Source organism: Paludibacter sp. (assembly GCF_009712605.1).
Taxonomy (GTDB): Bacteria; Bacteroidota; Bacteroidia; order Bacteroidales; family Paludibacteraceae; genus Microbacter.
Map to the genome: position 1 here is coordinate 279,408 of NZ_WASO01000009.1, position 57,671 is coordinate 337,078.

At 42.3% G+C, this 57,671-nt stretch carries 49 protein-coding genes (1 of these 49 only partly in view); 20 read left to right on the forward strand and 29 right to left on the reverse strand.

Going from position 1 to position 57,671, the window contains the following annotated elements; all coding sequences use genetic code 11:
* Positions 1-644: 644 nt before the first annotated feature.
* The 6 genes from F8N35_RS08325 to F8N35_RS08350 all read right to left on the reverse strand — a co-directional run bounded on the left by F8N35_RS08325 (position 645) and on the right by F8N35_RS08350 (position 5,985).
* A complete protein-coding gene (locus tag F8N35_RS08325) occupies positions 645-842 on the reverse strand; it encodes a hypothetical protein (RefSeq protein WP_293051217.1) in 198 nt (65 codons plus the stop codon).
* Positions 843-924: 82 nt separating this feature from the next.
* Positions 925-1,320 carry a hypothetical protein gene (locus F8N35_RS08330; RefSeq protein ID WP_293051219.1) on the reverse strand — a complete coding sequence of 132 codons (396 nt, stop codon included), beginning with the start codon at positions 1,318-1,320 and terminating at the stop codon, positions 925-927.
* Positions 1,321-1,358: 38 nt separating this feature from the next.
* Complete coding sequence (locus F8N35_RS08335) at positions 1,359-2,399, reverse strand: nucleoid-associated protein (protein ID WP_293051222.1); 1,041 nt, start codon at positions 2,397-2,399, stop codon at positions 1,359-1,361.
* Positions 2,389-3,918: a hypothetical protein gene (locus F8N35_RS08340; protein ID WP_293051223.1), complete on the reverse strand. Its 1,530-nt coding sequence runs from the start codon at positions 3,916-3,918 to the stop codon at positions 2,389-2,391. The genes F8N35_RS08335 and F8N35_RS08340 overlap by 11 nt, the downstream gene beginning before the upstream one ends.
* A complete protein-coding gene (locus F8N35_RS08345) occupies positions 3,911-4,954 on the reverse strand; it encodes a hypothetical protein (protein ID WP_293051226.1) in 1,044 nt (347 codons plus the stop codon). Before F8N35_RS08345 ends, F8N35_RS08340 begins: the two co-directional genes overlap by 8 nt.
* A 416-nt stretch (positions 4,955-5,370) precedes the next feature.
* Positions 5,371-5,985, reverse strand: a complete 615-nt coding sequence (locus F8N35_RS08350; RefSeq protein WP_293051229.1) for a fibronectin type III domain-containing protein — start codon at positions 5,983-5,985, stop codon at positions 5,371-5,373.
* An 867-nt stretch (positions 5,986-6,852) separates the two neighbouring features.
* Between F8N35_RS08350 and F8N35_RS08355 the strand changes: the two genes are divergently transcribed.
* Complete coding sequence (locus tag F8N35_RS08355) at positions 6,853-7,530, forward strand: LuxR C-terminal-related transcriptional regulator (RefSeq protein ID WP_293051232.1); 678 nt, start codon at positions 6,853-6,855, stop codon at positions 7,528-7,530.
* A gap of 70 nt (positions 7,531-7,600) precedes the next feature.
* Here F8N35_RS08355 and F8N35_RS08360 read toward each other — a convergent pair whose 3' ends face one another.
* The 8 genes from F8N35_RS08360 to purH form a co-directional block, all read right to left on the reverse strand.
* Positions 7,601-7,963: a TM2 domain-containing protein gene (locus F8N35_RS08360; RefSeq protein WP_293051235.1), complete on the reverse strand. Its 363-nt coding sequence runs from the start codon at positions 7,961-7,963 to the stop codon at positions 7,601-7,603.
* On the reverse strand, positions 7,914-8,246 hold the full coding sequence (locus tag F8N35_RS08365; RefSeq protein ID WP_293051238.1) for a DUF2752 domain-containing protein: 333 nt from the start codon (positions 8,244-8,246) through the stop codon (positions 7,914-7,916). Before F8N35_RS08365 ends, F8N35_RS08360 begins: the two co-directional genes overlap by 50 nt.
* A 668-nt stretch (positions 8,247-8,914) precedes the next feature.
* On the reverse strand, positions 8,915-10,369 hold the full coding sequence (gene rodA, locus F8N35_RS08370; protein ID WP_293051241.1) for a rod shape-determining protein RodA: 1,455 nt from the start codon (positions 10,367-10,369) through the stop codon (positions 8,915-8,917).
* Positions 10,335-12,206 carry a penicillin-binding transpeptidase domain-containing protein gene (locus F8N35_RS08375; RefSeq protein ID WP_293051244.1) on the reverse strand — a complete coding sequence of 624 codons (1,872 nt, stop codon included), beginning with the start codon at positions 12,204-12,206 and terminating at the stop codon, positions 10,335-10,337. The genes rodA and F8N35_RS08375 overlap by 35 nt, the downstream gene beginning before the upstream one ends.
* Before the next feature lie 2 nt (positions 12,207-12,208).
* Entirely contained in the window at positions 12,209-12,706 is a 498-nt protein-coding gene (gene mreD / locus F8N35_RS08380; RefSeq protein WP_293051247.1) for a rod shape-determining protein MreD, read from the reverse strand.
* Positions 12,703-13,539: a rod shape-determining protein MreC gene (gene mreC / locus F8N35_RS08385; protein WP_293051250.1), complete on the reverse strand. Its 837-nt coding sequence runs from the start codon at positions 13,537-13,539 to the stop codon at positions 12,703-12,705. Before mreC ends, mreD begins: the two co-directional genes overlap by 4 nt.
* Positions 13,540-13,561: 22 nt before the next feature.
* Positions 13,562-14,581 carry a rod shape-determining protein gene (locus F8N35_RS08390; RefSeq protein WP_068705955.1) on the reverse strand — a complete coding sequence of 340 codons (1,020 nt, stop codon included), beginning with the start codon at positions 14,579-14,581 and terminating at the stop codon, positions 13,562-13,564.
* A 100-nt stretch (positions 14,582-14,681) separates the two neighbouring features.
* Positions 14,682-16,205, reverse strand: coding sequence for a bifunctional phosphoribosylaminoimidazolecarboxamide formyltransferase/IMP cyclohydrolase (purH, locus tag F8N35_RS08395; protein ID WP_293051253.1), 1,524 nt, complete (start codon positions 16,203-16,205; stop codon positions 14,682-14,684).
* 223 nt (positions 16,206-16,428) lie between these two features.
* Between purH and pnuC the strand changes: the two genes are divergently transcribed.
* The 3 genes from pnuC to F8N35_RS08410 all read left to right on the forward strand — a co-directional run bounded on the left by pnuC (position 16,429) and on the right by F8N35_RS08410 (position 21,483).
* Complete coding sequence (gene pnuC / locus F8N35_RS08400; RefSeq protein ID WP_293051256.1) at positions 16,429-17,085, forward strand: nicotinamide riboside transporter PnuC; 657 nt, start codon at positions 16,429-16,431, stop codon at positions 17,083-17,085.
* A 118-nt stretch (positions 17,086-17,203) separates the two neighbouring features.
* Positions 17,204-20,890, forward strand: coding sequence for a methionine synthase (metH, locus tag F8N35_RS08405; RefSeq protein ID WP_293051259.1), 3,687 nt, complete (start codon positions 17,204-17,206; stop codon positions 20,888-20,890).
* A gap of 176 nt (positions 20,891-21,066) precedes the next feature.
* A complete protein-coding gene (locus F8N35_RS08410; RefSeq protein ID WP_293051262.1) occupies positions 21,067-21,483 on the forward strand; it encodes a DUF5606 domain-containing protein in 417 nt (138 codons plus the stop codon).
* Between the two features lie 76 nt (positions 21,484-21,559).
* Here the strand turns inward: F8N35_RS08410 and F8N35_RS08415 are convergent, their stop codons facing one another.
* The 5 genes from F8N35_RS08415 to F8N35_RS08435 form a co-directional block, all read right to left on the reverse strand.
* A complete protein-coding gene (locus F8N35_RS08415; RefSeq protein ID WP_293051265.1) occupies positions 21,560-22,894 on the reverse strand; it encodes a polysaccharide deacetylase family protein in 1,335 nt (444 codons plus the stop codon).
* Between the two features lie 86 nt (positions 22,895-22,980).
* Positions 22,981-24,225, reverse strand: a complete 1,245-nt coding sequence (locus F8N35_RS08420; RefSeq protein WP_293051268.1) for an FtsX-like permease family protein — start codon at positions 24,223-24,225, stop codon at positions 22,981-22,983.
* Between the two features lie 80 nt (positions 24,226-24,305).
* Entirely contained in the window at positions 24,306-25,505 is a 1,200-nt protein-coding gene (locus F8N35_RS08425; RefSeq protein WP_293051270.1) for a pyridoxal phosphate-dependent aminotransferase, read from the reverse strand.
* Between the two features lie 77 nt (positions 25,506-25,582).
* Complete coding sequence (gene smpB, locus F8N35_RS08430; RefSeq protein WP_293051273.1) at positions 25,583-26,044, reverse strand: SsrA-binding protein SmpB; 462 nt, start codon at positions 26,042-26,044, stop codon at positions 25,583-25,585.
* 15 nt (positions 26,045-26,059) lie between these two features.
* Positions 26,060-26,629 carry a hypothetical protein gene (locus F8N35_RS08435; RefSeq protein ID WP_293051276.1) on the reverse strand — a complete coding sequence of 190 codons (570 nt, stop codon included), beginning with the start codon at positions 26,627-26,629 and terminating at the stop codon, positions 26,060-26,062.
* 340 nt (positions 26,630-26,969) lie between these two features.
* On the opposite strand from F8N35_RS08435, the gene ahcY reads away from it, so the two are divergent.
* The 16 genes from ahcY to F8N35_RS08515 all read left to right on the forward strand — a co-directional run bounded on the left by ahcY (position 26,970) and on the right by F8N35_RS08515 (position 46,421).
* A complete protein-coding gene (ahcY, locus tag F8N35_RS08440; RefSeq protein WP_293051279.1) occupies positions 26,970-28,391 on the forward strand; it encodes an adenosylhomocysteinase in 1,422 nt (473 codons plus the stop codon).
* Between the two features lie 97 nt (positions 28,392-28,488).
* On the forward strand, positions 28,489-29,091 hold the full coding sequence (locus tag F8N35_RS08445; RefSeq protein ID WP_293051282.1) for a DUF4254 domain-containing protein: 603 nt from the start codon (positions 28,489-28,491) through the stop codon (positions 29,089-29,091).
* Between the two features lie 70 nt (positions 29,092-29,161).
* On the forward strand, positions 29,162-30,181 hold the full coding sequence (locus tag F8N35_RS08450; protein ID WP_293051285.1) for a glycosyltransferase family 9 protein: 1,020 nt from the start codon (positions 29,162-29,164) through the stop codon (positions 30,179-30,181).
* Between the two features lie 28 nt (positions 30,182-30,209).
* A complete protein-coding gene (locus F8N35_RS08455; RefSeq protein ID WP_293051288.1) occupies positions 30,210-30,983 on the forward strand; it encodes an AAA family ATPase in 774 nt (257 codons plus the stop codon).
* Positions 30,984-31,039: 56 nt separating this feature from the next.
* Positions 31,040-31,927, forward strand: coding sequence for a ParB/RepB/Spo0J family partition protein (locus F8N35_RS08460; protein WP_293051291.1), 888 nt, complete (start codon positions 31,040-31,042; stop codon positions 31,925-31,927).
* A 20-nt stretch (positions 31,928-31,947) separates the two neighbouring features.
* Positions 31,948-32,610 (forward strand): DUF5683 domain-containing protein, encoded by a 663-nt coding sequence (locus F8N35_RS08465; RefSeq protein ID WP_293051294.1) that lies wholly within the window; start codon positions 31,948-31,950, stop codon positions 32,608-32,610.
* A gap of 10 nt (positions 32,611-32,620) precedes the next feature.
* Positions 32,621-33,844, forward strand: a complete 1,224-nt coding sequence (locus F8N35_RS08470) for a lytic transglycosylase domain-containing protein (RefSeq protein ID WP_293051296.1) — start codon at positions 32,621-32,623, stop codon at positions 33,842-33,844.
* Positions 33,845-33,910: 66 nt separating this feature from the next.
* The gene (locus F8N35_RS08475; protein ID WP_068705985.1) at positions 33,911-34,249 is read left to right on the forward strand and encodes a MerR family transcriptional regulator; all 339 of its coding nucleotides are present in this window, start codon (positions 33,911-33,913) and stop codon (positions 34,247-34,249) included.
* A gap of 97 nt (positions 34,250-34,346) precedes the next feature.
* Entirely contained in the window at positions 34,347-37,154 is a 2,808-nt protein-coding gene (locus F8N35_RS08480; RefSeq protein ID WP_293051301.1) for an insulinase family protein, read from the forward strand.
* A 195-nt stretch (positions 37,155-37,349) separates the two neighbouring features.
* Positions 37,350-38,141: a DUF2807 domain-containing protein gene (locus F8N35_RS08485; RefSeq protein WP_293051304.1), complete on the forward strand. Its 792-nt coding sequence runs from the start codon at positions 37,350-37,352 to the stop codon at positions 38,139-38,141.
* A gap of 117 nt (positions 38,142-38,258) precedes the next feature.
* Positions 38,259-38,468 (forward strand): DUF2892 domain-containing protein, encoded by a 210-nt coding sequence (locus F8N35_RS08490; protein ID WP_068705991.1) that lies wholly within the window; start codon positions 38,259-38,261, stop codon positions 38,466-38,468.
* A gap of 399 nt (positions 38,469-38,867) precedes the next feature.
* Positions 38,868-40,208: a metallophosphoesterase gene (locus F8N35_RS08495; protein ID WP_293051308.1), complete on the forward strand. Its 1,341-nt coding sequence runs from the start codon at positions 38,868-38,870 to the stop codon at positions 40,206-40,208.
* Positions 40,209-40,445: 237 nt separating this feature from the next.
* Positions 40,446-40,976 (forward strand): NAD(P)H-dependent oxidoreductase subunit E, encoded by a 531-nt coding sequence (locus tag F8N35_RS08500; protein WP_293051311.1) that lies wholly within the window; start codon positions 40,446-40,448, stop codon positions 40,974-40,976.
* A gap of 56 nt (positions 40,977-41,032) precedes the next feature.
* A complete protein-coding gene (locus F8N35_RS08505; protein ID WP_293051314.1) occupies positions 41,033-44,182 on the forward strand; it encodes an NADH-ubiquinone oxidoreductase-F iron-sulfur binding region domain-containing protein in 3,150 nt (1,049 codons plus the stop codon).
* A 39-nt stretch (positions 44,183-44,221) separates the two neighbouring features.
* Positions 44,222-45,979: an NADH-dependent [FeFe] hydrogenase, group A6 gene (locus F8N35_RS08510; protein WP_293051317.1), complete on the forward strand. Its 1,758-nt coding sequence runs from the start codon at positions 44,222-44,224 to the stop codon at positions 45,977-45,979.
* A 22-nt stretch (positions 45,980-46,001) separates the two neighbouring features.
* Positions 46,002-46,421: a hypothetical protein gene (locus F8N35_RS08515; protein WP_293051320.1), complete on the forward strand. Its 420-nt coding sequence runs from the start codon at positions 46,002-46,004 to the stop codon at positions 46,419-46,421.
* A 68-nt stretch (positions 46,422-46,489) separates the two neighbouring features.
* Here the strand turns inward: F8N35_RS08515 and F8N35_RS08520 are convergent, their stop codons facing one another.
* From F8N35_RS08520 to F8N35_RS08565, 10 genes are all read right to left on the reverse strand, one after another.
* The gene (locus F8N35_RS08520) at positions 46,490-46,987 is read right to left on the reverse strand and encodes a methylated-DNA--[protein]-cysteine S-methyltransferase (protein ID WP_293051323.1); all 498 of its coding nucleotides are present in this window, start codon (positions 46,985-46,987) and stop codon (positions 46,490-46,492) included.
* Positions 46,980-48,332 carry a dihydroorotase gene (locus tag F8N35_RS08525; RefSeq protein ID WP_293051326.1) on the reverse strand — a complete coding sequence of 451 codons (1,353 nt, stop codon included), beginning with the start codon at positions 48,330-48,332 and terminating at the stop codon, positions 46,980-46,982. Before F8N35_RS08525 ends, F8N35_RS08520 begins: the two co-directional genes overlap by 8 nt.
* Positions 48,333-48,579: 247 nt before the next feature.
* A complete protein-coding gene (locus F8N35_RS08530) occupies positions 48,580-49,758 on the reverse strand; it encodes an AGE family epimerase/isomerase (RefSeq protein WP_293051329.1) in 1,179 nt (392 codons plus the stop codon).
* Between the two features lie 5 nt (positions 49,759-49,763).
* The gene (locus tag F8N35_RS08535) at positions 49,764-51,188 is read right to left on the reverse strand and encodes an MFS transporter (RefSeq protein ID WP_293051332.1); all 1,425 of its coding nucleotides are present in this window, start codon (positions 51,186-51,188) and stop codon (positions 49,764-49,766) included.
* Positions 51,189-51,235: 47 nt separating this feature from the next.
* On the reverse strand, positions 51,236-52,453 hold the full coding sequence (locus F8N35_RS08540) for a glycoside hydrolase family 27 protein (RefSeq protein WP_293051335.1): 1,218 nt from the start codon (positions 52,451-52,453) through the stop codon (positions 51,236-51,238).
* 105 nt (positions 52,454-52,558) lie between these two features.
* The gene (locus tag F8N35_RS08545) at positions 52,559-53,725 is read right to left on the reverse strand and encodes a glycosidase (RefSeq protein WP_293051338.1); all 1,167 of its coding nucleotides are present in this window, start codon (positions 53,723-53,725) and stop codon (positions 52,559-52,561) included.
* A 54-nt stretch (positions 53,726-53,779) separates the two neighbouring features.
* On the reverse strand, positions 53,780-54,889 hold the full coding sequence (locus tag F8N35_RS08550) for a glycosyl hydrolase (protein ID WP_293051341.1): 1,110 nt from the start codon (positions 54,887-54,889) through the stop codon (positions 53,780-53,782).
* Positions 54,890-54,920: 31 nt separating this feature from the next.
* Positions 54,921-56,054 carry an SGNH/GDSL hydrolase family protein gene (locus tag F8N35_RS08555; protein WP_293051344.1) on the reverse strand — a complete coding sequence of 378 codons (1,134 nt, stop codon included), beginning with the start codon at positions 56,052-56,054 and terminating at the stop codon, positions 54,921-54,923.
* A gap of 72 nt (positions 56,055-56,126) precedes the next feature.
* Entirely contained in the window at positions 56,127-57,368 is a 1,242-nt protein-coding gene (locus F8N35_RS08560) for a cellulase family glycosylhydrolase (protein WP_293051347.1), read from the reverse strand.
* A 46-nt stretch (positions 57,369-57,414) separates the two neighbouring features.
* Positions 57,415-57,671 carry the 3' end of a sialate O-acetylesterase gene (locus F8N35_RS08565; protein ID WP_293051350.1) on the reverse strand. The gene runs 1,144 nt beyond the window's last position, so only the last 257 of its 1,401 coding nucleotides appear in the window; its start codon lies beyond the right edge, outside the window; it ends in the stop codon at positions 57,415-57,417.

Genomic DNA, 57,671 nt, shown 5'->3' on the forward strand with positions numbered 1-57,671 from the left:
AGTCCCCTTAAGGGGATGTAGGGGTACATAATACCAGACAGTTTCTTCTGATTAACAGCAACGACAAAATTCGTTATGTTTTAATTACTCACTACTATCGCAGGGTTTGCCCACGCGATGCATTAACTCCGTTGATTTTCAATTCGCGCGAGAGCGGGGGTAAGATTCAGTTCTATCCCAAACCCCTACAGGGGCTTCAATCTGCTTATCAAAACCAATCTCATCTCTCAAACGCCCTGTTTGCACTGACTACAAGTCCCCTTAAGGGGATGTAGGGGTACATAATACCAGACAGTTTCTTCTGATTAATAGCAACAACAAAATTCGTTATGTTTTAATTACTCACTACTATCGCAGGGTTTACGCATGCGATGCATAACTCCGTTGATTTTCAATTCGCGCGAGAGCGGGGGTAAAATTCAGTTCCACCCCAAACCCCTACAGGGGCTTCAATCTGCTTGTCAAGACCAATCTCATCTCTCAAACTCTCCTGTTTGCACTGACTCCAAGTCCCCTTAAGGGGATGTAGGGGTAAATTATCCATGCAATATTCTTCCTTTTGATTAGCACGGTTCAGGAGAACCGCACTAGCGGGGGCGCCATCGGAGAGAGGTGCGATAGATTCAATAAAACAAGATTGAATCTTATTTATGCCTTCCATATGTATTATTAGTAGCAGCATTCCGATAATGTCCGCCTTTATGGTGCGAGTTTGTACTTCCGGCATAATGCCCACCATGACTTGATGTATGATGCCCTCCTCCGTAATACGGATGACTTTTACCTGCAAAACTGAATGATACAATCAGTAGAAAACAGAGAGACAATATAATTTTCTTCATAGTATTCCTTTGGATTTGTTTATTCACTGCTACCGTTTGGCTTGCTCACGCGATGCAAGCGCGCGAGAGCAGGGCCATCTTCTTATATAAGACTAATAATTAAATTAGCGTCAGATTGATTGACTGAATTATGGAGTGATTTACTGTTGGCTACTGTTTTTTGTACAATTTGATGAGGATAGTGTCGTATTGACTTGTATGGCAATACAAAATGATTGTTACATGCACAAATAAGGACATCTGCACTAGTAGAATAATTTTTCATTGCATCAATCAAGCATCTAGCATAATCTCCCATTGTATAAAATGCGATTCTTTGACCCTGATAAGTTACTATATCATAAAAATCATTTGGATCTCCGCCCAATTTGTGCTTACTTAATGAGACACCCCCATTACTCAACAAGGCATTATAGACAAGATTTAGAGTACTGGTTTTACCGGAATCTGATGGACCACTTAGCATTATTATTTTCATGATAACAATTTAATTAGATTTATATATGATTTTATTGATTATTTTTCCTCCCTATAATATATCTTGTAATACTTTCTTCCATCAGCTTCTACGCCTTGTTCTATAAGGTCTCGTGTGCCATGAATCAAAATATCGAAGTTCTTGTCGAGTTTGATTATTCTTTTGAAAGAACGCGCTTGCTTTTTTACTGCTGATTCTGAAATAGCAAATTGATCCTGAATAGCCATTTCAATGGCTTGTTCATATTCAGTTTTATATTGATTAAAGCTTTCTATCAGTTTTTCCTGCCCGATAACTTCTTTTGCGAAATCGGACATATCAAAGCTCTCCTTCTTCTTGAAGAACTCAACTGATTTATTCAGAATATCAGCCTGATCGGCTTTTGAAACGTCAAAACGCTGTGGCAGTTCCTGCATTACAAAATTCTTGGTTAACGACAACACATTCTTTGTATTGGCATATTCATCATTACGCGGTTTCACATGCAGAAAGTCTTCAATCCAATATTTAGCTTCTGCCCCTTTATTGGTATTATCTACAACAGCTACTACAAAACCATTTTCCTTTTCTTTATTAAATATCAAACAGCCTTTATCAAGTTTATTGATATTAACCCCTTGTTGACTTTCAATTTCAAAACCATCTCCCGACGGATATACTTTCAAGAATGTATCTTTATTTTCAGACTTAAATAAGCCTACGGCATCCACTGTATCGCCATCTACTATACAATCTTTGAAATAAACGACATAAAACTCTCCACCTTTAATCTTAGGGTGGGTACTCTGTTCATACAAATGCTTGACCAGATTTACTGATTGCTCATAAAACTCATCTTGATCATCAAAAATCTTGCTTACACAAACAAATACTTCATTCATACTTAAATCTATCTCATGATTTAATAAGAAATATTCATCAGCCTTAAATGGTGAAATAAAATAAGTAATCAAAAGCTGTTTTAGATCTGTATCTAATTCAATTGTTTTTTTTGAAAGGTTATAATTACCCTGATTAAATTTGTTCCCGACTTGATGTATAATCAAATTAGAAAATTTAATATATTCTTTATATAGCATGTAAGATAGGCTTTATTAGTACTATTAGTTTGATAGTAATATTATTTATGGGAGAGAATATTGATTTGGGATTGTTAACTATAAACAATACAATTGTAATAAGTAAAAGTACTACTAATGAAATAATCCAAAGTTCAGTATATTTCCTTTCCTTTTTTTTGATATATTCTAAATTTGAATCATAGTCCTCATCATTATTCAAAATACGTTTAATATCACTTTCTTCTAATAAATCAGAATACCGAGTTTTCATATTTTGGTATATTGCTTCATATCTCTCCAGTTGTTGTTTTATCTCCCAGCGGGAATAACACATTACTAATAAAAATATTAATAAGAAGCCTATTGATAAAAGAGAAACCTCCAATGTAAAGCCTCCAGTGAAATCTCCTTTTGAAATAACTCTAATAATAATCACTGAGATGTAAAATGATACAACTGCTAAAAAGCTTCTTTTATAGTCCGCCACATAGCTTTCTACGATTTTTTCAGCTTTCTCTTGTAGATTTACTAGCTGCTCTGATATTTTATTGCGAATTTCAATATATTGCTTAATATTCTCCTTTTGATAGATTTTATAATTAGATTTTATCGCGTCAAATGTTGAGCCTGCTATTTCTAGAGTTTCTTGCTTAAAATTGAGAGATAGAATATTTCGCGTCAACCCAATTTTATCTACAATATTTCCACCTTCATATACCCAAGTATAAATTTGATAATAAATCTCATATGAAGACAGATTGATATCTGAAATCGAGATATCTTGACTTATTGTTCTATAGCCATTTAGTCTGTAATTGAGTTTGTTATTGTTGACATTTAATATATCAAACAAAAATATAGCGCAATAAAACAGAGTTACTCTTTGAAATAATTCATTCAGAATGATATTATTACCTAATGGATAAAAATCATCTGGTATAAATTTGAATTGTGATATTATATCGGAATGACATAGATTCTTTATTTTATCCAAATTATCCCTATCAATCTTATTTATTGTTGGTTGTATTCCTTGGGCAACAAATTTGATTCTATTAGTTGAGAATGAGATAAAAGACTCATCTTGTACTTCATATATAATATAATCATTCCCATTAAGAGAATTAGTAATTACTTCTAAAAAATATATTACAGATAAGTCTGATAGATATTTTATAAAATTATCAGGATAATAAACTGATATTATTTGTTTTATATTGTTTTTTACAATTGTAATTCTTAAGTCAAAAGGACTATTTTGCAGACACTCTTTACATTCATTAATGAACGAATCAAAATCGCCTTCGTGAGCACTATTAAAAACATCTACTATCTCTTGTCCTTCTAATATAGAAATATGTATACTATCTCGGGAATTTATTTCCAGTAACAGTTTTTTAAAATCATCTTCTGAGGGGATTTTCCCATTTGGGCATGACACCTTTATTATTACTTCAGAATAATTTTCTTGTATATCAAAGATGTTAATTTGAACTTGAGAAAATAATGATACTATGTTTTGTAAGATATTATTCATTGATATGATTATCTATTATTTTTTCAGCATATTCATATCCGATATCACTTCTAATCATTAGATATTTACCATCGGCATCAACATGAGCTTTGAAGGTTTTTGCTGGATTTGCAACATCATATTTAATTACCAAATCAATTTCACTGGTTAAAGACAATGTATTTTTAAATCGCTTATGAATTTCAGATGGTTTTTTATTAAATCGTTGATCAAATTTATGTTTTTGATGAGCTTTTTCAATTTTGGTTTGTAAATCGACTATTTTAAGATCCTCGTCAAATGGTCTATAGTTTCCAATGACTTCATCTTTATAAAATGACAACAAAAATTCTCCTTCTCTCCGAAAATATGCAATCGTTGCATTCCATAAATAAAGATAATCTTGTTTGTGCTTTCTTTTTATTGGATTTAAAATGTCTTTTTCAATAACATCAAAAGCAGTCTTCGTATTTTCTTCATCTGTTATTACAACGCTTAATTCAAGAAATTTATTCCACCAATAAGCACTAACAGGAGTGTTAGTATCATAAACAGATGTATTAAGTATGTCATCGTTATTATTTAATTCACAAATAAAGGCTTTGTAAACTTTTCTTCGAATAGATAATCCTGTAACTATATCTCCTGTCATTTCAGATATAAATTCGTCATAATCAACTTTTAAAATGATTAACTTTCTAGCATCCTGTGTCATCCGAACCAAAGAAATAATAAGCATCCCTTTAAGTATTTCTTTGCCCAGCTTTTTCTTATTTAAATCCTGTTGTGCTTGCTTTTCTTTACTAAGCAAACGAGATGCTATTGCTTTACAACTATCTGAGTATTCATTTTGCTTCACAATTACATCTACCAAGTTTCTTACTTCAGTATGTTCACTTTCAAATTGATAATATCTATCAGGAGTTTTTATACTAATTTGTTCAAGCATTTCTTGAATATATATCTTGAAATTGTCAAGATTTTGATACTCTGGTCGTTCTATTGCTTCATCTGTAGCAATATCAATTTTAAATAATTTATTAAAGATGACTTCCATGATTTCAAGATTAAAATATGTGTAAATTCTCTTTATTACTGCGATAATTAATTTCTATTTTGCAAGTTTCAAGATATCTGTTGGGGATAGCCTCTGGCTTCTCTTTTGCCGCAAGCATAAGTGAAACTTTATTTTGCGCCCAGAACCAAGCTGACTTCAGTTATGCTGATCTTAGGTTCAACCACAATACAGACATCCTCAATCATTTAACTTTCCTCCCGCAAACTTACTATTTTTCTTTAACACTCTAACCGTTTACACAAATAATGAGGTAATATTTCGAAATAATTTTTCAACTACGTATTAAAAACTGCTACAAATGCTTTTGAATATCCGGTCGTGTTTATAAAAAGCACAGGGAGCTCTCCATGCGGAAAGCTCCCTGCTGTGGTCAATAAAGATAGGATGTACTGTTTTTAGACTACAGCATGCATCACCGGTCCGGTATAAGCCGAAGTGCCTTGCCGGGTCACAGCCGCCACACGAAACCAGTAACGGGTGAGCGGGGTAAGCCCTGCAATAACAGCCGACGCTTTTGCGGTAGTGGCTCCTGTTGTCCATCCGCTGTCATCGGCAGGCAGCGGTTCTTTGGCATATTGCCATATATAAGCAGTTGCCCCATTCACCGCAATACGGCGAAGCAGCACCGTCCCCGGTTTGTCGTCATTTTCGGTTACAAACTCAGCTCTTTGTCCCGGCGCACGTTGTTTGGCAAGGTTAAAGCCGGCATTGAGAATAAGGGCGCCGTCGCCATCGGCAATGCGGTCAACATAGAGAGCTGTTTTGCGCATCACTTCGTCCCACTCATCTTCCGCCTGATACATTAGTTTAGTCTCTTCCCTACCCCCCTTTTGGCTCGCTTCAAAACGCGACTCCAGCAGGTCATTTTTTGTAATAACGGTTGCCAGTGGCACATCGGGATTTGTAAAAACGGGGCTGCCTGTCATACTTGATACGACAGAATTTCCAAAACCGACTTTTTCAATGACGGATAATCTCAAAAAATCGAGAACTACATGATCTTTACTCATACGTGTTACATTTTTAGATTAATAAAAAGGATTATTTATTGCAGTGATTCAAATGTTTATCATGAAGTCATCTTGACTTATTATTTTTTGACCCCCATTAGCTTCGCTGATCTTCGATTCCCCAAAATGGGGGCTATAACTTTGCAAAACGCACGAGTTTTTCTCATTTTAATGACTAATTCCTCCCCATTTAGGGGAGGTTAGGAGGGGTCGATGAGTAAAAATAAACTATCAATTACATATCTAAGAAAAGTCAAGACGACTTCATCATTATTCTTTCTACTATCCAAATGGTGCAGGGATGTTTTATTGTTTTCCTCCTTTACATCCATCGGATTACTTCTTGTTTCCTCACAATAACTTTCTGTTTCCGGACAATGTCCAAAGTTTTCCTGCGGATTACTTCCTGAATCCTCATGATTACTTCTTGATTTCTAACTATGCAAGATGTATTTCACCGGATTACTTCTTCAATACTCACAAAAACTTCTTGTTTTCTGATTACGTTGAAAGTTTTCCGTCGGATTACTTCTTGTTTTCCTGCTATGCAAGATGTTTTCTTCACTATTACTTCCTGAATCCATCGGATTACTTCTCTCACAATATCATTTTTGTCAAAACAAGGGCATAAAACCCTGTGTTTTTATCAAAACATTCCTTTTTTGACAAAACTCACAAACTATGTATCTATCTACTGAAAGTCGCTACTGACAGTCTTTCCGTCTACACTTTGTTTCCCTATTGTTTTCAATAAATAAACTTTATTTTTATTTTGTCAATAATACAGCTTTTTATTTTACTACAAAAATACTACTTTTGTAGTATTTTTATTTAATACACATTTCAATTAAACTCGAATCAGGAACAATGACAAAACGTCGTAAAGAGAAAGAAGAACTGATTTTTTTGAGAGAGGTAGTGAATGGATTACCAGCATTGATCTATATAAAAGAAACAACTGGGAATGAAGAGAATCCCGAATGCCGGATGTTGTGGATGAATCAGTATGGGATCGACCTGCTGGGTTATTCGCTCGAAGAGATCCGCACGATGGAGGGCGATTTCTATTTTCAACTGTGTCATCCCGAAGATGTGGAACAAATCAGCAACAAGGTGGAGGTAAAACAGGAAGCCGCAAAAATTGAAAGCGTCGTTACCCTGAGGCGTTTTCGACCGAAAGAGAGTACCGATTACTTCTACACGTATGAACACGGACGTGTGCTGAAAACAACACCCGATGGCAAGCCCCTTCAAACAGTAGTAGTGGCTCAGGTTCTCTCGTCTCTCATGCTCTCGCAAACGCAACTGAGTCGTGTACTGAAAACCATTCATCAGCTCAGGCATCAACCTCTTATCGATACGCTTACCAACCGCGAAACAGAGATTCTGGGCATGATAATGCGGGGCAAAACCGACGAACAGATTGCCAATCTGCTTTGCATCAGCAAGGATACTTCAAAAAAGCACCGCAGCAATATCCTCCGTAAAACCAATGCCCGCAACACAGCCGAACTGGTAGCCATCGCGTCGGAATGTGGGTTCTGAACCGTGGAAATAAAAAAAGTTCTCCTATCGGGAGAACTCTCTTTTCTTCTTATTTATACCTGGGTTATTTTTATCGCTTCATCGACATTATCATTGTAGCGACTTCGGCTGCCTGATTTTTATTGTAACGGAAAGTCATTTCGCGGATATTGATCAGGTCGATAATGGTACCGATACAGCACAATCCGCCGGTAAGAAAGTAAAGGATGCCCATCCCGATTTCACCCAGCATAAAGCGCTGCAACCCCGCTACACCGAGAAACCCGATCAGGGTCATAATCAGCATTGTCTGTTGTTCTTTACGGCGGCCGGCGTATAAAGAGATAAACTGTTGTAGCTGATTTTCAGTCATATCTTCCGTAAGCGTCTGAATAAAAATCAGTTCATCCGGCTGCATGCCGGGAAGCATCATAAATAATTTTTGTTGATCCATGGCGGTTGTGTGATTTAAGTGTATATAATGATTTGATTGTTGTATACAGAATGATTAGTACGGCAGGAATGCCCAGCAAATGCTCGTGCAATGACTGCGCAAAACGGAAATGCAAAGCTTCGTGCATGGCATGTCCGATACCGCATCCGGGACAGGAATGAAAACCCACCATTTTGAAAACGCAGAATGAAGCGCTATCCTTTGAGGTATCCATAAAGAATAGCAAAACAAGAGCGGTAAGCCAAATTGCTGGTTCTAAAAATTGTCGGAATTTGTAAGACATAGCAAGGTCTTTATGCCCTGCAAATATATGCTATTTTTCCGTCAAACAAACAACGGCATGTAATCGGCAGGAATTACGCATGGAAGATTTCAATAAGGGGCTTTAGCTTCGTTGATCTTCGATTCGCCCCCGTAACCCCGATGAGGCTGTCTCAAAAGTCAATATTGATTTTATAATACCTTACGAATCGAAAGTGGATTTTTATTTTTTTACCCCAAACCCCTGAAGGGGCTGTAAATCTGCTATTTTTATTGATGCAAAAGTCCCCTTAAGGGGAATCGCAGATCAGCGAAGCTAATTAGGGGTAGAAAATTGGAATAGACTTTCAGCTTATAAGTTTATAAATAACAACATTGACTTTTGAGACAGCCTCACAAAAAGATCAAGGCTATGCCCGCTTCGCTCAAAAAACCGGCGTTCGCCAAGCTAAATCGCCCATGCTCACTCCTTCCTTACGTCAGGAGTTTCAAACAGTGGGCGATTTTACGCTCCGCTCACTTGTTTTTTACATAAATTGCTCACGCTCGGCATAGCTCAAACAAGTTTGGCTCTGCACTCGCTTAATCGCAATTTTGGCTCACCGGACAAGGCCGTTCCTAATCTGACTTAGCGACATTGGGAATTCAGAACCAGTCTAATGCATTGTTTGTGATGTAATCTTTAGAATTTTACCGGAAGCGGGCTTTCTGTGTCATGTCGAGGCGAAGCAGAATAAACAACATGACCGTAAACGACCATAGTGAAGAACCTCCGTAACTAAAGAAAGGTAGCGGAATACCGATTACAGGCGTTATCCCCAGCACCATTCCCACATTTATCAAAACGTGGAAGAGCATTATACTAACTATGGAATAGGCGTAGACACGGGTAAAAGTGTCCCGCTGGTTCTCCGCTATCCGCATGATCCGATAAAAGAGCAGGCCAAACAAGCATAACACTCCAGCGGCACCCACAAAGCCGTGTTCTTCACCGATGGTACAATAGATGAAGTCGGTATCCTGTTCGGGCACGTATTTCAGTTTAGTCTGAGTACCGTTCAAAAAGCCTTTTCCAACCCAGCCGCCCGAACCGATAGCAATCTTAGACTGATTCACGTTATAACCGACGCCTTTGGGATCTTTTTCCATACCCAGCACCACTTTGATACGGGTCTGTTGGTGAGGTTCAAGAATATGATCGAAGAAATAATCGACAGAAAAACTAACGCCTACCGATCCGATAGCGAACAGCGCCACCCAGATATACGAACGTTTACTCCGGTAGAGAAAGAGGAACAATAGGTAAATGGCAGTTCCAATCACCGCAATCAGGGCAAAAATCTGATATTGAACATCGAACCAGATATTAAGCAAACCTGCAATAGCAAACAGTGCCACCGTACCACCGAGAATATGCAGCATGGTAGTTCCGTCGGATTCGTACGCAATCACGCAACCCATCACCACAAGCAGTATAAAGATAAAGGCCAGCATAAACCCGAGTGATCCCACGTTGTGATACACGGGTAAATCGCTCAATGGGACGATGATAAGAAACAAAACCACCATACAAGCCGCCACCATCAGGAAAACACCAGGCAAACCTTCGCGGTAAAGCATCAGAAAGAAGGCAAAGAATACCAGCGCCGATCCTGTTTCCGACTGAAGGATAATAAGCATACAGGGCAACATAATGAGCCCTATCGCCCCCAATGCATCGCGCCGGTTTCCCATCGAAAAGCCTGTCTTGCTTATAAATTTCCCCAACGCCAGCGCTGTTGCCAGCTTAGCCAGCTCGGCCGGCTGAAAACTAATGGGGCCAAATACCAGCCATGAGTGAGACCCCTTGATATTCGGCGCAATAAATATGGTGACGAGTAGTACCAAGAGCATTGCCCAATAAAAAAGATTAGCCATTTGCTCGTATATCTTGCCGTCGATCAGCAAAATAGAACCGGCAATGACCAGCGCACAGGCAATCCATATCAACTGTTTTCCGGAGCGATATTCAAACCCCCAAAAAGTAGTCTGGGTATAGTCGTAACTTGCACCGTACACGTTGAACCACCCGAAAATGATCATAATCAGGTAAAGAGCAACAATCCACCAATCAATTGTCTGTGCTAATCTTATTCTGCGTTCCATAATTATGTATCAAAATGGTACTTGCCATTCTATCCAGCAATTCCTGACGCTGCGGAGAGATTTTCCTGCGCAGGTAAAACTCAATCATCAAACTACTGATGGGCACTGCATACGTAGCACCGAAACCACTATTTTCAACGATACACATAATAGCAATTTTCGGATGCACTTTCGGTGCAAATCCCATAAATACAGAGTGGTCCTTACGGGGTGGATCCTGCGCCGTACCTGTTTTCCCGCAAACCTCTATGCCCGGTATCTGACCACCTTTGGCAGTACCACCCAAAATAGCCATCTCCATACCACGCACACAGACATCGTAGTATCTTTTCTCGATGGCGGTAGTATGCTTTTCTTTGTATTTTTCAGGTATCGGTTGATTTTCAATATATTTTACCATGTGCGGAGTTATCCAGTATCCACGATTGGCAACCGTAGCACAAAGATTAGCAATTTGAACGGCAGTAGCCACCACCTCGCCCTGTCCGATAGAAATAGAAACCACATTGAGCGAGCGCCAGCGTCCTTTCCCGTGAACACGGTCGTACGCCTTGGTAGTAGGAACATTTCCTCCATTTTCGTGTGGCAAATCCACTCCGAGCTTCTTACCGAAACCGAAAGTCATAATATCCGAACGCCATATATTGAACGCTTCGGTAATATTTTTGTATTTATCGTTATCGAGCATGGCTCTCAAACCGGCGCAAAAATAGGCATTACATGAGTTGGCAATAGCTCCGTAAAGATCGAGCGGCGAAGCATGAGCATGGCAGGCCAGATGGAAGTGACCCACCGTATAACCACGGTGACACGGATACCGTGTTCCTCCGTTAATAATATTGTTTTGTTGTAGTACCAACGCATTTGCCACCTTGAAAGTTGATCCCGGCGGATAACGCGCCATCACCGTACGGTCAAGCAAAGGCTTATTTGGATTGGCATTCAATTCTTTGAACATAGCCGAACGCTGACGACCGACCATTAATGTAGGATCGTAAGTGGGAGATGAAACGGCCGCAAGTATCTCTCCGGTAGAAGGATCTATAGCAACAATACTACCACGTTTGCCATTCATCAGGCGTTCGCCCAGCATTTGCAGTTCAATATCGAGCCCCAGTCGGAGAGTTTTACCAGCAATCGGTTCTTCGTCGTAAGCACCATTGGCATAACGGCCCTTAATACGCCCCCGTGAATCTCTCAACATTATCTGCACCCCTTTTTCACCACGAAGCTCGTTTTCATAGCTCTTTTCCAGACCGGTAATACCGATATAGTCGCCCATTTTGTAGTAATCGTCCTTCTCGATAGTGGTACGAGAAACTTCGCCGATAGATCCCAAAGCATGGGCGGCTGCTTTATACGCATAATCGCGGATAGTACGCTGCTGAATGGAAAATCCGGGGAAACGGTAGAGCTTTTCCATCAGGCGGGCATAATCGTCAGCCAGCAACTGATTGACAAATACCTGAGGAGTAAAAGGAGAATAGTTGTGATTGATTTTCTTGTCTTTGATTTCGCTCATCCGGTCGATGAAATCTTCTTTCGTAATACCCAGAGTATTACAAAAATCCATCGTATCGAGCGAAGTCACCTCTTTCATTGTCACCATCACGTCATAAGATGGACGGTTGTAAACGAGAAGTTTGCCAAAACGGTCATAAATCAGCCCCCGTGGAGGAAAGATAGTCCGCTTCAGAAAAGCATTCCCTTCGGCAGACTCTTTATACCTTTCGGTAAAAACCTGAAGAAACAGCAGACGTGCAATGAAGATCAGAATAATCAACGCTATCAGGCCACCGATAACGTATTTTCGGTTTTGCAGCTCATCGTTGATCATGCTTACTTAAATTTTTGGGTACTCAGCACCAGCAAGATGGTGACTACTGAGTTGATGGCTGTTTTAAGAAGTACCAGCCAGTAGTGTTGAAATGAAAAAGCTTCAAGCGTAAATAACAACAAATGAAGCACAATGACCATACAAGTCACATATTTCAGAAAGATAGGCAATCCCAGCACTTTTACCGAAGGCTCATAGTTGGCATACATATCTTTGGGCACAAACAGTTGCAGCAGATCCTTACGCGCAAACGCCACAAAAACAGTTGCAAAAGCGTACATTCCGGGAGTATTGGAGAAAATATCGATCACCGCACCCATCAGAAAAGCTACCAAAAGCGTCAGAGAACGGTTAACGCCCGTGGGAAACGAGATGATAAACCAGATATAAATAAGCGGATTAACATATCCCAGAAAGCGGATATTATTAAAAATCAGCACCTGCAAAAGCACAAGCACGATAAAGCGTAAAGTATGTTTCAGCACCAGATTCGTACTCATTGCTCTTCCTCCTTCTGCACTTCACGCAGTTCTTCTTTATATTTGAATTTCACCACCTTCACGTACGAAAGAGTGCGGAAGATAGCTGCCGTTTTAGCTTCGATTGAATAGTAGCTTTTGTTTTCAGGGGTAGCACACCGTGTGACATATCCAACCGGAATACCCTCGGGAAAAATAGATGAAAATCCGCTGGTTACCAAGGTATCGCGCACATGAATAACAGCATGGCGGGGAACCTCGTCCACTTGTACATAATCGGGATCGATGCCATTCCAGAGCAGGACTCCAAAATCATTAGACCGTTTTGATTTACAGCTAATGCGCGATTTGGAGTTAAGAACCGGTATTACAGATGCGTAATGGTCGGTCACAGCACTAACCACGCCAACCACACCCTGATTGTTGATCACACCCATTTCCGGTTCAATACCATCCAAACGTCCTTTGTTGAGCGTAATAGAATTTTTCAGCTTATTGACGCTATTGCTGATCACTTTAGCTGCAATAAACTGGTATTCTTTATCCGCCAGCACCAAAGGACGTCTGTCGGTGGTATCGGTAAGTTGTGCCAACTCAGCTTCGAGTCGGACAACTTTATTTTTAAGCTGATTGTTCTCGTCGGAAAGCTGTTTATTGGCTTCTGACAATCCGAAGTACTCCACAAAAGAGTTGGCTGCCGAATAGACCGAAGCCGAAATATAATTGCTCGACGATAAAAAAGAGGCACGTTGAAAGCTATTTTGATTGACAATGAAGACAAAAGAGATTGCCTCCAGAAATACAAAGAGGAAATATACCCCATAGCGCATCAAAAATCGCAACAGTTGTTCCATGCCTGATTTTTATGGTTGCCTGTTATCGCAACAAGAACGAGAAACGGTTTACATTCTTCAAAGCAACACCTGTACCACGCGCAACAGCATGGAGAGGATCGTCGGCAATGTGGAATGGAATATTCATTTTATTAGCCAAACGTTTATCAAGGCCTTTCAGCAAGGCGCCACCACCCGCGAGGTAGATACCGTTACGAACGATATCGGCATACAATTCGGGAGGAGTTTGTTCAAGCGCACTCAAAACAGCCGTTTCGATTTTCGAAATGGTTTTATCGAGAGCATGAGCAATTTCCTGATAAGAAATAGGTACTTCCATCGGAAGCGCGGTCATACGGTTAGGGCCGCGTACCACAAAGTCTTCAGGAGCATCTTCCAACGAAGTCAATGCTGCACCTACGTTCATTTTAATCATTTCGGCAGTACGTTCGCCCACCTTCATGTTGTGCTGACGACCCATGTATTCAACAATATCGTCTGTCAAATCGTCACCGGCAATACGGATAGATTTGTTGGTAACGATACCACCCAGAGAGATCACTGCAATTTCGGTAGTACCACCACCGATATCAACTACCATGTTTCCTTCCGGAGCTTCCACATCGAGTCCGATACCGATAGCAGCAGCCATAGGTTCGTAAATCATGTATACTTCACGTCCACCGGCATGTTCTGAAGAGTCGCGCACAGCACGAATCTCAACTTCGGTACTACCAGAAGGAATACAAACCACCATTTTCAATGATGGCGTAAAGAAAGTCTTCTGTGTTTGCAGCATTTTAATCATACCGCGGATCATCAGCTCGGCAGCGTAGAAGTCAGCAATCACACCGTCACGCAAAGGACGCACGGTACGAATGTCTTCATGAACCTTTCCCTGCATCTGACGGGCACGTTCGCCGACAGCAATCAGCTTGTCGGTACGACGATCGAGGGCAACCACCGAAGGCTGGTCCACAACGATCTTATCGTTATGAATGATAATCGTATTGGCCGTTCCAAGGTCAATAGCGATTTCTTGTGTCAATGAAAATAATCCCATTATTCAGTTGGTTATGAATGAATTTATATTTTTATTTAGCACTAGAACAAAGAGCTAAACCATGTCTGCGTTCTTTGTTCTTTGTTCTTTGCTCTTTTTATCAATGTTTGAAGTGACGGAAACCGGTCATCACCATCGACTGACCGTTTGCATCACAAGCTTCCACAGAGTCGTTATCGCGGATAGAACCACCCGGATGAATTACTGCTGTGATACCTGCTTCGTTGGCAATCTGTACGCAATCAGGGAAAGGGAAGAAGGCATCCGATGCCATTACAGCACCCTGCAACTCCATTTTGAAGTTTTGTGCTTTTTCCACCGCCTGATTCAGTGCATCCACACGTGAAGTCTGACCCACGCCGCTTGCACACAACTGTTTGTTTTTGGCAAGAACGATAGAATTAGACTTGGAGTGTTTTACCACTTTATTTGCGAAAAGAAGGTCTTCCACTTCGGCTGCTGTCGGGGCTTTTTTCGTTACCACCTTCAGGTCTGCTTCGGTTTCGATCTTAGTATCTTTATCCTGTACCAAAATACCGTTCAATACCGTACGCGACTGTTTGGTCGGCAATTTGGCATCTTTTTGAACGAGAATGATACGGTTTTTCTTTTGGGTAAGAATTTCGAGTGCATCCACATCGTAATCCGGAGCAATAATCACTTCGAAGAAAATCTTGGTGATTTCTTCAGCAGTAGCTTTATCGATCACGGCATTGGTAACCAAAACACCTCCGAACGCAGAAACAGGATCGCTTTCGAGAGCCGCTTTCCAGGCATCAATCACAGCAGGACGCGAAGCAATACCGCAAGCGTTGTTGTGTTTGAGGATGGCAAAAGTTACTTCGTCGAAATCATTAATCAGATTAACGGCTGCATCAATATCCAACAGGTTGTTGTAAGAAATTTCCTTACCCTGCAACTGTTCGAACATTGCATCGAAGTCACCGTAGAATACGCCCTGTTGGTGAGGATTTTCACCATAGCGCAACACTTTGGCATTGTCGTCGGCAGCACGGAAATAACTTCCGTCGTTACCATCGAAATAGTTGAAAATTGCGCTATCGTAACCCGAAGAAACTGCGAAAGCCTCTTTAGCGAAGAATTTACGTTCTTTCAGTGTGGTAGAAGCACCGTTTTCGGTAATAACGTCCAACAGCGGCTGATATTGTGCCTGCGATGCAACAATAATCACATCGTTGAAGTTTTTGGCAGCAGCACGAATAAGAGAAATACCACCAATATCTATTTTTTCAATAATATCTTGTTCAGAAGCACCTGAAGCGACCGTTTGAGAGAAAGGATAAAGATCCACAATTACCAAATCAATGGTAGGAATCTCATATTGAGCAACCTGATCGAGGTCTCCGGCTTCGTCACGACGATAGAGGATACCACCAAAAACTTTTGGGTGCAAAGTTTTAACACGACCACCGAAAATAGAGGGGTAACCGGTCAGATTTTCTACTGCCTGGCATGGAATTCCCAGTGATTCAATAAAGGTTTGAGTACCTCCAGTGGAGATAAATGCGACACCCTGTGCATGTAATTCACGGATGATAACATCTAATTTGTCTTTGTGATAGACTGATACAAAGGCTGTTTTAATAGGTTTTCTTTCGCTCATCGGTTGAATTTTTAATGCCTGCAAATGTACAAAAATGTTTGGATATAACAGATTCGTTTTAAAGTTATTTTGGAGGTGCAAAAAGTTGCTTATACAGCGATTTCAGAGCGCCCCCGGCACTGTGCTGCCCGGCTGTGCTGCTCAACTTGCAATTACGGCGGCTGTGTTGTATTTTTGTACTGGAATTTGATGACCGCCAAACCCGCTTTGCAACAACATTTAAATGACTGAATTTTTAAGTATTAATTATACTATTGCCGAATTTTTAGGATATAAAATGAGTCTGGTGGAACTCCTCGGCACAGTGACCGGTATCCTGGCCGTTATTCTCGCCACCCAGTCGAACATTTGGTCATGGCCGGTAGGACTCGTCAATTTTGTTTTGGCTTTTATCCTTTACTATCAGGTAAGCCTCTACAGCGATATGTTTCTCCAGATCTACTATGTCATCACCGGAATATACGGATGGATATACTGGTACGGCATGAAAACGGAAGAACAAACGCCGATAACGCTTTTAACCAACAGGGGACGAATCGTGCATATTATACTGATGGTGATCGGCACTATCGGTATGGGCTATTTTATGAGCCACATCCATCAGATAATGCCCTCTGTATTCCCCACCCCGGCGGCCTATCCTTATCCAGACTCGTTTGTTGCCGTACTCAGCATTCTGGCCAACTGGATGCTGGCGCAACGCAAAATAGAAAACTGGATCGTTTGGATCGTTATCGACATCATTTGTACCGTGATGTACTGGCTGAAAGGCATTCAGTTTTTCTCACTCGAATATCTGATTTTCACGCTGATGGCCATCTACGGATTGGCAAACTGGATAAAACTATACCGGATCAGAGGCGAGGATGTGAGAATGTGAGGAGGCGAGGATTAATCAGCCTTACAAGATTCTTCCAAATTTACTCTTGAACTATCCATTGTAACTCTGACTGAAAAACGTCAAGCTCATTAAACACTAAACTCCGAACACTAAACATATGATACTGAAAGACACATTACAGAATCGCATTCTCATTCTCGACGGAGCGATGGGAACGATGATTCAACGCTATAAACTCACCGAAGAACAATACCGGGGAGAGCTTTTTGCCGGCGTTTCCATTCCTCAGAAGGGAAATAATGACCTGCTCTGTCTCACGCAACCCGAGATCATTTCGGCAATACATCGCCAATATCTGGAAGCCGGTGCCGACATCATCGAGACCAATACGTTCAACGCACAGGCTATTTCGATGGCCGATTACGGCATGGAAGCGCAAGTACGCGCCATCAATCTCGAAGGAGCCAGAATGGCACGTCAACTGGCTGATGAATTTACAGTCAAGAATCCGGACAAACCCCGTTTTGTAGCCGGATCTGTTGGACCGACGAATAAAACGGCCTCTCTTTCACCCGATGTAAACAACCCGGCTTTCCGTAGCGTAACCTTCGACGAACTGACCGCTGCCTATCAGGAACAAATTGAGGCACTGCTCGAAGGCGGCGTAGATGCAATTTTCATCGAAACCATTTTCGACACGCTCAATGCCAAAGCAGCAATTTGTGCTGCCAACCTCGCCATGAAAAAGACCGGAATCAAAGCGGCGCTCATGCTTTCGGCTACGGTAGCAGATAAGAGCGGGCGTACACTTTCGGGACAAACCATCCGTGCTTTCATGGCTTCCATTTCCCATGCCGATCTGCTTTCGGTGGGACTCAACTGTTCGTTCGGTGCCCGCGACCTGAAACCGTATCTCGAAGAGTTGTCTGCGTTCGCGCCCTGGTATGTGAGTGCGCATCCCAACGCCGGTCTCCCCAACCGTTTCGGTGCTTACGACGAGACACCGGACATGATGGCCGAACAAATCAAAGAATATCTCGACGAAGGCTTGGTCAATATTATAGGTGGATGCTGCGGTACAACACCCGATCACATTGCAAAATACTATGCGCTGGTTGAAGGCAAAAAGATAAGAAAACCGGCTATCGAATCAACCAATACACAACTTTCGGGTTTGGAACTATTGGAGATTACGCCTGAAAATAACTTTGTCAACATCGGAGAACGCTGCAACGTAGCCGGATCGCGTAAGTTTCTGCGGTTAATTGCCGAGAAGAAATACGAAGAAGCCGTTAGCATCGCGCGTCAGCAGGTGGAAGACGGAGCACAGATCATAGACGTGAATATGGACGATGCCATGCTCGAAACAAAAGAAGAGATGGTAACGTTCCTCAATTACCTGATGTCTGAACCGGATGCCGCCAAACTCCCCATCATGATCGACTCTTCGAAATGGGAAGTGATCGAAGCCGGCCTGCAATGCCTGCAAGGGAAAGCTGTAGTCAATTCCATCAGCCTGAAAGAAGGCGAGGAAGTTTTTCTTCATCACGCCCGCACCATTCGTCAATACGGAGCTGCCACCGTGGTGATGGCTTTCGACGAAAAAGGACAAGCCGATACCTTCGAACGCCGCATCGAGATTTGCGGACGCGCCTATAAAATATTGACGGAAAAGGCGGGCTTTCCGCCACAGGATATCATCTTCGACCCGAATGTATTGGCCATTGCCACCGGTATAGAAGAACACAATCGCTATGCCATTGACTTTATCCGCACTACGGAATGGATCAAGCAGAACCTGCCGTATGCAAAAGTAAGCGGAGGGGTGAGTAATTTATCTTTCTCGTTCCGCGGTAACAACACGGTGCGTGAAGCGATGCACTCGGTATTCCTCTACTATGCTATTCAGGCCGGAATGGACATGGGTATCGTCAATGCAGGCATGTTGCAGGTGTACGAATCGATCGACAAAGAGTTGCTCGAACGGGTGGAAGATGTAATCTTCGACCGACGCTCTGATGCCACGGAACGACTGATTGAACTGGCCGAAAAAATCAAAGCCGAAAGCAGCAACGAAACCATAGAAAAGAAGGAGGATGAATGGCGTACCCGGTCGTTGCAGGAACGCTTATCCTACTGTCTGATTAAAGGCATCGGCAACTATCTGGAAGAGGATTTAGCGGAAGCTTTGACTGTTTATGAAAATCCGTTAACCATCATCGAAGAGCCACTGATGGATGGCATGAACACCGTGGGCGATCTTTTCGGACAAGGAAAAATGTTTCTGCCACAGGTGGTAAAAACTGCCCGTACCATGAAACAGGCTGTTGCTATTTTGCAACCGCACATCGAGGCTCACCAAAGCGGACAAGCAATACAAAAAGCCGGTAAAATTGTATTGGCAACGGTAAAAGGCGACGTGCACGATATCGGCAAAAACATTGTGGGCGTAATTATGGCCTGCAACAACTTCGAGGTGGTCGATCTGGGCGTAATGGTTCCTACCGATCGCATCATTCAGGCTGCCATTGACGAAAAAGCGGATGTGATCGGACTCAGCGGATTGATTACTCCCTCACTGGAAGAGATGTGTCATGTAGCCGCTGCCATGCAAAAAGCCGGACTCAACATTCCATTAATGATTGGTGGAGCCACCACATCCAAAATACATACGGCCGTAAAGATAGCCCCCAACTACACCAACAACGTGGTGGTCTACTCGCGCGATGCTTCGCAGGGAGTTTCTTATCTCGGCAAGCTGGTGAATAAACAAACCTATGCCGAATTTGCCGCCTTTATCCGCGATGAGCAGGAGAAAATGGTTAGCAAAGAGGTAAAAACTCCTGTTCTACCTTTGGCTGATGCAAAAAAGAACGCCTTGAATATCGACTGGAGTAATTTCACACCGTTGCGACCGGCTCAATTTGACCGCCAAACGCTCGATATCTCCATCGATACACTGTTCCCGTACATCGACTGGCGCTTCTTCTTCAAGGCATGGCGCATCACCGGCAGTTACCCCGGCATTGAAAACATTCATGAATGTCCTTCGTGTGAGCAATCGTGGATTAATAGCTTTCCGTCCGAAGAGCAGGAAAAAGCACGTGAGGCTCTGAAACTGTTCCGCGACGCAACCCGTCTGCTCAACATTCTCAACACAAAAGGAGTGAAAGCCAAAGCAGTGGTATCGTTTTACGAAGCCAACGCGACTGACAATCGCGATGCGTTGATTATTCACAACAACGAAGGAACGAAAACTATTTTGCCGGTGCTTCGTCAGCAAGCGGTAAAACCGGAAGGGAATAATCTCTCATTAGCCGACTTTGTGCTGCCCGAAGGGGAAAACCGCACCGACTACATCGGCGCTTTTGCCACATCGGTAGCAGGTGCCGAGCTGATTGCAAAAGAGTATGCCGCGCAGGGAGACGATTACTCGGCTTTACTGATTCAGTCCATCTCCGACCGTATTGCCGAGGCAGCTGCCGAATGGCTGCACTTACAGGTTCGTTGTCATTTCTGGGGATATGCCGAAAATGAAGCGTTGAGCAAAGAAGAGATTTTGAAAGAACATTATCAGGGCATCCGTCCGGCAGTGGGCTACCCTTCCCTGCCCGATCTATCGCTGATCTTCGATCTTAACGATCTATTGAACCTCTCCGAAATAGGCATTTCACTCACCGAAAACGGAGCCATGAGTCCCAATGCATCGGTTTGCGGACTGCTGTTTGCTCATCCGCAGTCGAGCTATTTTATGATCGGCAAGATAGCTGATGAACAACGCAAAAACTACGCAGCACAAAGGGGCATCTCGGTAGAAGAGTCGACTAAATGGTTGCCAAGATAGCTTTCGAAACGCTAAAAAATCTTGTTCCGACTCGATGAAACAGCCGTATCGCTTGTTGATACAAGATGAAAATACTATTTTTGTCGGGCTGTAAATGTTAATTATACGACAGAAATTTATCTCTGTATCAATGCTGTCGTCATATTGACATTCAATTTATTATTAAATTATTGATTATGCTTAAGAAGATTTTATCTGTATCTGGAAAACCTGGTTTGTTCAAACTGATTTCGCAAGGAAAAAATATGATGATTATCGAGTCGTTGGTCGACAAGAAAAGAGGTCCTGCTCTGGCTCATGATCGCGTGGTTTCTCTTGGTGACATCTCCATTTATACCGACAGCGATGAACTGCCGTTGAGAGCCGTATTTGCCAACATCAAGGAAAAAGAGGCCGGCAACAAAGCTTCTATCGATCCAAAAGCTGACGGAAACGCTCTACGCAGCTATTTTGGCGAAATAGTTCCCGATTTTGATAAAGATCGTGTACACACTTCGGATATTAAAAAAATCATCAGCTGGTACAACCTTTTGATCGAAAACGAACTGACTGACTTTGCAGCAGCAGAGGAAGAAAAAGCTGCCGAAGCATAATTCACCTAAGAATACGCATTAAAACGAACGCCCTGTCGGAATCCGGCAGGGCGTTCATTTTTTTTTCAATCGCAGGCTACTCTTCTTTTATGTTGCACAAAGCAGCTGCGTACTCAATCGAATGTTTATACACAGATCTCCAGCCATGCCATTTACCGGAATTACTAAGGGAGCTATTGTGCCACACACTGACGAACAATCCATCAACTGCCTTGACATTATTTATCAGACGCTGAATTAATAATTCGGCATCCATGCGCGACGACTGCATATGATAATTGAGAGTGCCGTCCATATAGGCAAATGGGTAGATAACAAGAGGAGTCACTTCATTTGCCGAAAGATCAAACCACTTAAATGGAGTGCAAACCGAAGCCCGAAAACCCGGACGACTTGCATATCCCATTGAATAATCAGCTTTAATACCGTTAGCAATTAAAGAGCGATAGGTCTGAGGCATCTTGAGCAGCAGGTAATGCTGTCGGCTTATCACTATCGGTTTACTAACAAGCTCCGAAAATCTATCTATTTCTTTCCTGATTTTCACATCATCGGAATCAGATGAAAACGAGGGATGAATTCCAACTTCACCATGATGCTCAAGCTTTTGCATTAGTCGTTTGACATGACGACTATCACATGCAAGTGCCCTCTCATATTTCCCTTTTTTCAAGGCACATAGCACAAAATAACAAGCCTTAAATCCGAATTGTTGCTGGAGAGCAAACTGAAATCCGTAAGTATCGTATTGATCTTTACGATAGCGTATCATTATCAGAAACCGATTTTTAGCCTCCCTGAAGTGACTTTTAATCAGGCTTTTCAGCAAGCCTCCAAAATTAACCGCAAAATTCCGGTGAAGGTAGGCATAAGGTTGGTCTATATCGTACGTTGGCAAGAAATCAAATTCACGTTTCGGAAATTCAACAGTCGGATAGCGTTTTTGCAATTCGGACAACAATTCCTTTGCCCAAAGGTTAACCAAAGGTTGTTCGAGAAAATTCTCCTTTACTGCAAGCGCATTTTTAGGTGAATAACGACCGAATTTATCAGTCGAATGCGGAAGATACTCCTCATAACGTGTTATCAGATAAAACGAAGCGGCAAAAAGGTCGAAAGGGAAAGAAGAAAGCTCTGATTTCGTTCCAAAAAAGACAGGCATTCCATTGTATTGAAAAACAGCAGTATTCTGTTCATGCAAGCCATCCTCCAACAATAACGGATGCTGAGCCACAAACAGCTCATCACCCAACGCAGAAGTTCCGTAAGACATTTTCAAGGCAAGACTGGATCGGAAGTGATCCGCTGAATCCGTCAGGACACAATCCAGCAAAAGATAATCGTGAAAGATATAATCCGTGATATAACGGATTCGGGAAGTTATCTGCGAAGTGTATATCAATATCTCCATTATGATCTGCCTGTTAATGTTATTATCAAGAACAGACAAATTTAAAGACAAATATTGATTAATGCAAGGCGTCCGCCGCAGGATTGTTATTCATAACGGATAGCTGCTGCCGGATTAATTTTTGTGATAAGATAAGACGGTGCGACCAGAATAAATGTCGACAAGAGAAAAACGCCAACATTGAGTGCAATTATCGACGGGATGTTAAGCAAAATAGGCACCGAAGATACATAATAGTTGGTCGCATCGAGAGGAATAAGGCCGGTGTATTTCTGAATCAGGCAGAAGCTTAGCCCAATTAAATTACCCAACAACATTCCTTTGCCGATAAGGAAACAGGAATGATAAAGAAAGATTTTACGAATCATCCAGTTTGTTGAGCCCAAAGCTTTAAGAATTCCGATCATGTTTGTACGTTCCAGAATCAGAATCAACAACCCGGATATCATCACAAAACCGGAGACTGCCATCATCAGACCTAAAATCACCCATACGTTCATGTCAAACAGGCCTAACCAGGCAAACAATTGCGGATTTATATCCTTGATTGTCTGCGAATAGTAAGGTGCTCCATTTTCATCAAAACGATTGGCTACTTTCGTATACACCCGATCGCCAACACTGTCAAGCTGATTGAAATCATCGATCGTAATTTCCATGCCGCTCACCTCGCGGGGCTGCCATTCATTAAGGCGTTGCACAGCTTTAATGTCGGCCAGAATAAAGAGTTTGTCGTATTGCCCGAAATTGGTCGAATATATACCCGAAACCACAAATTTCTTTGCCTTGATTCGATCCTGGATAAAATAGGCAATGAAACTATCGTGTGTTTTCAGATGCATCATATCGGCAATCTTCTTCGAGATTACCACCTGATTGGATGGCGCAGTGTCGGTAGTAGCAAGAGGTTTTCCCTCCACCATATTCTGCGTAAAGAACTTCCAGTCAAATTGCCGGTCGACGCCCTTGAATACCACGCCCTGAAAATCGTCCTCTGTTTTTATGATGCCCGCTTTCGTTACGAACTTTTGTATATGCTTTACACCCCGAATACCCTTCAGCGCATTTTCCATCGAGTCGGAAATCAGCAAGGGGCGCATCTCATAGGTCGAATTATTATCAAATCGTGTGATCTGAATATGCGAACCGAAACCGACCACTTTATTCCTAACCTCTTGTTTAAAACCCAAAACAATAGCTACCGTGATGATCATAACTGCAAGACCGATGGCAATACCCCACATGGCAATGCGCACCGCCGGTTTTGATACCCGCAGCTTATTATCACTTCCGAAATGTATGCGTTTTGCTATAAAAAAAGGTAAGTTCACAATCACTATTTTTTGAATAAGGCCGCCACTGAGAGTAACGACCTTATTACAATTATTAATTGTTAATTCCTAATTATCAATTACATTGTTCTTCCCGGATAAGCTTCGAGTGCTTTTCTGAGGACAAACAGCGCTTTTGCCAGTTCATCTTTTTGCAGGACATACGCCAAACGAACCTCGTTACGACCTACTCCTTTGTTGGTATAAAATCCCGAAGCAGGAGCCATCATCACGGTTTGTCCCTCGTATTCGAAAGTTGACAGCAACCATTCGCAAAATTTATCCGAATCGTCGATTGGCAAACGAGCAACAGTATAAAATGCCCCCATCGGAATCGGAGAGTAGACGCCCGGGATACGGTTGAGTTCGTCAATCATATACTTACGACGCTCCACATATTCATTGTAAACGTCGAGCATATATTCATCCGAAGCATCCATCGAAGCTTCTGCAATAATCTGCCCGATAAGAGGAGGACTCAAACGTGCCTGACAGAATTTCATGGCGCTCTTTTTCACCTCTTCGTTTTTGGTCACCAATGCGCCCACGCGAATTCCACATTCACTATATCTCTTTGATACAGAATCAATAAGAACAACATTATTTTCAATTCCCTTCAAATGGAACGCAGAAATATACGGAGCTCCGGTATAACAAAACTCACGGTACACCTCGTCGGAAAAGAGGAAGAGGTCGTGCTTCTTGACAATATCGCGAATATGATTGAGTTCTTTCTGAGTGTAGAGGTAACCGGTCGGATTATTCGGATTGCAGATCATAATCCCTTTGGTACGGGGAGTTATCAGTTCCTCAAATTGCTCTACCGGAGGAAGACAAAAGCCTTCGTCAATTGAAGAAACAACGGGACGAACGATTGCTCCGCTACCGATTGCAAAAGCGGTATAGTTGGCATAGGCAGGTTCCGGCACAATAATTTCATCATCAGGGTCGAGACAAGAAAGGAATGCAATATTCACAGCTTCCGATCCACCGGTCGTGATAATAATATCTTCTACCGAAACATTAATTTTATATTTCGCGTAATATTTCACCAGCTTTTCACGAAGACTTCTGAGCCCGTCGCTGGGAGAATATTCAAAAATTTTCAAGTCGATGTCCTTCAACGCATCAAGCGCGACTTGGGGTGTAGGCAAATCGGGCTGGCCGATATTGAGATGATACACCTTGATACCGCGAGCTTTAGCTTTATCTGCCAAAGGCACCAGTTTACGTATTGGCGATTGAGGCATTGCGAAGCCCCGTCCTGAAATTTTTGGCATAAGTGATGTAGTTCAAAGTTTCAAATTCCAAGTTACAAGATTCCGGGATCTTATCCTTTATATCTAAGAATGGTATATTAAATCGATTTTTTAGACGCCCTGTCCATCTGACGTTTATCTTCTTTCTCTTTCAGAGTCTGCCGCTTATCATAACTCTTTTTCCCTCTGGCCACAGCAATTTCGAGCTTTGCCAGTCCTTTTTCATTGACAAACAGCTTGGTTGGAATAATGGTAAATCCGGTTTCTTTGGTCGCTCGCACCAATTTCGCCAGCTCTCTTTTTGTCAGGAGCAATTTTCGTTCTCTGCGAGCTTCATGGTTGGCAAAAGTTCCAAAAGAATATTCTGCAATATGCATATTCTTCACCCACAATTCATTGTTGATGAAAATGCAATAAGAATCGGACAAACCAGCCTTTCCTTCACGAATTGCCTTAATTTCAGTGCCAAACAATTGAATGCCTGCCACGAAAAAATCAGTCAGCTCGTAGTCGAAAAATGCGCGCCTGTTTTTTACCGAAATATTGGAAGCTTTATGCATAAATGTAGCGAACTATTACTGGAGATTGGGAGTCATACCTCTAAGCAAACCATAAACCACCACGGGCACAATCATCATGAAGAATGTCATTCCGATTACAAAAACACCTCTTTCTTCAACTTTAAGGCTGAAAACAGATTCTGCCGCTACCCAAAGTAAAAATGCCGTGTATAAATAGAAAATCCAGAGGAAGAAAAAACTGGGCATAACAGCCGTTGCTATGAATAGCAGAAATACGATCACCAGACCGTATCCAATCACTATAGAAGATTGTTCTTTTGTCGGTGTAATGTTATATCTTTTCTGCATCAGAATCTTCAAAATATACTGCAAAAGATAAAATGACGCCAACAAAGAACCAAAATAAACCAAGCCATGTACAATCAAGACATGAATGGGGTAGGCCGGGTGACGATGAAAAATCGCCTCCTGAATTATTTTCAAAACAGATGCCACTCCCATCAAAGGATAGCAAAACTGCTTCAAAATCTGCTTATTAGTAAAACCTTCCCTCATAAACTGAGGCCATGCGACTTCCGGTTTTGCCAGTAATAAAATGATCTTTTTGATAATTTCCTTATACATAATTACTCATCCTATTTTATCCGTGCAAAAGTAGGACTTTCGCGTTAAATAGCCAAATTCAAATTTTGCAAAAAAGAACCCGTCATTCGGCTTCAACTTGCAAAAATACCCAAAACGCCCTCCCTACTTTCAAAAATAAAACATATCTTTGTCAGCAATTAAGAGAAAACATGCAGATTAATCGCATTCTTCATAGAATCAACATACTATGAAGATGCTTTATTGTGTTAATAAGCAATGACACTGCATACATCTTATAAGAGGCTGTGAAAGAAATACGGCAACAAACCGCAACTCAAAAAACGGCTCTCTGTTTCAAAAATAAACCAATTAATATTGAATGATACAGGAACAATTATTTTCGGGACTTCCATACAAAGTTGCCGACATATCGCTGGCTGATTTCGGCCGCAAAGAAATAATTCTTGCAGAAAAAGAAATGCCCGGTTTGATGGCATTACGTGAGAAATACGGAAAGGAAAAACCGCTGAAAGGTGCACGCATCATGGGTTCACTCCACATGACCATCCAAACAGCTGTTTTGATTGAAACACTGGCGGAACTGGGTGCTGAAGTACGCTGGGCAAGCTGCAACATTTATTCCACACAGGATCATGCCGCCGCCGCTATTGCTGCTGCCGGAATTCCGGTTTTTGCCTGGAAAGGCGAAACTTTGGCCGAATACTGGTGGTGCACGCTGCAAGCTCTCGTGTTTGAAGGCAACAAAGGCCCCAATGTAATTGTGGACGATGGTGGTGATGCTACCATGATGATTCACGTTGGGAATGACGCAGAAAAAGATGCTTCGGTTCTCGACAAAGCTGCCGGTGGCGAAGACGAACGCGAACTCTACGCAATATTAAAAGAGGTGCTGAAAAAAGACGCTTCTCTCTGGACACGCATGATTCCTGAAATCCGTGGTGTATCGGAAGAAACGACTACAGGCGTTCATCGTTTGTATCAAATGCTGGAAGAAGGCAAACTTCTGTTCCCTGCATTCAACGTAAACGACTCTGTAACAAAATCGAAATTCGATAACCTTTACGGTTGCCGCGAATCGTTGGCCGACGGTATCAAACGTGCCACCGACATCATGCTGGCCGGCAAAGTGGTTGTGGTTTGCGGTTATGGCGACGTGGGCAAAGGATGTGCACACTCTATGCGCACTTACGGAGCCCGTGTGTTGGTAACCGAAATCGATCCGATTTGTGCTTTACAAGCTGCCATGGAAGGTTTTGAAGTAACTACCGTTGAAGATGCTTTGGTCGAAGGTGACATTTACGTGACCACTACCGGCAACCGCGATATTATCCGCATCGAGCACATCGAAAAGATGAAGAACGCTGCTATCATCTGCAACATCGGTCACTTCGACAACGAAATTCAGGTGGATAAATTAAAAACATTCCCCGGCATCAAACACGAGAATATCAAACCTCAGGTGGATAAATATATCTTTCCTGACGGTCACTTTATACTATTATTGGCCGATGGCCGTTTAGTAAATCTGGGTTGTGCCACCGGACACCCTTCCTTTGTAATGAGTAATTCGTTTACCAACCAGACATTGGCACAAATAGAACTATTCACCAACAAATATGAAGTGAATGTATACCGTTTGCCTAAAAAACTCGACGAAGAAGTTGCCCGCCTGCATCTCGAAAAAATCGGCGTTAAACTGACTCGCCTGACGCCCGAACAAGCAAGCTACATCGGAGTTTCGCAAGACGGACCATTCAAACCGGAGCACTACAGATATTAATCAAGTAATAATGAACAATTAATAATGAAGAATGGATTTTGAGCTACCACAAAGTGTCGGCGTTCATTCTAAATTATTAATTATTAATTCGCAACCTATGTTCAGTCAACTTTGCAACCCCATATTCAAAGCTGCTATTGACCAATACCATCTTACGGATAATGTAGATACACCTATTAAAAATCCGTATGAACTGAAGACGATTGAATACTATCTTTTTTTGAAAAACTGGATCGATACGGTACAGTGGCATCTCGAAGATATTATCCGTAACCCGGAAATTGATCCGGCCGAGGCTCTGTTACTTAAACGCCGCATCGACAAGTCAAATCAGGATCGTACTGACCTTGTAGAGTTGATCGACAGCTATTTTCTGGACAAATACAAAAATGTGCCCCAATTGGACGGCGCAACTATCAACACCGAAAGTCCGGCTTGGGCTATTGACCGGTTATCTATTCTGGCGTTGAAGATTTATCATATGCAACAGGAAGTTGACAGAAAAGAAGCTTCCGACAGCCATCGAGCCGAATGTAATAAGAAGCTGGAAATTCTGCTCGAACAACAAGTAGATCTTTCTTCTGCCATTGACCAGTTATTGAGCGATATTGAAGCAGGTCGCAAATGGATGAAGGTGTACAAGCAAATGAAAATGTATAACGACCCGGCATTAAATCCGGTGTTGTACGCTAAGCAATAATAAGTTGCAGATTACGACAATTATATCAGGAGCAGTTCCTGTCTAACCAGAATCAAAAAGCAAGAGATACGTGAATATATTAATTACACGCTTATCTGCATTGGGTGATGTAGCCATGATGATCCCTGTGGTCAGCTCTATCGCTCAACGATATCCGGAACATAACTTCACGGTGGTTTCTATGCCATTGGTTGCACCTTTATTTAAAGGACTTCCTAATGTAGATTTTGTCGCTTTTGAAAAAAGGACATCGCACAAAGGTGTTAAAGGAATTCTTAAGCTCTTCCGTCAGTTGAACAAACTACGGAAATATGATTGCATGGTAGATTTGCACGATGTATTGAGAACGAAAATCCTACGTTCGCTCTTTCGTGTTGTTGGAACGAAGGTTTCCATTATCGACAAAGGAAGAGCAGAAAAAAAAGATCTTGTAGATAAAAGTTTTCAACAATCAACGCAATTGACATCATCGGTAGACCGTTACCGGGCTGTTTTTGCTTCCATGGGTCTGACCATTGGCACTGTAAATGACAGCCTTCCTTTTGTAGCATTGACATCCGGAGAGAAACTCGTTGAAACTTTCGGAGAAAAGCAAGGCAAATGGATTGGCATTGCCCCGTTTTCCCAGCATATAGGCAAACAATTACCGCTCAATAAGATTGAAACTGTAATTGATTATTTTTGCCAGGAACCTGAAACGACGGTTTTTTTATTCGGTGCCGGGAATCAGGAAAAACAATTAATTGAAGACTGGATAACTAAATATCCAAAAGCCAGATCCGTAGTTGGCAAGCTGCCGTTTGACGTAGAACTGCTACTGATGAAAGAACTGGACGTAATGATGACTATGGACTCCGGCAATATGCACCTTGCATCTTTAGTCGGCACTCCGGTCGTCTCCATTTGGGGTGCCACCCACCCTTTCGCCGGATTTTATGGAATGAATCAGCCGGAATCGAATGCCGTTCAGCTGCCATTGGCTTGTCGCCCTTGTTCCATTTTCGGCAATGTTCCCTGCAAATTTGGAACGTATGAATGCTTGAATGCCATTGATCCGAAAATCATTGTGGAAAAGATGGCAAAATATTAATTGCAGTATAGTTAGAAAAATAAGATATATGGGTAAAATAATTGCTTTAGCAAATCAAAAAGGAGGGGTTGGAAAAACAACCACAGCTATCAATTTAGCTGCTTCGTTAGCCTCGCTGGGTAAAAAAGTGCTGCTTGTGGATGCAGATCCTCAGGCCAATGCATCCTCCGGCTTGGGTGTAGATGTGCGTGACGTAAAAAAGAGTATTTATGAATGTTTGGTTGAAGAAATAGAACCAAAAGAAGCAATTGTCCCTACAGAACTGAGCTCACTTTCAATCATACCTTCTCACATTGACCTGGTAGGAGCTGAAATTGAAATGCTCGAAATTGAACATCGCGAAAAAATCATGCGTCGCATGTTACAGCCTCTCAAAGATGAATATGATTATATCCTGATTGACTGTCTGCCATCACTCGGTCTGATAACAGTAAACGCATTGACAGCATCCGATGTGGTTATTATTCCTGTTCAGTGTGAATATTTTGCTCTTGAAGGTATCAGCAAACTGCTCAACACCATTAAAATTATCAAGACAAAGCTCAATCCGGATCTGGCGATCGAAGGATTCCTTCTGACCATGTACGACAATCGTCTGCGTTTAGCCAATCAGGTTTATAATGAAGTGCAAAAACATTTCGGTGATCTTGTATTCAAAGCTGTTATTCAGCGCAATGTGAAGCTTAGCGAAGCGCCTAGTCACGGTAAGCCTGTTTTATTGTACGATAAAGAATCGAAAGGAACACAAAATTACCTCGATCTGGCCAAAGAACTGATTGCCAGAGATGAAGCCGAAGACTAAAATTTCCGAAGTAACATTTTTCTATCTGTAAACCGAAAGCTTTTTTGAAAAACAATATGGTACAAAAACACGCACTCGGACGCGGTTTGGGCGCCCTGATTGATATAGAACCTGTCAGCACCGGCGGGTCTTCTTCCATTAATGAAATAGCAATTTCAAAAATACATCCGAATCCACATCAGCCACGTACCTTTTTTGACGAAGAGGCATTAGCCGAACTTTCCGCTTCGATCAAGGAAATCGGAATAATTCAACCTATCACACTTCGGGAAATCGACGAAAATAATTATCAGATCATTGCGGGCGAACGTCGTTACAGAGCCTCGAAAATGGCTGGTCTCACAACCATTCCGGCATATGTAAAGAAAGCGGAAGATGATTTGGTGATGGAAATGGCTCTTATCGAAAATCTTCAGCGTGAAGATTTGAATGCCATTGAGGTTGCTCTTACTTTCCAGCGTTTACTCGAAGAATACAAAATGACTCAGGAACGCCTGAGTGAACGGGTAGGAAAGAAACGTGCCACAATTTCGAACTACCTTCGCTTGCTTCGTTTGCCTGCCGAAATTCAGATGGGCATAAAGAACAAGCAAATTGACATGGGTCATGCTAAAGCCCTTATAACAGTTGACGATCCTGCCAAGCAGATTTCTATTTACGAACAAATTCTTGCGAACCACTTATCTGTAAGAAAAGTGGAAGAGCTTGTAAGAGGAAATGAAGAAAGTGCAAGTGCAACTCCTACAACAGACACAACCGTTGCTCCGAAAGAAAGAGTAATTACACCGGTTGAGCACACATTGATTCAGAATCGTTTGACAGAATGCCTGAAATCGAAAGTGCAGTTTACATGCAATGACAAAGGGAAAGGCAAAATTACTATTTCATTTGCCTCCGATATGGAACTTGAACGATTGATGGAGCTTTTTGACAAACTGAATTGAAAGAATAAAACAGCGATAAATTGAGACATCTACTGCTCATACTGTTAGCGTGCATAGTAACGACAAATGCAAAAGCTCTTTCCGTTAATGACTCAACAAAGGTGGCAAGAGACACAATCGCTTTTTCCCTGCATGAGAAAAAGACAGCTCTGAAAACACCTGCCGATTCATTAACGCACAAGGCCATTTTCAAACCGAATCCATCCAGAGCCGTTTGGTTGGGTGCCATTGTGCCGGGATTAGGCCAGATCTATAACAAAAAATACTGGAAGCTCCCGTTGATATACGGAGGTTTTGCCGGCCTTATTTATGCAATTTCCTGGAATGGCAGGATGTATAATGATTACAAGAATGCCTATCTGGATATTACCGATAACAACCCGAACACGACCAGTTATCTGCACTTTCTAACGCCGGATCAGCAAAAGTCTTACGATACAACCTGGTTGACAAGTGCACTAAAAACCAGAGTAAGTTCTTTTCGCCGTTACCGCGATTTAAGTGTAATATGTGCTATCGGATTATACGCGCTTTCAATGGTAGATGCCTATGTGGATGCACAATTATCCGATTTCGATGTCTCTCCGGATTTATCGATGAAAATAGCTCCCACAATAATGAATAATAGTTATCAGAACGGTCTGAATGCTTCTCTGGGCATGAAACTAAAGTTTAATTTTTAAAATCAACGGAATGCGTTTTTTGTTCAACTGTTTAGTTATTACACTCTTGACCACACTGCCGTTAAGTTCTTACGCTGCTGAAGCAGAAAAGAATGTAAACGACTCTGTATCAAAAGAGATAAAAAAGCAGCTTGAACCGCTTGTTATGCCCGAAGGTTACGACATGAGTTTTAACGGACTCCTCAACCAATGGTATGAACGAAAAAACATTAACACCACATTCATCGATGATAAAGTTGACCCTTATGTCTCTGATTCCATAATTATTGATCGGTTATCGAAGTTGCCGGCTATCATGGAACTTCCCTTTAACGAGCATATACGGAAGTGCATTGATTTCTATACCATTCAAAAACGTAAGCAGGTATCTTACATGTTGGCAATGGGACAATATTACATGCCGATATTTGAAGATCAGCTACTTGCCAACAAACTCCCCGACGAACTCAAATACCTGCCCATCATAGAGTCGGCTCTCAACCCCACAGCTTATTCCCGCGCCGGAGCTGGAGGTTTGTGGCAATTGATGGTGTCAACCGGACGAATTTACGGTCTACAAATCAACAGCCTGATTGATGAAAGAATGGATCCGTACAAGTCTTCCATCGCGGCTGCCAAATATCTTAAAGATCTGTTCCGTGTTTACGGAGACTGGAATCTTGTGATTGCTGCTTACAACTGTGGACCCGGCAATGTAAACAAAGCAATCCGCCGTTCGGGAGGAAAACGTGATTACTGGCAGATTTATCCTTATTTGCCCAATGAAACGAGGAACTACGTACCTATCTTCATTGCAGCCAACTATGTAATGAACTATTACAAGCAGCACAATCTCAACGTTGCTCCGGTTTGCCTACCCATGACAGATACAATCATGGTGAAAGAAAAAGTTCATCTGGTGCAGATTGCAGACCTGATGAATCTTCCTATTGCAGAACTCAGAACGCTCAATCCTCAATACCGTCAGGACATTGTGCCCGGTAATTTTCAGCCTTGTGCCATTCGGTTACCTCTGAATGAAGCGAGTTCTTTCCTGCAAAATAAGGATAAAATAGTTGCTTACAAAGCGGACGAACTCTTCACTAACCGACTATTGGTAGAACCGGCGGAAGGCGTTTATTTTGCCAAAAACTCCAAAGCCTCCAAACACTCCGTCAAAGGTTCAAAATCAAAAAAGAAAAGCAGTTCATCAAAGAGTCGTTCCGGTAAAAAATCGAAACGGAAAAAGCATTAGCCAACGTTTATCTTTCCATAACGGATTGACATTCTGCAATATTGTTGTTTTTAACACTACACGACTATGGAACGACTTTATTACTCTATCACCGAGGTTGCCGAACAATTAAATGTCAACGCCTCATTGCTACGCTTTTGGGAAAAAGAATTTCCTCAGATAAAGCCCCGCAAAAATGGCAAAGGCACTCGCTTTTACACACAAGATGACATACTGCTCATCAAACAAATCTATCATTTGGTTCGGGAGCAGAACCTCACCCTTGAAGGGGCTCGTCACCGGTTGAAAAACGACAAAGACAATGTTGCAAAAACACAGGAAGTCGTTGAACGCCTGAAAAAGATCCGTCGCGAATTGCTAAATATCCGCAAACAGCTTGTAGCTTCTGCAAAACCTCAGGAGTAACATCCAGCCCAAATACAGATTCGTCTACATAACACAAATCCTTGTAACTTTTCGAATAATCTAAACACGTCACATTCTCAAACGAAAAAATCTTAATATGAAAAAATACGTTCCATTGTTTTGCCTGTTCCTGCTTAGTTTGGTATGGAGCAATGGCTTTGCCCAGCAAAGCAGTCAGCTCCCCATTGATTCTCAGGTCAGAATCGGGCATCTTGATAACGGACTAACCTATTATATTCGACACAATGAAAAGCCTAAAGACAGGGCTGATTTTTATATCGTGCAGAAAGTCGGAGCGATCTTGGAAGAAGACTCTCAAAACGGGTTGGCACACTTCCTTGAGCACATGGCTTTTAATGGCACAAAGAATTTTCCTGACAAGCAATTAATCAACTTTCTCGAGAAAAACGGGGTGAAATTCGGAGAGAACATCAATGCCTATACCTCTCTCGATGAAACTGTCTATAACTTATCCAATGTTCCGACAACCCGTCAGGGTGTGATTGACAGTTCTCTTTTGGTCCTTCACGACTGGTCGAATTTTATTTCACTTGACGGCAAGGAAATAGACAAGGAACGTGGTGTTATTCGTGAAGAATGGAGAACTGGAGCCAACGCCGACCGTCGCATGTGGAAAGCCGGGAATTCAATTCTCTTTGCAGGATCGCAATATGCCAAGCGGGATGTCATTGGCGACACGGCTGTAATCAATCATTTTTTATACAACACACTACGCGACTACTATAAAAAATGGTACCGTCCCGATCTTCAGGCCATCATTGTTGTTGGCGATATTAACGTAGACAAGACCGAGGCGCAAATCAAAGAACTATTCAATACCATTCCAAAGCCGGTTAATCCTGCAGAGCGTATTCTGTATACGGTTCCCGACAACGATTTACCTATTGTTGCACGGATAACAGATCCGGAAGCTTCAAATATCGGCTTCATGGTTCAATTCAAACAAACACCCTTATCCGATGACGCCAAGAAGACATCCATCGGATACGTAACCGATATTGTCAATTCGTTGATAAGCAGGATGCAGAACACTCGTTTTCAGGAGATAGCGCAGAAAGCTGACGCTCCTATCGCTTATGCAGTATCGCAATATGGCGATCTGGTGAAAACCAAAGACGCATTTCTTTACTACATGGTTCCCCGTGATGGCAAGCTAAAAGACGGCATCTCGTTGTTATTTAATGAAATAGAAAAGACAAAACGATACGGTTTCAATTCGGATGAATATGAAAGAGCCAAAGCGGACATCCTGAAACAGATTGAACAGGCATACAACAACAGAGACAAGCAAAACTCTTCGTCGTACGTGCGTGAATACGTTAATAATTTCCTGAACCTTGAACCGATTCCCGGCATTGAATGGGAATACAAGACGCTACAGCTTCTGATGCCAAAACTCACGCTGGAAATGGTTAACCAACAAGTGAAAAGATACATTTCCGATAAGAACCTTCTTATTACCGAACAAGGCCCGGAAAACGAGAAGGCTAACCTTCTGGCGGAGAAAGACATTATCAGCATGTGGAATAGTGTCAAACAATCTGACATTGCTGCGAATAAAGAGGAGACTATTAATAAACCACTGGTGGCTAACCCTCCAAAACCAGGAACTATTCGCAAAATTGCACACAATAAGGCTCTTGATGCCGAAGAATGGACATTAAACAACGGTATCAAAGTGGTACTGAAACCCACAAAGCTAAAACAAGACGAAATCAGGTTACTGGGAATCGCATACGGCGGATTGTCTCTGATTGATAATACAGAAAAACTGCCATCAGCTTCAATTGCAGACAACGTTATTGCCAACAGTGGATTAGGCAATTTCTCGAAAACAGAATTAAATAAGTTGTTGTCGGGTAAAGTCGCCGGAGTTTCACCCAACATTTCCGACTATCAGGAAAGCTTTAGCGGATCATCTTCCGTAAAAGATTTTCAAGCAATGATGCAACTGCTCTATCTCTATTTTACGGCTCCGCGCAAAGACACTGACGGCTACAGCTCCTTTGTCAACAACGTGCGCACAAGCCTTATCAATGCCGCAAACGATCCGGATCAGGCATTCAGCGACACGGTCACCACTGCGCTTTATTGCAATTCGCCTCGTAAATTTCTGTTCAACTTAAAGGCTCTTGACAAAGTAAACCATGATGATGTGATGCAACTTTACAAAGAACGCTTTGCAAACCCCGCAAATTTCACTTTTTTCCTGGCCGGGAGCTTAGACTTAGAAAAAATCAAGCCTGTTATTCTCACCTATTTAGGCGGACTAAAAACATCTAAGCAACTGGAAACATGGAAAGACCGCGACATTCGTTATCCGCAAGGCACTATTAGTCTTTCCTTTGATCATGCGATGAAGACTCCCAAAGCATCAAATTTTGTGCTTTATAATGACAAAATAGATTATAACCTCAACAACTCTCTATTGGCTCAGGCTTTAGGAAGCATACTGGATATTCGTTACGTGGCCTCTATCCGAGAAGATGAAGGTGGCTCGTATGGAGTTGGTGTGAAAGGTAGTATTGGAAAAATACCTGTTCCGACTGTTTCTCTTTTCATGCAATTCGATACCGATCCTGCCAAAGAAGATAAAATGATCGGACTCATCTATAAAGAACTCGATGATATTGCAAAAGACGGTCCAAAAGAAGAAGATGTTCAGAAAGTGAAAGAAAACATGAACAAGCAACACAAAGAAAATGTGGAAGAAAACGGATGGTGGTTAAGTGCCATGAATCATTACTATTTTTCAGACATTGACTTGGTTAACAATTTCGACAAAGCAATGAACAACATCTCGGCAACGACTATAAAACAGCTTGCAAAACAACTTACAGACAAGAAAAATATTCTGCAGGTAGTAATGAAACCTAAGCAGTAAACAACTACCGAAACGACCAAAGGCCTTATCAGAAAACTGATTATCTGATAAGGCCTTTCTTTTTTTGAAAAAAAGCATCTTTTATTTGTACCTTTATCATCCAAATTGCATACTGCATACGTCTAATAAGAAAAACAAATCAAGTTACAGGTTGCTTTTGTTCTCTGTAGCGATTAACACTAAAAAGAGATAACAATGAAAACGCATTCGATGATTAGCAAAGTAAGCTTCTCTATCCTGATTGTAACAGGATTAGTAATCAGTTCGTGCACCTACATCAACCGCCAAAACGGTTCCGGAAAAGTAATCCGGGTTGAACATCCGGCCAAAGGCTTCAACAAAGTAGAAATCTCCCTTGTTTTCGATGCCGTAATTATTCCGGCTACCGACGAAAAAGTAGTAGTAGAAACAGACGATAATCTTCAGCAATATGTTCTTGTTTCTAATTCGGACAGTACATTGAATGTTCGGATGAAAGAAAATGTCAACATAGGGTCACATTCTGCCGGAACAGTTTATATCTACACCAAAGGAATCACATCTATCAACAACAGCTCTGTAGGAAAATTGACCAATGATGGCACGTTGACCGCAGACACCTTTAATTTCAGCAACAGTTCGGTTGGAAACAACGACCTGAAAATTAAGGCAAAAAAAATCATCATCAATAATAGTTCTGTTGGTAAAACCAACTTATTCCTTGACTGCAACATGTTGGCATTCACCAACAGTGCTGTAGGGAAAACACTGCTTACCGGAAATTGCGGAGATGCCCACATCGATAATTCGGGCGTTGGCAGCTTTGACGCGCAAAACTTTTCCACTCAGATACTGCATATCGTAAATAGTGCCGTTGGGAGCACTGACGTAAATGCCAGCAAAGAAATTTACATCGACAACTCGGGTGTCGGACGTTTGGATGTTTATGGAGCTTGTGTCATTAAGAAACTGGATGACAATGGAGTAAGCAAAACACACAAACATTAAACAACCTTTTTATTTATCCAAAACCCAAGAAAATACCAGTAACAATTACAAAAAGCTGATTTGTGTATTTACTTTGTATTCAGATGTCCGAAAGATATTCATTTTAAACACTTTATTATGAAAAAGAATATGGGCACGTTAGACAAAGGAATCCGGTTGGCAATCGCTTTTGTCATTGTAATACTCGACATTAACAATGTGGTCACCGGCACATTGGGGGACATTTTGCTGATAGTTGCTGTATTGTTGGTTATCACTACTTTTCTTGGATTTTGCCCACTATATCTTCCATTTGGATGGAATACCAACAAACAAAAAGAAGAGTAGACACTCTCAAACAACATATCTGATTTTCAATTAAGGCGACATTTCGTATTTTACGAATGTCGCCTTTTTTATATTTTCACCGAAGTAAGGCTCACAGAATTAACCTCATCTCATTTTCAACACACTGATAATTAGTCTTTTTACGCACTATATTTGTACAAAAAATGTACAAAAAACAACATCTAGCAGACGGTGTAAAAGCTGAATAAATGAACCCTATGGAACCACCACTTTTATCTCACCACTCCGAACATCTTCTTTGATTCCATATTGAAGGGAATAACTGCACCACAACGCCAAAGCGCAAAGGTTATATTTTAGAAAGCGAACCTTTCAATCTGAATGCTTTTCCGCATAAGAGGGGAAGGTTCAACACATTAACCTTTCAAATTCTTCGTTATGAAATCATTATTCCATGTCATATCTATCTTGTTGATCGGATTACTTACTGCTTGTCAGGACAATATGACCCTGACTTACAATAACGGATCAATCTCGTCACTCAGCAGTATAAAAATAAGCGATGGAGCAAGAATCGCCATCCTTTCGGACATTCATGTTATGCACCCATCGCTTTTGGTCAATGACGGAACTGCATTCCAAAATTATCTTGCTCAAGATCCCAAGCTTCTGGAATATAGTGCCCAAATTCTGGAAGCGACAATTAGCAAACTCATCACACAAAAACCTGACCTCGTATTAGTTGCCGGTGATCTCACGAAAGACGGAGAACTGATAAGTCACGAATTTGTTTCCAAACAGTTGCAAAGACTTGTTTCTCATGGCATAAAAGTATTGGTAACCGTTGGCAATCATGACGTAAACAACCCTGAGGCAGCAAAATTTGACGGAGACAAAGTATATCCGGCTGAAAATGTTCCGGCAGATAAAATCCGTTCCATTTATCCCAACTTCGGGTTTGCCAATTCTTTATCCAAAGACCCGAACTCGTTGAGCTATGTGAATGAACCCATTAAAGATCTATGGGTTATAGCCATTGATGCCAACGAGTATTACAACAACAAATTGAAAAGTACAATTGGTGGAATTATCAAAAACGAAACAATGGCCTGGATAAAAGAACGCATGGCCGATGCAAAACAAAAAGGAAAAACCGTTATCGGGATGATGCACCATAACCTTATCGAACATTATTACGGACAATCGGTTATCGATACCGGATACGTGGTCAATAATTCAGAAACTGTCGCTAATGAATTGATGGAAGCCGGGTTAAAAATCATCTTTACAGGTCATTATCACGCCAATGACATTACGAAACGGGAACACAACGGTAAATTTATTTATGATGTAGAAACAGGTTCCACCCTTAACTATCCATGTACGTACAGGATGCTTACAATCAAGGGACATAAATATTCGTTTTCCCCTCAAACAACAACAGATTTAATGCCTTCTGTAATGGGAATGAACTTTGATACTTATGCCAAAGCTTTTCTGTCTGCCCATCTTGATGGTTATTTTGCTTACTTACTTACAATGGCGAAAGGTGTTCCGTCATCGTATGCAACCCAATTTGCTCCCTGGTACAGAGCCGGATTTATGGCTCATTGCATGGGTGATGAATCGCCTACAAGCGATTTAGCCACTCAAACGGCAACATTAAATGCATTAGATCCTTCCGGGCAATTAAGCGGCATCCTCGGTGCATTCTGGACTGACATCAATACTCCGGACAATACCGTGACGCTAGATTTGAAAACGGGAGCTGCTTATTAACGTCCATTTTTACTCTACTAATCAACCACAAAATGGGAGCTCCGATGGGCTTCCATTTTTTATTATGAGCACTATATAAATCATTTTTGTAGAGCTAAAAAAAATGTTGATGAATGTAAAAAACGCATCCGATTATAGTATATTTGTTGTATAAAAAAACAATTGAACAATATCTACCTTGCTGATTTTCTTTGTACTTTGCCGTCGCCTCACAAACTCTCAAATAAGATAAACACCATGGAAAAAGCCGCTCCATTCATCATTGCAGAACCCGAACTCGACGCTGTTATCGGGAAGCATCTGGGAAAACCGGGAATGCTTCTGTCTGTTCTGGAAGAAGCGCAAGAGATGCATCCACAGAAATATCTTCCGGGTGAAACACTCCTATCAATTGCTCAAAAACTAAATATCGCCTATTCACAGGTATACAGCGTTGTAACCTTCTATTCGTTTTTCAATCTTATGCCTCAGGGGCGGCATTCGATCGTCGTTTGTCGGGGTACCGCCTGCCACACCAAAGGATCAAAAGCACTACTGGACGAGATTTGCCCGCTATTGGGAATACATCGTGAGGCAAATGCTTCCGAATCAAATTTCACAACATCCGATAATGAGTTTACTATTAAAACGGTAGCCTGTTTCGGACAATGTGCTCTCTCCCCCGTTATTGCTATTGATGGCATCATTCACAGCAACGTAAATTCTCAAAAGCTGGCGAAAATACTGAACAAGATTAAATCTTCAGCCAAAGCGTCAGGCGATAAATAATCGTTTGCTGAAGTTTTCTTCCTATTTGCATGTCTTTCATATTAAACCTATAAGCCATGACACCTTCTGATCTTGATAACATAAGACAAAACAACCGGCATCGCATTCTGCCCGAACAACCGATGATAATGGTCGGAATGGGAACCTGCGGCATCGGCAATGGAGCAGATTTGGTTTTCAACCGCTTGCAAAAAGCAATCGCGGACACAGGTGTTAATTGTCTGTTGAAGCAAAGCGGCTGTTTTGGTTTTTGTGCCGGAGAACCATTAGTCATGCTTTATCAACCCGACAAGCCACTTTTGGTTTACAGCAAGGTAGATGAGAAGGATGCACCACGTATTATTGACAGTTTAATAAAAGACAGAGTCTATCTCAAAAGGATTCTCTGCCGCATTGACGAATGGGATTTTCTAACATCGGAAGTGAAATTCGGTACCGGTTATACCGACATTCCGCATTGGAATGAAATTCCGTTTTTCAAAGGTCAGAAAAAAATTGTCCTTCGACATACAGGGCTTATTGACCCCGAAAAAATACTCGATTATATAGCTATCGGAGGCTATCGTGCCTTTGCCAAAGTTTTAACGACGATGCAGCCTACGGATGTCGTTGATGAAGTACTTGCATCTAAGCTTCGGGGGCGTGGAGGTGCAGGATTTCCAACAGGCACAAAATGGTCGATTATGCAAAAAGCACAAGCCGATCAAAAATACATTATATGTAATGCCGACGAAGGCGACCCTGGGGCTTATATGAATCGAAACGAAATTGAGAGCGACCCGCACATGCTGATAGAAGGGATGCTGATAGGAGCTTATGCAATGAAGGCATCCGAAGGCATCGCTTATGTGAGAGCGGAATATCCTCTTGCCGTTAAACGTCTGAAAGCAGCTATCGAGCAAGCCACTGCCATGAAACTTTTAGGCAACAACATATTAGGAACTGACTTTTCTTTCAACCTGGAAGTTGTAGAAGGAGCCGGCGCTTTTGTTTGTGGAGAAGAGACTGCCCTGATTGCTTCGATAGAAGGAAAAGCAGGCAGACCAATGCCTCGTCCGCCCTACCCTGCGCAAAAAGGACTTTACGGCAAACCCACCAATATCAACAACGTGGAGACCTGGTGTAACATACCGGTCATTATTGAGAAAGGGAGTGAATGGTTCAAACAGACAGGCACAGAGAAAAGTTCGGGCACAAAAGTATTTTCACTTGTCGGCAAAGTAAAAAATACGGGACTGGTAGAACTGCCACTTGGATCAACCATCGAACAATTCGTTTTCAACATAGGAGAAGGCACCGGTACCTCCAAACGGGTAAAAGCCGTACAAACAGGAGGTCCGTCGGGAGGTTGTATTCCATTGGAATATTTTTCAACACCTGTGGATTATGAGTCGTTAGCCAGTCTGGGTGCGATAATGGGCTCGGGAGGAATGGTTGTGATGGATCAGGACAACTGCATGGTGGATGTGGCACGCTATTTTCTGGAATTCAATTCAGCCGAATCGTGCGGCAAATGCACGCCCTGTCGTGAAGGTTTAGCACAGGCTTTGGCTATTCTCACAAAGATCACAAAAGGAGAAGGCACGCATGAAGATCTCACGCTACTGGAGCAGTTAAGCCAAACCATCAGGGACACATCCATCTGCGCGCTGGGACAAACCGCGCCGAATCCCATTTTAACAACACTGAAATACTTCCGCAACGAATATGAAGAGCACATCCGTGAAAAACGGTGTCATGCGGGAGCCTGTGAAGCGCTTTATATGGCTTTGTGCGAAAACAGTTGTCCGCTCCACATGAATATTCCCGGCTATATTGAACTGATGAAGGAAGACCGGATAGAAGATGCTTTCGAGCTCACCTTGCGCGACAATCCCATTCCGGGAACCATCGGACGGATTTGCCATTTTCATTGTCAGATGCGCTGCCGCCGCGAGATGATCGACGAGCCGGTTTCACAGGGAGAAATTCACCGTTATCTGGCCGACACAATGTACAAACTTGGAAAAGAAAATGAGATATACAAAAAACTGATCAAAGAAAAACTGCCGCCCACAGGAAAGAAAATCGCAATTATCGGAGCCGGACCCGCAGGATTGACCGCGGCCTACTATCTTGTACGGTTGGGACATTCCGTAACTATTTACGATGCTCTTTCTGAAGCCGGTGGCGTAGTTCGGTTTGGCATACCCCAATATCGTTTACCAAAATCGGTTCTTCAGAAAGAGGTTCAGTTTATCAAAAAACTGGGAGTCCAATTTATCTTTAACACCCGGCTTGGAGACAACATACAGTTATCAGACATTGAAAATGCAAACGATGCCGTTTATCTGGCAATAGGAGCCTGGAAAGACATTGACCTGAGAATTCCCGGAGAACACGCGAAAGGTGTCTTTGCCGGAACTGAAGTTCTCAAAGAGTTGGCTATGGGCAAAACGCCAAAGCTCGGGCAACACGTCGTCATCATTGGTGCAGGCAATGTTGCCATCGATGCGGCTCGAAGTATCTGGCGACTTGGCAAAGAGGTGACTGTGGTATACCGGCGCGAAAAAGAGGATATGCCGGCCAACAAAGACGAAATCATGGAGTCGGAAGCAGAACATATCACTTACCGTTTTCTGGCAGCTCCGCACGAAATTATTACCGACAAAAACGATCGGGCTAAAGCGTTGAAAGTTGAACTGATGAGTATCGGACACATTGATACTTCCGGCAGACGGAAGCCGATACCGACAGGCAAATATGAAGAGATTCCTTGCGATTCGATCATTCTTGCCGTAGGAGAACGCGTGGACACAGCCTCATTACATTCAGAGCACCTATCTACAACCAACGACGGAAGAATTATTGCCGATCAGTTCTCATTCCACACCTCGCATACGAAAGTGTATGCCGGAGGTGATGCCGTGACAGGACCTTCCACTGCTGCTGAAGCAATGGGAATGGCGAAAAAAGCCGCCGAAACCATCGACTTTGACTTAATGAACGAACGACGATTTTACAAATTATTCCGCCGGTTTGACTATCGCAATATTATACCGATGAATCCGAAACCTTCGGTAAAAAACAAACCGGTAAGGCTTTCGGTAAAAGAACGAAGCGGTAATTTCCACGAAGTTGCCTCCGGCCTCACCGGCGAACAAGCGCACAACGAAGCGAACCGTTGCCTGCGTTGCGATATTAAGTGCGAGGATGCTAAAAAATAGCTGTAAACCGGAATTTTGAAATCCTGAAATCTCACGATTATGCAAATCACGATAAACGGTCAGACAATTGACGTACAGGATGGACTAACCATCATGGATGCCTGCGCAATTGCAGGAATTGATATTCCTTCGCTTTGTTACCTGAAGGATGTCTCCGCCAATGCATCCTGTGGCATTTGCGTTGTTGAAGTAAAAGGTGCACGCACCCTGCTGAGATCCTGCATTACACAGATAACCGAAGGAATGGAAATCGTCACAAACAGCCAACGGGTAATGGATGCAAGGCGTATGAATCTGGAACTGCTGTTAGCCAACCATCCTCAGGATTGCCTGATTTGCGACCGTAATGAGAATTGCGAATTGCAACAACTGACGTTTGATCTGGGAATGCACGGTATGCGTTTTGTTCGTACGCGTAAAGAAATTTTACCGAAAGACGAAACTTCCGCGTCGTTAGTGCGTGACCCCGAGAAGTGCATTCTCTGCGGACGTTGTATCGCCGTATGCCGGGAAGTTCAATCCGTACAAGCCATTGACTTTTCAGGACGTGGATCGAAAAGCAAGGTGGCAACTTTTATGGACTTGGGACTGGGTGTAGTGGCTTGCACCAACTGTGGGCAATGTGCGCTGGTTTGCCCCACAGGAGCCATCACCGAAAAAAGTTCAATTGATGACGTATGGAAAGATTTGCACAATCCTGAGAAAATAGTTTTGGTACAAACTGCGCCCGCCATCCGGGTTGGCATTGGCGAAGCCATGGGAATGCCTTATGGCAGTCTCGTAACAGGACAAATGGTTGCCGGGCTTCGTAAACTCGGGTTTTCAAAAGTATTCGACACCAACTTTACTGCCGACCTGACCATTATTGAAGAAGGAAATGAGTTGATTAAACGAATTAAGACAGGAGGTGTACTGCCAATGATAACATCCTGTTCGCCGGGATGGATCAAATTCATCGAACACTTTTACCCAAAATCACTGGCTCACCTTTCCACCTGCAAATCACCACAACAAATGTTCGGAGCGGTAGCCAAAACATACTATGCCGAAAAAACAGGTCTCGATCCCCGGAATATTGTCGTTGTTTCGGTGATGCCCTGCACAGCCAAAAAATTTGAGGCTCGTCGTCCCGAGATGGATAGCGCGTTTCATTACTGGCAATCCCGAATGGACTTATCGCATGCCGATCATTTCTACGACGTGGATCATGTACTTACAACCCGCGAATTAGCCAGAATGTTCAATGAAACCGGCATCGAGTTCGCTCATCTGCCCGAAGAGAATTTTGACAGTCCTTTGGGTGAATCAACAGGAGCCGCCGTCATATTCGGCACAACAGGAGGCGTAATGGAAGCTGCTCTTCGAACAGCTTACGAGGTTTACACCGGAAAAACGCTTACCAACATAGATTTTAATGCCGTTCGTGGACTGAATGGCATAAAAGAAGCCGAAGTAGATCTTGACGGAACAAAAATTAAAGTAGCGGTAGCTCACACATTGAAAAACGCACGACAACTACTTGACGAGATTGAGAACGGTACCTCTACGTATACGTTTATCGAAGTGATGACGTGTCCGGGTGGATGTTTGGGCGGTGGCGGGCAACCCATCCCTACAAACACCGAAATCCGCAAAAAGCGTGCAGAATCAATTTATTATGAAGATGCTCATAAGGGAATACGAAAATCGCACGAAAACCCCGAAATTCAGCGTCTCTATAAAGAGTTTCTGCTCGAACCGTTAGGAGAAAAATCGCATCGTTTGCTACATACAAAATACGTAGAAAGAAAGATCTGACAACAGAAAACACGCTTATACAATGTGGAGAAATTTGAAAATATCTATTGCAATATTGATAAGTATTGCAGTTTTTACGGCTTGCAACCATGATGCCGACACAACCTTTAGCAAAACAATTGTATCCGGTAATACTGTGACTATTCGCTTAAAAGAGACTTTGCAGGACAAGACCGGCTACGTGAGGTTACGGATGGACGCGGTGTCGGATTCTCGTTGCCCCATCAACGCCATATGTGTATGGGCAGGAAACGGAGCCGTCACTTTTACGTTGTTTGTTAATGGAAATCCAAGTATATTGACATTGAATACAACATTAGGCCCCAAAGTTATATCTTCACAAGGGTATAAAGTAACCTTGCTCGAACTTCTTCCGTATCCCGGATCTGAGAATTATAACAATGAAAATTATTATGCCTCCGTCAGGGTTGAGAAAGAATAAAGGCATAAAGACACAGAAAAACGGGAGTCATAAAATGTTCGATTTTATGACTCCCGTTTATATTTTAATTACAACAGAGAAAGAGATTCTTTTCCTGCAATTTTAGCTTCGTGCTCCAACAGCCAGGCTTTACGCCATAAGCCACCGGCATAACCGACCAACTTTCCGTCTGCTCCTATCACGCGATGACAGGGAACAACTATTGCTATCGGATTGTGATTATTGGCGTTTCCAACAGCTCTCTGACCATTTGGAGTACCAATCTCTTCAGCAATTTTACCGTAACTGACCTGTTCTGCAAAAGGAATATCCCTCAGCGAATCCCAAACTTTCTGCTGGAACTTTGTACCATCCATCTGAACAGGCACTGAAAATGCAGTCAGAGTTCCCCGAAAATACTCGTGCAATTGGTTTATGCACATTTCCACCGGTTTGGTTAGTTCGCCTTCCACATAATATTCATGCTTATCGTCGAACTCCACAGCCGTTACAGCCTCGGCATTACCCTTAATGCGCAAGGTTCCTACAGGCGTATTGATTAATCGAATGCAGCTTGTTTCAACCATTGAATAGCAATTCTTTTCCTTTATGGGATTCGTCAAAAACCCCGTTGTTGTATACTAGCTTTCCATTTACAAACGTGTGTGTGATACGGGCATGAAACTCCTGACCTTCGAAAGGAGACCATCCGCATTTTGAAAGAACATTTCCGGAATCTACTGTCCAAGGATAATTGGGATTTACCAATACCAGGTCAGCATAATAACCTTTACGGACAAATCCTCTTTTTTGTATTTTGAACAAAGTTGCCGGCGCATAGCACATCTTTTCAAGTGCTTTTTCCACCGTAAAATGACCATTTCGAGCCATTTCGAGCATAGCAGGCAATGAATGCTGAATCAATGGGATACCCGATGCGGCCTGCAAGCAACCTCCTTCTTTATCAGAAAGTAAATGTGGCGCATGGTCTGTTGCAACAGTATCCAGCTTATTAGTCGTAAGCGCCTGAATAAGTGCTTTTTTATCAGCTTCTGTTTTTATCGCAGGATTACATTTAACCCGGGCTCCCCGTGTTTCGTAATCACGATTATCAAACCACAAATAATGCACGCAACCTTCGGCTGTAATCTGTTTTTCGGCTAAAGGCTTTCCGGCCTCAAACAATGCCAGTTCATGCGCTGTGCTTACATGTGCTATATGCAGACGGGTCTTGTATTTCAAAGCCATTTCCACTGCAGCGGCAGTCGACTTGTAGCATGCTTCGCCGGAACGAATAAGATGATGGTTCGGAATTGGGATATTTTCGCCAAATTGAGCTTTGTATGTATCAATATTGCGCTGAATAGTACCCATATCTTCGCAATGAGCCATCAGCATCAATGGTGATTCGGCAAACAACCACTGCAAAAATTCTTTATCATCCACCTGCATATTGCCGGTTGAAGCGCCGAGAAATACTTTCACACCAGGAATCCGCTTAGGATCTGCATTTTTTATCTCGTCTTTGTTTTCGTTAGTTGCTCCAAGGTAAAAAGTATAGTTAGCAAACGATTTTTCTGAAGCCAATCGGCTCTTTTCGTCCCACAATGCCAAAGTCGTAGTTTGAGGCACCGTATTGGGCATATCGAAAAACGACGTAACACCACCGGCTACAGCCGCTTTGGATTCTGTGTACAAATCGGCTTTCTGAGTCAGACCCGGCTCCCTGAAATGTACATGAGTATCAATCACTCCCGGGAGTAGCCATAAATCCGACGCATCTATTACGGTATTGTTTTGCAAGATGCTTTCTGGCACTTCTCCCTTAAATATTTCTGCAATAAACTCACCTTCAATCCGAAGGGATCCTCTGAAGGTGTTTTTTTCGGTAAAAATTTTAGCGTTGTGAACTAAGATTCCTTTCTGGCTCATTTTTATTCCGTTTCGAAGAGAATGAGTAATATTAACGCTCAAATGTGGCGTATATTACTTAACTAAAGGTTAATAGTGAACATCTGTTCCTAAAACAGAAGGATGTGTGACAAAATTACAAAAAACTTATTGCGAACAATACTATTTTCAACAAAAAGTTGAAAGTTTTTTGCGAATTGGATAAAAAATGCCGGACACTATTCACAAAACAGGCCGGCAATATAGTTACACCAATTTCAAAAAGAACTCAGAAGTGCTCAATCAGCTCCATACACATCCTTCCATTGTGATACGGACACTTCCAGAAACCGGCTTTATCATCAGAAGTATTAACACTTCCATCGGCTTTTACGCTCCAATACCATTCTCCATTGTCTCTATCAATCAAATTGCTTTTGATATAATTCCAGCAATTCTTCGCTTTTTCGAGATACTCTTCTCTGCCGTATAAGCGATAGGCGTACCAGAAACCCACGACAGCTTCGGCCTGCACCCACCAGTGGCGATCAGCATCGACATGTCCCGTCGCAAGATTCTTTTCATATATAAGGCTTCCATCGGGTTGGAGTCCTTCCGATGCTGCTTTCACAATAGAAGGAATAACAGCAATGACTCTGTCTGTAAGATCCGTTTCTCCAAGAACCACAGCAGCTTCATAAAGCAACCAGGATGCTTCGATATCGTGACCGTAAGAGAAAATGTTTTGTTTGTTATGCCATTGTTCATCAAAAAAGAGCTGCAAGTGCCCGGAAGGTGACAGTATTTTGTCCAAAAACAATTCAATCAGGTTCCGTAAACTGCTTTTCAGTTCTGCTGTAGGCCAAATCCGGTAAAGATTGGTATATGGCTCCAAGATATGCAAATGAGTATTCATTGTTTTCTTCTCATTTGCATCTCTATCGCTCAAACGCATATCTGCAATTTCACCCCATTCGCCCGTAAATGCTTCCTGATAGCCGTTCAGGGTCTGATCAAAACTATACTTTTCGATAAGCTGATATAATTCGACAGCCTTTTCCAACGCATCGCTATCTCCGGTAGCACGGGCATATTCGCTTAGTCCGTAAATAGCAAAGCCCTGGGCATATATTTGTTTCTTTTTATCCAACGGAATACCATCGGCAGCCAATTGCCAAAAGATTCCACCCTGTTCATTATCCCAAAAATAAGTCAACAGGTATTCTTTTGCACGCGTAGCCGTTTCGAGATATTCCGGTTTGTTGAACAAACGGTATGCCGCAGAAAAAGTCCATAAAATACGGGCATTCAGAATGGCTCCTTTAGGGGCATCTGCATGTTTATCCCCATTTCCTGAAACCCTGCCGATAAAACCTCCGTTATCAGTATCGACAACGTTGTTTATCCAAAACGGCAGGATATTCAGGCACAATTCATCAACAAATTCTTGTTTGGCAATTTCTTCCATCAATTTTAGTTTACAGTAGAAAGACCTCTTTTCTGATTCAGCATTTCAGCATTTTCTTTGACTTTTTTGTCGGAAAGAGGATAAAACAACATACCTACAAACGCCAGTACACAACAAATAGACGGGATAAGACTAATCATAATATGCTCTCCAAAAATTGTCTGACTGCTTTGTTGTGCTGCATTCGGAACGTAATTAAACAGAGCCAGTATCCATCCGCCAAGAGCTGATCCTAAAGCCCAGCCCAGTTTTTGAGACATCGACGATGAAGAGAAAATCAAACCCGTTGCACGACGTCCGGTGAGCAATTCCTGATGATCGACGATATCGGCAAACATAGACCACAGCAGTGGCAATACATAGCCGGCAAACATGGAAATAATAAATTGGAAAGTCAGGATAAGTCCTATACTATTAGGTATAAAGTAGAATCCGATACTGAAGATACCTGCCAGCAAAATAGAGATCATGTATGTTCTCTTTTTTCCATATTTTGCCGAGAGAGATGGCGCTACCATTACCCCTAAGAGATTAGCTGCCTGGCCAACCAAGAAATAGATGGTAGTCATATCCCATCCGGTAGCCTCAACCCGGTAGTTCATTTTTACATAATCTCTAAAGAAGTAAATAGCAACACTATCGCGTATTGCATTGAATAACAAAGCCGCTAGTCCGGTTCCAACCAAAATCCACCATGGAGAATTATGGAACAAATTTTTCAAATCCTGCTTGATAGAAACATGCTTTTCGCTCTCGATTTGTACTACACGTTCTTTCGTCCAGCTGAAACACAGCAGAAATAAAACGACACAGATGGCTCCAATTGCGCCAACACCCATTACCCAACCGACAGGCGAAGTGCTAACGGTAGCATCCGCAGCATGTTTTGCATTTTCGAGGCTTTGAGGGTTAAATGTTTTTGCAAAGAAATCGATCATCGGCTGCAACAGCATAAATGTCACAAAACTTCCGATAAAGGCGAACGACATACGGTAGGACGAGAGAGAATTTCTTTCGGTAGGATCAGCTGATATGGCGCCCAGCAATGAAGCATATGGCACATTGATGAGTGAATAAACAATCATCATCAATGAATAGGTTACATAAGCATAAATGAGCTTGGCAGTTTGCCCGAAATCTGGAGCAAAGAATGTAATCATTCCCATCACTGCGAAAGGAATGGCAAACCACAATAAGAAAGGACGATATTTACCCCAACGTGATTTCGTTCGGTCGGCTTTTATGCCTACAAAGACATCAAAAAATGAGTCCCACAAACGAGCAACCAAAAACATGGTTCCCGCTGCCTTTGCTGTTATGCCAAACACATCGGTATAAAAAAACAAAGAGTACATTCCGAATATTTTCCAGAACATAGAGGAGGCTGCGTCGCCAAAGCCATAGCCGATTTTTTCTTTCAGTTTTATCATGGTAAAGGTTTATGAAAAAGAGGTTCCTACAGGGAATCTCTCTAAGGTTATTCTTTTCTGTACAATTTCAGGCACAAAACATCGTGAGTCGGGATCACCGCTTTTAACGGCTTGCGGGTATCACCACCTTCTTTGTTTTGCCAAATATCTTTTATTTTGAATATCTCTTTAGATGTATTGAATTCTCGCTGGCTAAGAGAGTCCGTCACGGACATGGATTTCCAGTCAAGATCAACCGAACGGGATACTTTAGAACGGTTCAGCAAACAAACGGCCCATTTGCCTCCGCAAAGTGGCTTCATCCAGGTTTCCACGCTATCTTTCGCAGCAAATTTGAATCCCTGAATACCAAGTGTATCCTGATTGATGGCAATTGCTTCTTTGTTGGTGAGTATTGCTTTGGTTTCAGGAGACATATTGCGCAAGTCATTCCCTGCAATCAAAGGAGCTGCCAACATACACCACATGGTAAAATGAGCCTTGTCTTCATTTGCCGGCATTCCATTGCCAACTTCGAGCATATCGGGATCGTTCCAGTGATCAGGCCCCGCAAATTTACGTAATCCATTTTGCATATCAAGTATTTGAAGCACTCCATTTGCAAACCAGTTACCATTATTTTTTTTGCAATCGAAGCAATTATAAATATCTCCGGTAGTCCGCCACAAATGTCCAACCGCTGCACCCCATAGCCAGGGCTTATTATTGCCCCATTCGCACAAGCTGAAAACAATTGGTCTTCCCGCAGCAAAAAGAGCATCGCGCATAGTGGAATAAGCCTCTTCCGCATTCATTTTACCGGTGTTGCACCAATCGTATTTCAGATAATCGACGCCCCATTTTGCATACATCAAAGCATCCTGATACTCATGTCCCCGACCGGCAGGACGACCGGCACAGGTCTTATCTCCGGCACAAGAATAGATGCCGAATTTTAAGCCTTTAGAATGAACATAGTCAGCCAAGGCTTTAATTCCGGATGGAAAACGTTGCGGATCAGGAACGATAAACCCAAGACTATCCCTGCTCACCTGCCAGCAATCGTCAATCACAATATATTGATAACCGGCCTCTTTCAACCCTGAAGCCGCCATAGCATCTGCCTCTTCCCGAATCATTTTCTCGCTCACATCACAAGCAAATTTATTCCAGCTATTCCAGCCCATCGGAGGAGTTTTAGCCAATCCCTGAAATTTTTGTGCTTGCAAGGGATAAAGTGCCAGTAAAAACAGCACCGGCAATAGGAGTTTAGTTTGTATTTTCATTTGTAAATAATTTTGATTTTAAATAACAAATAGCATTCTTCATTGAAAGCTACACGCTCCATACATGGGTTGTTAGCCCATGCACAGAGAATGTCCGTTCACCAATCAATCTATAATCTTATTGTTATCAATCAATTTATTTATAGTTTCTACGGAAGTCGCAGACCGAAGCCCGTCAACCGGCGTATTCAGGCAATAGTCTACCAGCCTTTCAACAGTAGAAACAGCCACATGCAATCTGGTATCTGAGGAAGCATAATAGATAAATACTGTTCCGTCTTCATCGGCAATCCAACCATTTGAAAACAAAACATTGGAAACATCGCCCACACGTTCTTCTCCTTCGGGAGCCATAAAATAACCACCCGGAGATGCGATCAGTTTGGTCGGGTCTTCCAAATCGGTCATGTACATGTACAACACATAGCGCAAACCGGCAGCACAACCTCTTACACCATGAGCCAAATGGAGCCAGCCTTTTGATGTCTTAATAGGATGTGGACCTTCTCCATTTTTAAGCTCTTTGATGGTATGGTAGTAGCGATGATCTATAATAGTTTCATCCTTCACTTCGGCATGTTCAATATCGTCTACCAGTCCCCAACCAATTCCACCTCCGCTGCCGGCATCAATGAAACCATCCTGCGGACGGGTATAAAATGCATATTTACCATTCACAAATTCAGGATGCAACACCACATTACGTTGTTGGCTTTTCGATTTAAGATCGGGCAGACGTTCCCAGGTCTCGAAATCTTTGGTGCGGGCAATTGCAGCAGCAGCTACGGCAGAAGAAAGATCGCCGGCAGGAGCGTTCGGATCTTTTCGTTCGCTACAGAACACGCCATAAATCCAGCCATCCTCATGAGCAGTCAAACGCATATCATAAATATTCGTATCCGGTTCTTCAGTTTCCGGCATCGTAACAGGTCGTTCCCAAAAGCGAAAATTATCCACGCCATTAGGACTTTCGGCCACTGCAAAAAAGGATTTACGGTCAGCACCTTCAACTCGGGCAACCACAATATACTTACCATTCCATTTAATGGCTCCGGCATTAAACACGCCATTCATCATAATCCGCTCCATTAAAAACGGATTGGTGGCCGGATTCAGGTCATAACGCCATGTGATGGGAGTATGATCTGCTGTTAAAACCGGATTTTTATAACGTTGTAATAATCCATAATGACCAATTGGTTCGTTTTTGCTCGACAACAAAGACTCGTGTTGTTGCATCAGGTGGTTCAGAGAAGCTTGAAATTCGCTCATGTTCAATGGTTCTTTTTATTATATTATTTGATTAGATGGGTCTTATTTGGGTACTTACTTATACATCGGAGGCAGCTTGCTTTCAAAAATCACGTTAGCTTTATTTTTGAAAAGAATAAAATCATCTGCACTTGCCTGACCCGGATAAGGTGCATAAAAGTGTCCGGGTTTATCACATGCATTTCTCCAAACCAGAAAATATGCAATCGGATTTCCGGATATCGCTTTGTAAATCACATTTGTCCACCAGTCTTTAAGAGGCAGTGACTCGATGCCGGTTTCACTTAAAACTGCCACTTTGTTCTTTGCGGCAGCAGCAGCTGTCATAAAATTCAATGTATTGTGTACTTCATTAATAAACTTACTTGTTGCCTGTTCTCCACCATAATGGTAAATATCAACTCCCAACACGTCCACCATATTATCGCCCGGATAACGCTCAAAATATTGTGCTGCATCCGGTGCAGAAGCCGGAGAGTAGATAAAAAGTAAGTTATGAAGCTTCTTTGTTTTAATCAGATAATTAACCGTATACTTCCATAGAGCTGTATATTCCTGTACGGTACACTGTTTGCTGCCCCACCAGAACCATGCTCCTGTATGCTCATGATAAGGCCGGAGCAAAACAGGAATAGGAGTGCCTTTATCATCTTTAAGGCTTTTCAGAAAAGCTGCCAAACGATTTAGCCATTGTTGAAACAAAGCGTTTTTCGAGCCTCCGGGCAAAGCGCTCTTCACGGCTTCTGTCGTATTGCAATTCCAGGCGTTTCCTCCCAGCGGGTTATTGACGTGCCAACTAATTGTATTGACTCCGCCACGTTTATAAACCTCCTTAATCCGAAGGCGCATTGTATCAAAACATACCGAATCAAGAGAATGCGAATGTTCAAGTTCAATATTTCCCAATTCCCAACCAAATACGGAAGGATAATCTCCGGAAACACTCTTTACATCCGAGCGTCCCGCATCATATTTCCAACCGACTCCGTACAAAGCATCGTCCTGATGTCCGAACATGAACCCTTTGGATGCTATCTTTTTAAGGTTAGCAAACAGGGCTTTTGTTTCTTTAGTCGCATTCGCGTCTACAGTAGCCGATTTAGCCATTGCGGGCATCGTTACGCACATCATACTCAGGATTGCAGGAATCAGTCGGATTTTCATTTCAATTTATTTTCAACAATTGATATTAGATTTACTCAACCACCTTATTGGTCATTGGCCAACCCAAAATGGTGGACAGGTGAGGAATAAGTATAGAGGCCATTTTCTTTTGTCCTTCATAGTTCGGGTGCATACATGCTCCGAAATCTGTAGCTACATTAAGCAACGAAGGCATTAACCCAACAAAATGGACATTCTTATCATTGCTTTCTTTTACAACGTGTTGCACATACTGGTAAAGTGTTTCTCCCGACATGCACGATGTCATACAAATCACCGGAATATCACCGTAAACTTTTCTAACGGACGCAATTAAAGCAAGATATCCTTTCACGAACTGGTCTTCTGTCGGTGCTATTGCCGGATTGCTCAAATCATTGGTTCCGAGCTTAATGACCACTACGTCAGGCTTCCACTTTGAGAAATCCCATTCTGCCGCCGGATTAATATCGAAAGTCTGAAAAAACAATCGCTGCATGGTCGTAGCAGGATTAGACATAGGATTTTTGTCTCCATAATTCCGCACGACGCCACGGCCGGAATGTGCTGTTAAATGATAATCAGCATTAAAGTATCTTGAAACAATCGATGCGTAACTATGGTTGCTGTTCTCTGTTGACGGCAAAAAAGGAGCCTTCCCGTCTGTCACTTCGGTACCAAAACCACAGGTAATTGAATTGCCGATAAACTCTATTTTACGGGTAGGAGTTCCGGCGCATTTCTTCAACCCTCCGTTTTTATTTGTCATGAACTGATAAACAGTGGCTGTTCCCTGCTCACCTTCCGTACGTTTGTACAACATCACCTGATGTGCCGCCGGAGTTGCTTTCGAGACAAGCACAACAACCGTATCCCGGGTCACTTTGAACGTTTTCGCAAGTTTGCTATCTACAAAAAGATCGTAATAATCGCCTCTGGTGTCGCCTATCTTCACAGCCAGATAACCGCCTGTCACCTGAGTTCTCAGATGCACTCCCGTCCAATCAAACGAGACAGATCCGTTATTCTGAGCCGTGCGTCCGATATATTCCACATTCGGATCATTTCCGAGAAACACTTTATAACGGGCAGTCGTTTTATTTTGAGCAAAAGCACCCGTTACATTCAACAACAACACTCCACATAAAAATGGAATCAGTAAACTGTTTTTCATTCGTTTTTTCATTTGATCATTCGTTTTAAAATTGAATGACAAAGATACATTCTATACTTTACAACGCCTTGACGGATTACTTTTCTACCGAACAGGTTTCGCCAATTTATGATTGCACTTAAAGATCAGTTCCAGAGTAGTTTTATCCGTATCAAAAACATTATTCAAGCCTTGTTCTTCCTGTGGTGGATCACCCACAAACTGATCTCCTTTTTTCCATTTATAATTGGTATCCGAAGCTCGCCCTTCTCCACCAAATGCCCAGATATTGATTCCCTGCAGGCTCTTCAATTTATTATTGAACAAACCAAACAGGTCGGCAAAATATTGATCGCGATGAGTCGTTGATGTTGCAGGATCGAACAAATGGCCGTCGCGGGGAAAGCCAATTTCCTCAATCACCATCGGTTTGTTGAGTTGATCGGCTATAAGCGCATGATCAAGCACGTATTTCTTCATCTTTTCGCGGGTAATAGCGAACGTTCTGTCGAAATCGGAAAAATCCATCCAGCTCCAATTTTTTGCCCAGATATGAATGGTTGTATAATCCACATCTGGGAAACTATGAATGTCTTTCCACAGTTCAATGTCTTCTTCCGTACCTTTTTCGCCCTCTGTCCCTGCCGTAAGCAAGTGATTTTTATCAAGCGATTTGATATAATGCGACACCTCTCCGATCCATTGTTTATAAATTGTTTTATTTTGTGCTCCATCGGGACGAGGTTCGTTGGCAATCTCCCATGCCATGATGGTAGGATCTTCGGTATAAGGCTTGTTTGTGTAACGGTTGGTGCGGCTGATGATATATTTGCAATGACGATTGAAAGCTTCCTTACATTCATCGCAGCTATAGAACTTGCCAACAAAATTTATAAATGTGCCCCACCCCGCTTCACTCGGATAAGGATAAGCGCCTTTCCCGTTCCATTCAAGGTATTGGGCAAAACCGCCCGACCATTCCCAGTTGTTCGATAAGAAAAGAACGACCGTAATATGCCGTTTTGCTGCTTCGGCAAGGAAGTAATCGAGCCCATCCAGGACAGCATCATCATATTCACCCTGCTTTGGCTGTAACGGGAATTTGAGATGCGAATCGTTTTTTGAGATACCTTCGACGCCGACCATTGCCCGCAAATTAGTGATTCCCTGTTTTTGCAGAAAATCGAGTTCACGCCCCAAACGGGCACGGTCTCCGGTTTTCATTCCCAACAACGAACCATACCAATAATTCATTCCAATAAAACGGTATGGTTTTCCATTTCGGGTCAATTGCCCGTCAGTTACCCTGACAAAATTATTCACTGCATTCATTGGCATAGAAAGCATTAAAAACACGAATAAACAACTATATATCTTTTTACCCATAGCAATTTTACCATTTATCGGTTCTGAACGGCATCAAAGGCAAACCGTTCGAATCAAACAAATTAGGAACCCCGTCATTGGTAAAACAATAACGTACGGCTACCAGTTCCGCAACTTCTTTTGCACTCACAACTATGTCCCCTTTTTTATCTACCACTGCCGTTGCCGGATAAAATTTCTTATCGGCACCTGCTATCTGAAAACTTTTTATCTCCTTTCCCTTACAGCTAAGTCTGGACAATGATTTCACACTGACAAAAGCCT

Bases quoted from the DNA above. Each gene is read 5' to 3' on its own strand.
- F8N35_RS08325 (WP_293051217.1), bottom strand. From the start codon at position 842: ATGAAGAAAATTATATTGTCTCTCTGTTTTCTACTGATTGTATCATTC.
- F8N35_RS08330 (WP_293051219.1), bottom strand. From the start codon at position 1,320: ATGAAAATAATAATGCTAAGTGGTCCATCAGATTCCGGTAAAACCAGT.
- F8N35_RS08335 (WP_293051222.1), bottom strand. From the start codon at position 2,399: ATGCTATATAAAGAATATATTAAATTTTCTAATTTGATTATACATCAA.
- F8N35_RS08340 (WP_293051223.1), bottom strand. From the start codon at position 3,918: ATGAATAATATCTTACAAAACATAGTATCATTATTTTCTCAAGTTCAA.
- F8N35_RS08345 (WP_293051226.1), bottom strand. From the start codon at position 4,954: ATGGAAGTCATCTTTAATAAATTATTTAAAATTGATATTGCTACAGAT.
- F8N35_RS08350 (WP_293051229.1), bottom strand. From the start codon at position 5,985: ATGAGTAAAGATCATGTAGTTCTCGATTTTTTGAGATTATCCGTCATT.
- F8N35_RS08355 (WP_293051232.1), top strand. From the start codon at position 6,853: ATGACAAAACGTCGTAAAGAGAAAGAAGAACTGATTTTTTTGAGAGAG.
- F8N35_RS08360 (WP_293051235.1), bottom strand. From the start codon at position 7,963: ATGGATCAACAAAAATTATTTATGATGCTTCCCGGCATGCAGCCGGAT.
- F8N35_RS08365 (WP_293051238.1), bottom strand. From the start codon at position 8,246: ATGTCTTACAAATTCCGACAATTTTTAGAACCAGCAATTTGGCTTACC.
- rodA (WP_293051241.1), bottom strand. From the start codon at position 10,369: ATGGAACGCAGAATAAGATTAGCACAGACAATTGATTGGTGGATTGTT.
- F8N35_RS08375 (WP_293051244.1), bottom strand. From the start codon at position 12,206: ATGATCAACGATGAGCTGCAAAACCGAAAATACGTTATCGGTGGCCTG.
- mreD (WP_293051247.1), bottom strand. From the start codon at position 12,706: ATGAGTACGAATCTGGTGCTGAAACATACTTTACGCTTTATCGTGCTT.
- mreC (WP_293051250.1), bottom strand. From the start codon at position 13,539: ATGGAACAACTGTTGCGATTTTTGATGCGCTATGGGGTATATTTCCTC.
- F8N35_RS08390 (WP_068705955.1), bottom strand. From the start codon at position 14,581: ATGGGATTATTTTCATTGACACAAGAAATCGCTATTGACCTTGGAACG.
- purH (WP_293051253.1), bottom strand. From the start codon at position 16,205: ATGAGCGAAAGAAAACCTATTAAAACAGCCTTTGTATCAGTCTATCAC.
- pnuC (WP_293051256.1), top strand. From the start codon at position 16,429: ATGACTGAATTTTTAAGTATTAATTATACTATTGCCGAATTTTTAGGA.
- metH (WP_293051259.1), top strand. From the start codon at position 17,204: ATGATACTGAAAGACACATTACAGAATCGCATTCTCATTCTCGACGGA.
- F8N35_RS08410 (WP_293051262.1), top strand. From the start codon at position 21,067: ATGCTTAAGAAGATTTTATCTGTATCTGGAAAACCTGGTTTGTTCAAA.
- F8N35_RS08415 (WP_293051265.1), bottom strand. From the start codon at position 22,894: ATGGAGATATTGATATACACTTCGCAGATAACTTCCCGAATCCGTTAT.
- F8N35_RS08425 (WP_293051270.1), bottom strand. From the start codon at position 25,505: ATGCCAAAAATTTCAGGACGGGGCTTCGCAATGCCTCAATCGCCAATA.
- smpB (WP_293051273.1), bottom strand. From the start codon at position 26,044: ATGCATAAAGCTTCCAATATTTCGGTAAAAAACAGGCGCGCATTTTTC.
- F8N35_RS08435 (WP_293051276.1), bottom strand. From the start codon at position 26,629: ATGTATAAGGAAATTATCAAAAAGATCATTTTATTACTGGCAAAACCG.
- ahcY (WP_293051279.1), top strand. From the start codon at position 26,970: ATGATACAGGAACAATTATTTTCGGGACTTCCATACAAAGTTGCCGAC.
- F8N35_RS08445 (WP_293051282.1), top strand. From the start codon at position 28,489: ATGTTCAGTCAACTTTGCAACCCCATATTCAAAGCTGCTATTGACCAA.
- F8N35_RS08455 (WP_293051288.1), top strand. From the start codon at position 30,210: ATGGGTAAAATAATTGCTTTAGCAAATCAAAAAGGAGGGGTTGGAAAA.
- F8N35_RS08460 (WP_293051291.1), top strand. From the start codon at position 31,040: ATGGTACAAAAACACGCACTCGGACGCGGTTTGGGCGCCCTGATTGAT.
- F8N35_RS08470 (WP_293051296.1), top strand. From the start codon at position 32,621: ATGCGTTTTTTGTTCAACTGTTTAGTTATTACACTCTTGACCACACTG.
- F8N35_RS08475 (WP_068705985.1), top strand. From the start codon at position 33,911: ATGGAACGACTTTATTACTCTATCACCGAGGTTGCCGAACAATTAAAT.
- F8N35_RS08480 (WP_293051301.1), top strand. From the start codon at position 34,347: ATGAAAAAATACGTTCCATTGTTTTGCCTGTTCCTGCTTAGTTTGGTA.
- F8N35_RS08485 (WP_293051304.1), top strand. From the start codon at position 37,350: ATGAAAACGCATTCGATGATTAGCAAAGTAAGCTTCTCTATCCTGATT.
- F8N35_RS08490 (WP_068705991.1), top strand. From the start codon at position 38,259: ATGAAAAAGAATATGGGCACGTTAGACAAAGGAATCCGGTTGGCAATC.
- F8N35_RS08495 (WP_293051308.1), top strand. From the start codon at position 38,868: ATGAAATCATTATTCCATGTCATATCTATCTTGTTGATCGGATTACTT.
- F8N35_RS08500 (WP_293051311.1), top strand. From the start codon at position 40,446: ATGGAAAAAGCCGCTCCATTCATCATTGCAGAACCCGAACTCGACGCT.
- F8N35_RS08505 (WP_293051314.1), top strand. From the start codon at position 41,033: ATGACACCTTCTGATCTTGATAACATAAGACAAAACAACCGGCATCGC.
- F8N35_RS08510 (WP_293051317.1), top strand. From the start codon at position 44,222: ATGCAAATCACGATAAACGGTCAGACAATTGACGTACAGGATGGACTA.
- F8N35_RS08515 (WP_293051320.1), top strand. From the start codon at position 46,002: ATGTGGAGAAATTTGAAAATATCTATTGCAATATTGATAAGTATTGCA.
- F8N35_RS08520 (WP_293051323.1), bottom strand. From the start codon at position 46,987: ATGGTTGAAACAAGCTGCATTCGATTAATCAATACGCCTGTAGGAACC.
- F8N35_RS08525 (WP_293051326.1), bottom strand. From the start codon at position 48,332: ATGAGCCAGAAAGGAATCTTAGTTCACAACGCTAAAATTTTTACCGAA.
- F8N35_RS08530 (WP_293051329.1), bottom strand. From the start codon at position 49,758: ATGGAAGAAATTGCCAAACAAGAATTTGTTGATGAATTGTGCCTGAAT.
- F8N35_RS08535 (WP_293051332.1), bottom strand. From the start codon at position 51,188: ATGATAAAACTGAAAGAAAAAATCGGCTATGGCTTTGGCGACGCAGCC.
- F8N35_RS08540 (WP_293051335.1), bottom strand. From the start codon at position 52,453: ATGAAAATACAAACTAAACTCCTATTGCCGGTGCTGTTTTTACTGGCA.
- F8N35_RS08545 (WP_293051338.1), bottom strand. From the start codon at position 53,725: ATGAGCGAATTTCAAGCTTCTCTGAACCACCTGATGCAACAACACGAG.
- F8N35_RS08550 (WP_293051341.1), bottom strand. From the start codon at position 54,889: ATGAAAATCCGACTGATTCCTGCAATCCTGAGTATGATGTGCGTAACG.
- F8N35_RS08555 (WP_293051344.1), bottom strand. From the start codon at position 56,054: ATGAAAAAACGAATGAAAAACAGTTTACTGATTCCATTTTTATGTGGA.
- F8N35_RS08560 (WP_293051347.1), bottom strand. From the start codon at position 57,368: ATGCTTTCTATGCCAATGAATGCAGTGAATAATTTTGTCAGGGTAACT.